This is a genomic window from Stenotrophomonas sp. SMYL41 (assembly GCF_036319965.1).
Classification (GTDB): Bacteria; Pseudomonadota; Gammaproteobacteria; order Xanthomonadales; family Xanthomonadaceae; genus Stenotrophomonas; species Stenotrophomonas maltophilia_R.
Window position 1 is genome coordinate 1 of sequence record NZ_JAWIRX010000001.1, and the last position, 54,695, is coordinate 54,695.

The window sequence follows — 54,695 nt, forward strand, 5'->3', positions numbered from 1 at the left end:
CCATCGAGCACCATGGAGGGGCTTTTGCGTGTCCTGGCCAGCGGCCCCCGCCCCCTCCCACACGGATCAACAAAAGCGCCGGCAGGCGAACCAGCCGCCAGCGCTTTCATCAACTCAGCTCAACCAGTCCTTGCACGCACCATCCACCTGTTCACCGCATGCCTGCTGCATCCGCTGCTGCAGTCGTGCCAGTGTCTCTGCGCCCCGGTGCTTGCTGCTCCACGCCTTCAGCTGCCCGGCCAGGCGCTCGAAACGCTGGCGGGTACGCTGGTGGTAGCCCGACGGTTGTGCCTCCAGCTCGGTAATCAACGAGGCGGTGGCCTGCTCGATGCGCGGTGCATCGTCCGGCGCCAGCTTGAGCAGGCCTTCCACGTAGAGCACGCCCCACTGCACGCGGGTGGCCGGGCCCTGCGAGCCATCGTAGGCGCGCTTCAGCCACGCCAGCGCACCGGCGGTGTCGCCGCGCTGCTCGGCCAGTTCGGCCAGTTCGGGCATGTAGTAGTACGGCTGTTCGCTGCGCTTCAGCTCGGCCAGCAACAGCGCCTCTGCCCCCGTGTCGTCGCCGACCTCGCGCAGGGCATAGACCGCACTGCCGATGGTGGCCTGGCGTGCATGCGCATCGGTAGCGGCGGCATCGGCAGCGGCCACGCGTTGCTTCACCCGTTCCACCAGCGCGGCCGGCAACGCGCCCTTTGGCTGCTGCTGGCGGGCCAGCGATACTTCGGTCAACGCACGCGACAACGCATCGTCGGCGCGGTCGCCGCGTTCGGCATCGGCGCGCTCCAGTGCGACCAGCAGCTGCTGGCCCAGTGTATTGGACGTGGCCGGGCCTGCGCTGGCCTGCTTCACGAGTTTGGCGCCGGCATAGCCCAGCAGCTCGCGGTTGCGACGCACCTCCGCAGGTTGCGCCAGCACGGCCTGCAGCAGTTCGCGCACTTCGGTGGGCGCGGCATCGGGCTTTTCGGCTGTAGCCAGGGCAAGAAGGGCGAAACGGCGCTGCAGGGCGGCGCCGGGTGCGGCCTTGGACAGCTGGCGCAGCACGTCCTGGCTCCGGCGCTCGCCGGCCAGGCGGTTGGCGTCTACTTCCCAGCCATAGTCGCCCAGCACCTGCCAGTCTTCGGCGGCCAGCCGGCCCGGTGTAGCCAATGCGGTAGCCAGGGTGGCAGCAACAGCACTGCGGCGGCCTGCAGCCACGGTCAGGGCCCGGGTCAGTTCGGCGGCATCATTGCCACCCGCCACGCGGGTGATTTCGTTGCGCTGCGGGTCCAGCACGATCAGCGTCGGGTAGCCGCGCACGCCGAAGCGCTCGCCCCAGGCCTGCGCACCTTCCTCGTCGCCATCCAGGTAGACCGGCACGAACTTGCTGGTCAGCGCGATGAACGCCGGGTCCTTGAACAGGCCGGCCTTGAGCTGGTTGCACGGTGGGCACCAGACGGCGCCCCAGTACAGCAGCACCGGCTTGCCGCTGTCGGCGGCCTCGGCGAAGGCATCATCGACGTCGCCCTGGCGCCAGGCGATTCCCTTGGCCGGTGCGGGCGCCTCGGCGGAGTTGGCGGTGGAAACCGGGGCCGGGGTGCAGGCGCTCAGCGCCGAAGCCAGCAGCAACACGGAAAGCGCGACGCGCATCGGCAGCATCTCGAAGGGCGGGGTGAAAGGCCATTGTAGGAACGGCCGGCGCAGGCGCTGATTCAGTTTGCTTATGACGGGCGTGCTGCAGGGCATGACGGCCGGCGCGCATTGCAGGGCAGTTGCCTTCAGGCCGTTGCCCGCACCATCTGCTGATACACCAGACCATTGAACTCGCCTACATCACCATCCAGCACGAAGCCATAGCGCAGGTAGGTCGGCACCGCATTGAGGGATGCGCGCACGGTCAGCACCGGTTCGCGCACCTGCGGCAGCACCGCCTCGAACAGCGCATGGCCGATGCCCTGGCCCTGGCAGGCGGGATCGACGAACAGCATCGCCAGGTGCCGGCCTTCCTTCAGTTCGATCACGCCGACGATGAGGCCGTCCTGCTCGGCCACCAGGATGTGGTTGTCACCCTGCAGGCGCACAGCGAACGCATCCGCTGCAGCGACACTGCCGAACGTGGCAATGCCGGCAGCGCCGAGCGTCGGCGCCACTGCCTCGTTGAACGCGGCCAGGCACAGCGTACTGATCGCAGGCAGGTCATCGGCATGAGCGGGACGGATCTTCGGCATGCAGCGTTCTTCCTGTGGTGTGTGGCGTGTCATCGTCGCCAGGTACCTGCACGCTAAGCTGGCGGCATGAGTGAATTCAATCCCGCCTACGCTTCGTTGTTTCCGCAACAAGGACTGAGCCTGGGCCTGATGACGCCCGTTGCGGCGCATGGGCTGGCCGATCCGCGCGAGGCGCGGCGCATTGCACGGCTGGCCGATGACCTGGGCTTTGCCGCGTTGTGGACGCGCGACGTGCCGTTGATGGTACCGCAGGGCCCGGATGCGACAGCGAGCGCACTGGATGACCCGTTCCTGTGGCTGGGCATGCTGGCCGCCGCGACCGAGCGCATCGTGGTCGGCAGCGCGGCCATTGTGCTGCCGCTGCGGCAACCGCTGCAGGTGGCGAAGTCGGCCTTGAGCCTGGACCGGATCAGTGACGGGCGCTTCGTACTGGGCCTGGGTTCGGGTGACCGCCCGGAGGAGTTCGCTGCGTTCGGCGAGGATCTGGAGGGGAGGGCGGCCACGTTCCGCGAGCGCTGGTCGCTGCTGCGCGCCGCACTGTCACCCGATGCCGGGGAACGGGCGACAGTGCTGCAGGCGACCGGTGGCTTTGATGTGCTGCCGGCGCCGGCCACGCGCATCCCGATGCTGGTGGTGGGTACCGCGCGGCAGAGCCTGCAGTGGATCGCGCGCGAAGCCGAGGGCTGGGCCACGTATCACCGCGAGGAGGCCGCACAGGAAGGGCGCATCGGCCTGTGGCAGCAGGCGCTGGGGCAGCGCAATGGGCCAGGCAAGCCGTTCGTGCAGTCGATGCTGCTGGACCTGCAGGCGGATCCGCAGGCGCCGGCGGAGCCGCTGCCGCTGGGCCTGAAGGTCGGCCGCGACGGTCTGCGTGACTATCTGCTGCGCGTGCATGCGCAGGGCGTGGCGCACGTGATGTTCAATCTGGTCGACAACGGGCGTCCGATGGATGAAGTGCTGCGTGAGATCGGCGAGCAGGTGCTGCCGCATATGCTCCGGTAGGTGTCCACCTTGGTGGCCCGGCGCTACCCGCCGGTGTCCGGAACGTTCGCATCTGCGTATCATTCGCATTTGATATCCCGACGCCGGAGCCCCGCGTGACCCAACGTTCCCCCATGCACCCGACCGGACGCCTGTTCGCGGCGGTCGCTTTCATCGAGGCCGTGACCTGGGCCGGTCTGCTCATCGGCATGTGGATGAAGTACGGCCCAATGGCCAACGTGGCGTTGGTGAAGCTGTTCGGCCCGCTGCACGGCGTGGCCTTCCTGGTCTACGTGGCGGTCACCCTGTTCGCGGCGGTGCGGCTGCGCTGGCCGTGGTGGGCGAGCGCGCTGGCCCTGCTGGCGGCCATCCCGCCGCTGGTGACGCTGCCGCTGGAGTGGTGGTTCAAGCGCCGTGGTCTGCTGGGCCCGCGTGCAATGCGCTGAACCCACTGTTGCACGCCCATTCAAGAGAATGGGTATCAAATGCAAATACGAGCCGTTATCATTTAAGGGTGGCATCCAGTCCTGAGCAGGGCCGGTGCCGGGCGGGGCGCAGGTGCGCCCGGCCATCCTTTCCTGTTACGGCTGGTGTTCCATGCACGCACGTCCCGTCGTTCCCGGCTTGCCGGCGCTGGTGTTGGCTGCCCTGATCGGCACCATGGCGATGATGTCCTTCGTCGCTGTGATCGGCCCGGTGGTCCGCATGCTCGGTCTATCCGAGTGGCACGCCGGACTGTCGGTGACCGCTGCGGGCGTGCTGTGGATGCTGGCCGCGCGCCCGTGGGGCCAGCTCAGCGACCGCATCGGCCGCAAGCGTGTGCTGATGCTGGCGATGAGCGCGTACACCGTGGTCTACATCGCGCTGGCGGTGTTCATCGACGTCGCCCTGCAGGCGGTGCCGCCGGTACTGGTCTCGGTGCTGGTGCTGGTCGGTGCGCGTGGCCTGATTGGCCTGTTCTACGCGGCGGTGCCGCCTACCGCTGCTGCGCTGATCGCCGACAAGGCACCGGCCGGCCAACGCGCCAGATTCCTCGCCCGCCTGGGCAGTGCCAACGCATTGGGCATGGTGCTGGGGCCGGCTGCCGCGGGTTGGCTGGCCTATACGAACCTGTCATTGGCGCTGTATGTGGCCGCCGTGCTGCCGCTGCTGGCGCTGGCATTGCTGGCCTGGCGGCTGCCGGCCACGCCACCAGTGGCCGGCGGCGGAACGCAGCGGCGCGCGCCGATGCGCCGTCTCGACCCACGCTTGCGCCTGCCACAGTTGGCTGCATTCATTGCCATGATCTCGGTGACCATCGCACAGGTGACGGTGGGTTTTTTCGCGATTGATCGCCTTGGCCTGGATGCAGCTGCGGGTGCACGCATGGCCGGCATCGCACTTACCGCGGTTGGCGTCGGACTGATCCTGGCGCAGGCGCTGGTGATGAAACTGGACGTGCATCCACGCCGCTGGATCGTGCTCGGCGCCCTCGTTTCCGGAATCGGCTTTGCTTCGGTAGCGGGCGTGCAGCAGGGCTGGCAGTTGCCGGCGGCGTACGCGCTGGCCGCGTTCGGCATGGGCTTCGTATTCCCCTCGTTCCAGGCGCTGGCCGCGGACGCGGTGGAAGCGCACGAGCAGGGTGCGGCTGCGGGCACCGTTGCTGCCGCGCAGGGCCTGGGCATGGTGGCCGGGCCGATGCTCGGCACGCTGTTGTATCGCGGCGGGCCCAGCCTGCCATACCTGCTGGTCGGCACGCTGCTGCTGTTGCTGTGCGCGCTGGCCGCAGTGCATCGCATGAAGGAGACCCCATGAACGATTCCCTGATGCAGGCGGCGTGGCCGGAGGCTGCGCCGGCCGCGCTGGAGAACACCGACGATGCGTCGCTGTTCCTGCTGCAGCATGCTGGCCAGCATGTGCACGCACGTGGTTGCCGGGCGACGCTGCCCGGTGGCGCACTGGCAACCCTGGCCGAGCGGGTTGCGGAGTTCTTCGCCCAGCAGCGTGGCGGCCCGGGCCTGCTGGTGGGCGCGGTGCCGTTCGAGCCGCGTGCCGACGACGCGCTGTACCAGCCCGAGCGGCTGCTGCCGGCGCTGCCGCTGCAGCCACAGGCGGCGCCGCCGCTGGAGGGGGCGCTGCAGGCCGAGCCCGCAGCGCAGGACTATGCCGGCGCGGTTGCCGCAGCCGTGAGCGCGCTGCGCGCGCCCGAACAGGACCTGCACAAGGTGGTGCTGGCACGCAGCCTGCTGGCCCGCACCCGGCAGGCGCTTTCGCCGGAGGTGCTGCTGGCACGGTTGGGTGCGGATCCCTCGGTGGCCACCTATGCGGTGCCGTTGCCGGTCGAACTGGGGCAGGCGCCGGCCTGGCTGGTCGGGGCAACGCCGGAGCTGCTGCTGCGCAAGCGTGGCGTGCAGCTGCTGTCGCACCCGCTGGCCGGGTCCGCGCGCCGCAGCGCCGATGCCGTCGAAGACGAGCGTGCCGCGCAGGCGCTGCTGGCCTCGCGCAAGGACCATGACGAGCATCGCCACGTGGTCGAAGCCATCGTCGAAGGCCTGGCGCCGTACTGCAGCCACATCGATGCACAGCCGCGGCCGGCGCTGCATGCGACTGCCAGCATGTGGCACCTGGGTACCCGCATCCACGCGACCCTGAAGGATCCGCAGACAACGGCGGCCGAGCTGCTGGCGCAACTGCATCCCACACCGGCGGTCTGCGGGACACCGCGCTTGGCGGCACTGCAGCGCATCCGTGAGCTGGAGCCGGTGCCGCGTGGTTTCTACGCTGGCGCGGTCGGCTGGCTGGATGCACAGGGTGATGGCGACTGGTACGTGGCGATCCGCTGCGCACGGCTGCAGGGCACGCAGCTGCGCCTGTACGCCGGCGCCGGCATCGTCGCCGACTCAGCGCCCGAGGCCGAGGTCGCCGAAACCGCAGCGAAGTTCGCTGCCCTGTTGAACGCACTGGGCGTCCATGACGCCGCGCCCGCCATCGAGCCTGCCGTATGAATACCTCCGCTGATACTTCCCGCCTGCCACTGCAGCAGGTATGGCCTGATGAGCTGGTGGCGCGCTATCGCGAGGCCGGTCATTGGCGTGGCGAAACCTTCCCGGCATTCCTGCGCCAACGCGCGGAATGCTACGCCGATGACATCGCAGTGGTCGCCGGCGATGTACGCCTGAGCTATGCGCAGCTGTGGCACGAAGCCGGTCGCATCGGCTCCGGCCTGCTGGCGCTCGGCCTGCAGCCAGGCGACCGGGTGCTGGTGCAGCTGGGCAACACCGCCGGGTTCATCACCACGGTATGCGGGCTGTTCCGTGCCGGGCTGGTGCCGGTGTATGCGCTGCCTGCGCACCGCATCACCGAGCTGGTGCACTTCGCCAACAAGGCCGAGGCCAGTGCCTACATCACTACCGACCTGCACGATGGCTTCGATCATCGCGGGCTGGCGCGGGCGCTGCAGGCGGAGGTGCTGTCGGTTCGCCATGTGGTGATCGATGGCGGTGCCGCGGAATTCATCGCGCTGGAGTCGCTGCAGGGCGACCGCAGCGAGCTGCCGGCCGATCCGGATCCGCAGTCGGTGGCGTTCCTGCAGATCTCCGGTGGCAGCACCGGGCTGTCCAAGCTGATCCCACGCACCCACGACGACTACATCTATTCGTTCCGTGCCAGCAATGACCTCTGCGGCATCGACCGCGACAGCGTGTACCTGGTCGCGCTGCCGGCCGCGCACAACTTCCCGATGAGTTCGCCCGGCTTCTTCGGTGCGCTGTATGCCGGCGCCCGCGTAGTGCTAAGCCCCGGCCCCGGACCGGATGCGGCCTTCCCGCTGATCGCCCGTGAGAAGGTGACCTGCTGTGGCCTGGTGCCGCCCTTGGCGCTGTTGTGGGCACAGGCGGCGGCGACCACCCCACACGATCTGTCCAGCCTGCAGGTGCTGCAGGTGGGCGGTGCCAAACTGGTGCCGGAAGCGGCACGGCGCGTGATCGACGGCCTGGGCTGCACTTTGCAGCAGGTGTTCGGCATGGCCGAGGGGCTGGTCAACTACACTCGCCTGGACGATCCGGAGGAACTGATCGTGGCCTGCCAGGGCCGGCCGATCAGCCCGGATGACGAGGTGCGCGTGGTCGATGACCACGATCAGCCGGTGCGCGAAGGTGAAGTAGGCCATCTGCTGACCCGCGGCCCGTACACCATCCGTGGCTACCACAACGATGCAGTGGCCAATGCGCGTTCGTTCACCGACGACGGCTTCTACCGCACCGGCGACCGTGTGCAGCAGCTGCCCGGTGGCTACCTGGTGGTGCAGGGCCGCGCCGGTGACCATATCAACCGGGCGGGCGAGAAGATTTCCGCCGAGGAGATCGAAGACCATCTGCTGGCGCACCCGGGCGTGTTCGACGCCGCCGTGGTCTCCATTCCCGACGAGTATCTCGGTGAGCGCAGCTGCGCGTTCGTGATCCAGCAGGGTGAGCCGATCAAGGCACCTGCACTGAAGGCCTGGATGCGCACGCGCGGCCTGGCCGCCTTCAAGGTGCCGGACCAGGTCGTGTTCGTCGAAAGTTTCGATACCACCGCGGTCGGCAAGATCAGCCGCCGCGAACTGCGCGCGCAGCTGCGTGCGCGTCATCTGCAACAGACAGGAGGAACGCGCTGATGGCGCTGCCCCGCATCACCCACTATCCCTTGCCGACCGCTGCCGAACTGCCGCAGGCGCGCGGCCCGTGGCGCCCGCAGCGCGATCGTGTCGCACTGCTGGTGCATGACATGCAGCGCTACTTCCTGGCCGCATTCGACGCCGGGAACGCGCCGCTGCGGCCCGCGGTGGACAACATCGCGCGCCTGCTGGCGCATTGCCGCGCACACGCCATTCCGGTGTTCTACACCGCCCAGCAGGGCGACCAGGATCGCCGCGACCGTGGCCTGCAGGCCGACCTGTGGGGGCCGGGCATGCGCCGCAGTGCCGATCATGAGCCGATCATCGAGGCGCTGGCACCGCAACCTGGCGAGCATGTGCTGGTGAAGCACCGCTACAGCGCGTTCCAGCGCAGCAACCTGGAAACACTGATGCGGGTGCGTGGCCGCGACCAGCTGCTGGTGACCGGCGTTTACGCGCATATCGGCTGCACTGCCACCGTGGTCGAAGCCTTCCAGCGTGACATCGAGGCGTTCATCGCAGCTGACGCGGTGGCGGATTTCTCCCGCGCCGACCACGATCAGGCGCTGCACTGGATCGCACGCACCTGTGGCGTGCCGATGACCACGGATCAGCTGCTGGAGGTGCTGTGATGGCGGCCACGGCTGAGGTGCTGGATCTGGAGCGGATGCGTGCCGACGTGGCGCGGGTGCTGGAGTGCACGCCGGCCGAGATCGGTGACGACGACAACCTGATCGACCTGGATCTGGATTCGATGCGCATGCTCGGCCTGGTCCTGGCCTGGGGCAACACCGGTCTGCCGCTGGAGTTCTCGCAGCTGGCCGAGCACACCACGCTGCGCCAGTGGTGGGGTGTGGTGCAGAAGCTGCAGGCCGCGCAGAACGCATGAACGCCGCCGCGCTGGCCACGCCGGTGGCATTGACCGAGGCCCAGGCCGGACTGTGGTTCGCGCAGCGGCTGGCACCGGGCAATCCATCGTTCAATACCGCGCATGCGGTGTGGATCGACGGCCCGCTGGATGTGGCCGCGTTCGCCGCCGCGGCAGACCAGGCGGCGAGCGAAGCCCAGGCCTTCGCACTGCGCTTTGCCGAGGGAGCCGACGGTCAGCCGCTGCAGTGGCGTGATCCGGCGCACGTGCCGCTGCTGTCGCTACGTGATCTATCCAGCGAGGCCGACCCGGCGTCGGCGGCGCGCGCCCTGATGCAGGCCGACCGGCTCAGCGCGGTCGATCCGACCCGCGACCGTATCAGCCAGCAGGTGTTGTTCGATCTGGGCGGGCAGCGCTGGGTCTGGTATCTGCGCGTGCATCACCTGGCGGCCGATGGCTATGGCATGGCACTGTTCACCGATCGCGTCTGCGCGTTGTACGCAGGGCGTGGTGGTGAGGCACTGCCGGCCTTGGCAGGAGTGCTCGCCGATGATGCCGCGTACCGTGCCGATCCGCGCCGTGCGCAGGCCGGGCACTGGTGGCGCGAACAGTTGCAGGGGGCGCCGGCAGGCGTGGGCCTGGCGGGCACCATGGCGGCCAGCGACGATGCGCTGCGCTGGGTACAGCCGCTGGATGCCGGGTTCCGTGAACAGCTGCTGCAGGCCTCGGTGCGTTGGTTGCAACCGTGGCCGGATGTACTGGCCGCACTGTCTGCCGAGTATCTGCGACGAATGAGCGCCACCGATGAAGTGGTGCTGGGCGTGCCCTATATGGGCCGGCTCGGCAACGCATCGGCGCGCGTTCCGGCAATGGTGATGAACGTGCTGCCGCTGCGGGTGGCGGCCGGCGAGGGCAGTGTCGAGGCGTTTACCCGGGCATTGGGCCGGCAACTCAGCCAGGGCCGCAAGCACGGCCGCTATCGTGGTGAGCAATTGCGCCGTGACCTGGGCCTGGTGGGCGCGCAGCAACGGCTGCATGGGCCGCTGGTGAACGTGCAGCCGTTCTACACGCCGCTGGCCTTGCCGGGGGTGCAGGCCACGCTGGAGGTGCTGTGCACCGGGCCGGTTGACGATCTGACGCTGGGCTTCCGTGGTGACGGCCAGCGCCTGCTGGACCTGGAGATTGAAGCCAATCCCGCGCTCTACAGCCGCCAGGATGTGCAGGCGCACGCGGCGCGGCTGCTGCATTTCGTGTCGGCGGCGCTTGAGGCTGAAGACATCGCGGCGGTGCCGCTGGCCACCGTTGAAGAAGCGCAGCAGGTGGTGCACGGTTTCAATGCCACCGCGCATGCACTGCCGCAGACCACGCTGGTCGAGCTGCTGCAACAGGGCATGGACCGCGATCCACAGGCACCCGCGCTGGTGTTCGGCGACGCCGCGTTGGATCACGCAACGCTGGAAGCGCGCAGCTTCGCACTTGCCGCGCAGTTGCGCGCGATGGGCGTCGGCCCGGGCAGTGTGGTGGCGGTGGCGCTGCCGCGCTCGCTGGAACTGGTGATCGCGCTGGTGGCGGTGCTGCGTGCCGGCGCCGCCTACCTGCCGCTGGATCTGGCCCATCCTGACGAACGCCTGGCCCGCATCCTTGCCTCGGCACGACCGGCCTGCGTGCTGGCAGCGGCGGACGTGTCGAAGCGCATGGCCGGCGTACTGGTGCTCGCACCCAAGCAGTGGACCGCGCTGAGTTTCGCGGCACCATGGGCCGATCCGGCGCCCAGCGATGCAGCCTATGTGATCTATACCTCCGGTTCCACCGGGGAGCCAAAGGGCGTGGTCATCGAGCACCGCGCCATCGTCAACCGCCTGCTGTGGATGCGTGAGCACTACGGCATCCGTGCCGACGACCGGGTGTTGCAGAAGACACCGGCGACCTTCGATGTCTCGGTCTGGGAATTCTTCCTGCCGCTGCTGTGCGGGGCCACGCTGGTGATCGCCGGGCCGGATGCACATCGGGATCCCACCGAGCTGGCGCGACTGATCCAGGCCCATCGCATCACCACGGCGCACTTCGTGCCGTCGATGCTGGATGCCTTCCTCTCTGCACCGGCCTCCGAAGGCCTGCAGCTGCGGCGCGTGTTCACCAGTGGAGAGGCGCTGGACGCATCGCTGCGCGATCGTTTCCACGGGCGCGTGCACGCCGAGCTGCACAACCTGTATGGCCCGACCGAAGCAGCAGTAGACGTGAGCTACTGGCCGGCCTCGGCGCAGGATCGCGCACGGCCGGTACCGATCGGTTTCCCGGTCTGGAATACCCGCCTGTACGTACTGGACGCGCGGATGCAGCCGCTGCCGGTGGGCGTGGCTGGCGACCTCTACCTTGGGGGCGTGCAGTTGGCGCGTGGCTACCTGGGTCGCGATGACCTGACCGCCGAACGCTTCCTGGCCGATCCCTTCCTGCCGGGTGAGCGCATCTACCGCACTGGCGACGTAGCGCGTTGGCGCAGCGATGGCGCAGTCGAATACCTGGGCCGCAGCGATCACCAGGTAAAGCTGCGTGGCCTGCGCATCGAACTGGGGGAGATCGAGGCGGCGCTGCGTGAGCTGCCGGGCATGGAGCGGGTGGAAGTGCTGCTGCGCCAGGACGCACCCGGTGATGCCCGGCTGGTCGCCTATGTGCCGTCCGCGCTGGCAGACGCCAGCGTGCTGCGCAGCCATCTGGCCACACGCGTGCCGGACTACATGGTGCCGGCGGCGTTCGTTGCCGTGGATCATTGGCCGGTGACCGCCAACGGCAAGCTCGACCGCAACGCCTTGCCGAAGCCGCCGCAGAACGAGATTGCTGGGCTGGCGCCGCGCACGCCGCTCGAACAGGAACTGGCCGTGCTGTTCGCACAGGCGCTGGGCCGCGAATCACCGGTGGCGGTGGATGCGGACTTCTTCAACCTCGGCGGCGACTCGCTGTCGGCAGTGCACCTGCTGCTGGCCATCGAACAGCGCTGGCGCTGCGATCTGGGCCTGGGCGCCTTGTTCGCACAGCCGACCGTGGCCGCACTGGCGACGCACATCGCCGAACCACCGGCGCTGGCCGATCACGCGTTGGGGCCGGTGATCTCGTTGGCCGCGACCGATGCGGCCGAGCTGGCGCCCTTGTTCGTCCTGCACCCGGCTGGCGGCATTGCCTGGAACTATCGCAGTCTGGCGCGGGCCCTGCAGCCGACGCGCGCGGTATACGGCCTGCAGTCGCCCGCGCTGGATCCGAAGCAGCCGTTGCCGCCCAGCATCGAAGCCATGGCCAACGACTACGTGCAGCGCGTGGTCGCATTGCAGCCGAAGGGACCGGTGCACCTGCTGGGCTGGTCGGTGGGCGGCATCCTCGCCCAGGCGATGGCGGTGCGCCTGCATGAGATCGGTCGTGAGGTCGGTGAACTGGTGCTGCTGGATGCCTACCCCAGCGAAGTGTGGCGCGCCAAGCCGGAACCCGATCCTATCGCAGCACTGCGCGCCCTTCTGGCGATTGCCGGGCATGACCCCGACGCACATCCGGAGCTGGACAGCCGTGAGCGCATCCTCGCCTTCCTGCGCCGTGGCGGCAGTGCGCTCGGCAGCCTGCCCGATGTCGTGCTGGATGGGGTGGTGCGTGCAGTGACCGGTACCAATCGCTTGATCCGGGAGCATCATCATCGGCCGTTCGACGGCACGTTGGTGCATGTGCGCGCGGGTCGCGACCATCAGGCGCGGCCGCAGCTGCAATCGGCGTTGTGGCGCGCACACGCACTCAGGGTGCAGGCACTGGAACTACCGTTCCTGCACGCCGAGCTGACCGGCCGCGATGCGGTGGCTCAACTGGCGCCGTGGTTGTCGGCGCGCCTGCGCCACTGGGATGAGCAACAGGAGATCGCAACATGCAGTTGACCGGCTTTGAGGGTCGCGTGGCACTGGTGACCGGCGCTGCCGGCGGTATCGGCGAGGCGCTGGTTCGCTTGCTGGCCGAGGCTGGCTGCACGGTGGTGGCGACCGATCGCGAGGCGCCCGTGGTAGCAGATGCACGTGTGCAGGCGTTTGCGCTCGATGTGACCGACAGCGTGGCGGTGGACGCGCTGGTGGATCGTGTAGAAGCCAGCATCGGGCCGATCGGCCTCGCCGCCAGCGTGGCCGGGGTGCTGCACGTGGGCGAGGTGGCCGGCACCACCGATGCCGATTGGCGCCAGGTGTTCGCGGTCAACGCCGATGGCGTGTTCCATGTCGGGCGTGCGGTGGCGCGGGTCATGTCACCACGACGGCACGGCGCGATCGTCACCGTCAGTTCGAATGCGGCCGGCGTGCCACGGCACGGCATGGCGGCCTATGCCGCGTCCAAGGCCGCCGCCACGATGTTCACCCGCTGCCTCGGGCTGGAACTGGCGCCGCTGGGCATTCGCTGCAACATCGTCGCCCCGGGTTCAACGCTGACCCCGATGCAGACCGGCATGTGGCAGGACGAGCATGGGGCAGAGCGGGTGATCGCCGGCAGCCCGGAGACCTACAAGGCCGGCATCCCGCTGCGCAAGCTGGCCACCCCGGAGGATGTCGCGCACTCGGTGATGTTCCTGCTCTCCGAGCAGGCCGGGCACGTGGCGATGAGCGACCTGTACGTGGACGGCGGCGCTACCCTGCGCGGCTGAGGTCTGCCAATGCCGGGAGGCAACCCATGGTGCTGGTAGTGCCGGCCGTTGGTCGTTGGCCATCGCCTCCGCCTGGTCCGGCGTTCCATTGCCGGTCAGGTCTACGACCACATGTCTGCGCCGCCGGCTCTTTGAAAGCGAAGCTGCAGTGGCATGTGTAATCGACCCGTTCAATTACATCGAACGCCGGGGGCTGGTGCAGTCACTCGCGTGGGTTGTCATGCCGGATCATGTTCACTGGATGTTCGAGCTGCGTGCAGCCCACCTTCCAGCGGCCGGCACTACCCATCGGTGTTCAGCGCGGCTTGCGCGTGCGCTTCGGCTTCGTGGCATCGCCGCCGCTGGCCGCACCATCCTGCAGCGCCTGCAGCCAGGACAGAGTGTCTACATAGTCGATGAAGTGGCGCAGGTAGCCGGGGCTGGTCGCCTGCATCGTGTCCAGCATGCGCTGCACCAGCACCGCCGAGTTCAGCGGGCCGCCGTCGGCGGGCGCTTCGGTGCGCAACGAGCGGCGCACCTGCAGTTCGCTGCGCAGTTCCGACCACTCGCGCTGCACCTGCTGCAGCATCGGCACTTGGGGATAGTGCGGCAGCGAGCGCGACCCCGCATCGAGGTCGCGCACCAGTGCGCGCAGACCCTCCAGCGCGGGCGGCTTACTTGGCATCGGTGGCCTTGGGCTTGGGAATCGGTGCGATTTCCACGCGCCGGTTGCGTGCACGGCCGTCTTCGCTGGCATTGGAGCTGACCGGCTGCTCGCTGCCGAACGCGGCGGCAAATACTGCGTCGGCCGGCACGCCGTCGGCGATCAGGGTGCGGGTCACGGTCAGCGAACGCTGCGCGGACAGCTCCCAGTTGTCGGCGAAGCGGCGGTTGCCTTCGCGCACCGGTGCGTCATCGGTGAAGCCGCTGACCATCAGGATCTCTTCGCGCGTGCCCAGGTAGGCGGCCAGCGGTGCGGCCAGGCTGCGCAGCAGCTCCTGGCCTTCCGGCTGCAGCTGGTCGGAGTTCAGCGCGAACAACACGCTGCCACTGATGCCGATGCGGCCGTCGACCAGGGTCACGCGACCGGCGGCCAACGGGCCAGCCAGCGCCTGTTCCAGGGTCTGCAGGCGCTTGGCCTCGGCCTGGCGCTGCTTCACTTCCTGGTCCAGCCGCTGCGACAGCTCCAGCTGCACGGCGACCACACCGACCAGTATCAGCACGAACGCACCCAGCAGCACCGACATCAGGTCGCCGAAGGCGGCCCAGATCGGGGCGTGCGAACCGCCATCGACCTCCAACTCGTCGCTCATGCGCTGCCGGCCTTGGCGCGGCGCGCAGCCAGCTGCTGCAGTTCTTCCATCACCTGCTTCTGCGACAGCAGGCTGAGGTCGACCACCTCGCGCGCCTGTGCCACGTAGTAGGCCAGCTGTTCGTCGCTGCGGGCCAGCGAGGCATCCAGCGCGCCGCCGATCTGTTCCAGGCGGCTGGACAGTTCGGTGGAGGCGCTGCCGAATTGCGCGACCGCCTCACCGAAGGCGCCAGCCAGCTGGCCGACGTCGCCGGCGCTGCCGCTGAGCGCTGCGGCAATGCCATCCAGCTTGCCGGTCTCGGCGGCGATATGGTCGGTGAAGCGATTGCCGACGCGTTCCAGCAGCTCAGCCGAACCGCCGACCAGGGCGTCCACCGCGGTGCGCTGCTCGTGCGAAGCGTGGTTGATTGCATCCAGCAGGGTCTGCACGGTGGCCAGCAGGCGGCCGCGCTCTTCCAGCATCGCGTTGTCGCGCACCAGGCTCTCGGACAGCGTGCTGCGCAGCTCGTTGATGACGTCGGCGGCGGCCTTCGGCGCAGCGGCGGCCGTCTGCAGCAGGGTGGACACTTCGGCCAGCGTGGCGCTGGCCTGGGCGCGACCGTTCTCGCCGATCTGCTGCGCGGTTGCCGCCAGCGTGTCGCAGACCTGCTGCTGCTGCGCGGCCAGGCGTTCGCCGTTGGCCTGCAGGCGCTCGGCCAGATCGGTGGAAACGTGCTGCAGGGCATCGCTCCAGCGCTGCAGGCGCTGCTCGTCGCTGGCCTGCAGCTGGGCCTGCAGCGCGGCGTGGGCCTGCTGCAGTTCGGCACTGACCGCGTCCCAGCGCGCCTGGCGCTGCTGCTCGCGGCTGTCCAGGCTGGCCTGCAGTTCGGCGTGCGCGGTCGCGGCGGCGGCCTGCGCGGCCTGCCACTGCTGCGAACGCTGCAGTTCGTGATCCTGCAGCAGCGCCTGGCTGGCGCTGTGGTGTTGTTCCAGTGCCTGCAGCAGCGCCTGCGCACGCGCATCCAGATGCTCGCTGGCGGCCAGCAACGCCTGCTGCTGGCGTTCGACCAGCGCGGTATTCAGTGCCTGCTGCTGTTCGGCGGCGGCGCGCCAGGCCTCGGCATTGCAGCTGGCATCGGCCTGCAGGCGCTCGCCGATGCGCGCGACCAGTGCTTCGGCGTGCGTGCCCTGGCCATCGCTGAAGGCCTGCAGGTGCTGGCGCAGATCACTCACCAGCGCCTGTTGTGCCTGGGTCTGCTCGCTCACCACCTTGGCCCAGCTGGCCTCGGTGGCGACGCGGCTGCGCTCGAAACCGTCGCTCAGGCCAGACAACTGCTGCTGCACCGCCTGCTCGACACGGGTGTGCAGTGCTTCGCCGTGACGGGCCAGGCCAGCCAGGGTGGTTTCGGCCATCGGCTGCAGCGCGCCACCGATGGCAGCAGCGCTGGCCTCGGCACCTTCGCGCAGCGACTGCTGCAGCGAGATGGCCAGGCGTTCCTGCAGCGCCTGGCTCTGGGCCAGGAACTCGGCCTGGCCGGCCAGCAGGCGCTCATTGGCGACCGCACTGTGCTGTTCGAAGGTGCTGGTCATCGCCTGCAGGCGGTCGACCAGCGCCGGCAGCGCGGCGGACTGTGCCTGCAGCAGGCGCAGCGATTCAGCGCGCTGCCACGCCTGGGAGTACGGGTGCAGGTCGCCGGCAATGGCACGGTCCAGCTGCTGCACGGCCTGCAGGCGGTCACGGCGCAGCAGCGCGGCCAGCAGGCCGAGCATGGCCGAGCTGGCCACACCGGCGATCGAGGTGCCGAATGCCACCGCCAGGCCTTGGACCGGCGACGCCAGCGAGCCGCGGATGGCGGCCATGTCGGTCGCGCTCTGCAGGGCCAGGCCGGTGCCACGCAGGGTGTCCATCATGCCCAGCAGGGTGCCGAGCATGCCCAGCAGCACCAACAGGCCAACCAGGTACGGGGTCAGCACCGGCGCGGGCAGGGCGGTGCGCTCGCCTTCCACGCGCAGGCGCACCGCGTTGCGCAGGCCCACCGGCACGCGTTCCAGCCAGGGGGCAAGGCTCTCCTTCGCGCTGGACAGGTCACTCAGTGCGCTGCGCAGGCCGTTGCTGGCCTGGCGGTAGCGGTACAGCTCCACGCCACCGGCGATGTAGCAGGCCGCGATGATCGCCGCCACCGCTGCACCCAGCGGATGCACCGAAACGTAGCCAATGCCTATCCAGCACACGGCCAGCAGGCCGACAAGGAAGACAACGACATGGAAAGCAGTTCTGGACATGGTGTTCCGGTCAGTGGGAGCGCAGGGCGTCTTGCAGCCCTTCGATCGGGTGGAAGCGCAGCTGCAGCTCGGCGAGCAGCAGTGTGCGCATGTCATGGCGGAAGGCCGCGCGCCAACCGGGCTGGCCGTGCACGCGTTCAAAACGGGCGCCGAGCACCGCCGGCGCAGTGGCCAGCAGGCTGTGCTCGCGCGGGGTGAGGGTCTGCTCCATCACTGCGTCGACCTCGGCCAGCCGTGCCAGCTCGGGTGAAACCTGCACCAGCTGGTCGCGCAGGCGGCCGCGCAGGCGCCCGGTGGCGGTCTGGATGGCCTGCTGCAGCACCCGGTAGCGCTGGCGCAGCGAGGCGAAATTGGGTGCGGCGGCGGCTTCGGCCAAGTCGAGCAGGCGTTCGGCCTCGGCATCTTCACGGATCGAGGCCAGCAGGCTGGCATGAGCCTGCGCGCAGTCGTCCAGCACATCCTCGGCCGCTTCGGCGGCCTCACCCGGCTCGGGCAGGCGTCCGCCGAGCGCGCCGGACAGGGCCACGGCACGGCTCCAGTCCACCCACTGGCCGAGGCGATCGGTCAGGGCGGGACTGCTGGCCGGCATCGCGCCGTCGCTGAGACGGGCGAGCAGGCGGAGGAATTCCGGTCCACCCAGGACCGGCTGCGCTGCTTTCGCCATCAAGGAGTGAGGGGCCAAAAACCGTTGATTTTACAACCAGATGACCCGGCCTGGATGAAGGCGGGGCCGGGGGGAGGGCACCCGCAGGCGCGACAGGGCTTAGAATGTCCGGCTGCACCCATCCGTTCGACCCCTGGAGTACCCAATGACTGTTGCGCAGTTCTACCCGATCGGCACCCCCGGACAGCCTTGGGGCGACGCGGAACGCGCACAGTGGCGGGCCCGCCAGCAGCGCCAGCGCAGCTACCACGACGATGTAGTGGCCGCCCTTGAGCGCCTGGACGACAGCTTCGATGTGATCCAGTATGGCCAGTTAGACTATGCGCCGGACCATTACCCGCTGTTCGCCGTGGTCAACCACGACTGGAACCCGGCGCTGCCGACCGCGCTGATCACCGGCGGCGTGCATGGCTACGAGACCAGCGGCGTGCATGGCGCCCTGCAGTTCCTGGAACAGCAGGCCGAGCGTTACCTGGGCCGGTTGAACCTGATCGTGGCACCGTGCGTCAGCCCGTGGGGCTACGAGCGCATCCAGCGCTGGAATCCCGATGCCATCGACCCGAACCGCAGCTTCCGTGACGGCGGCCAGATCGAGGAAGCCGCCGCGCTGATGCGCTGGGTGGCCGAGCGCAAGCCGAACCTGCTGGTGCACCTGGACCTGCACGAGACCACCGACAGCGACCTGCACGAGTTCGATCCGGCGCGCTGCGCCCGCGACGGCAAGCCGTTCGAGCGCGACACCATTCCGGATGGCTTCTACGTGATCGGCAACAGCGAAGACCCGCAGGCCGAGTTCCAGAAGGCATTGATCACCGCCGTTGCCCCGGTCACCCACATCGCTCCGGCCGACGCCGAAGGCAACCTGGTCGGCTTGCCGCTGCAGTCGCCGGGCGTGGTCTGGGGCGAATCGCGCTCGATCGGCGCCTGCGCCGGCTTCACCGACGCGCGCTTTGCCACCACCACCGAGGTCTACCCGGACAGCCCGCGCACCAACCCGCAGGAATGCAACGACGCCCAGGTGGCGGCGGTGTGCGCGGGTCTGGATTTCGCCCTGGCGGCGCAGTAACGCAGCAACACGAGGTAGCGCCGGGCCCTGCCCGGCGGCTCAGGCGTGACCTAGCCCAGCAGGATCACGCCCCACACCGTGCCGACCATCAGCAGTGCGGTGGTCTGTGCGGCGCTGCCCATGTCCTTGGCGTTCTTGGACAGTGGGTGGTGGTCAAGCGAGATGCGGTCGACCACCGCTTCGATGGCCGAATTGAGCAGCTCCACCAGCAGGCTGATGAAGCAGACCGCCAGCACCACAGCACGTTCGACGTGGCTGATGTCCAGCAGGAAGGCGGTGGCGATCAGCAGCGCATGCAGCAGCAACAGCTGCCGGAAGGCCGCTTCGCCACGGAACGTGGCGATGAAGCCATCGCGCGAATGGATCAGCGTATGGAAGATGCGGGCAAGCCCGGTCTTGCCGTGCGGGTACTTGCCGCTGTCCCTGGGGTGAGGTGGCTGCATGCCGCTCCTGCCATGAATTGACCTCACGACAGGATGTGCAGGCGGGCGTCGGGAAAGCGTCGGACGCCCGTTGGATTTTCCTTCAGCCGGCCTGGCGCTGCGCCTGGATGGCCTGGTCGAGGGCATCCAGATCATCCGTCGGCGAGGCCAGCCATGCCGGGTACGCCTCGGTCTCCACGAAGTCGGAGGATCGCAGTACATCATCGAAGGCAGGATTGCCCTTCTCCGCATGACGCAGCAGGCCGGACATCAACCCGCAGATGCGGACGGCGGCCTGGAAGGCGCCCTGCAACGAACCGGCCGGCTCGGTGACCGTGTTGAGGAAGGCCGCATAGGCCGGGCCATCGAAGACGAAGTCCTCGCGCTGCTGGAAGGCGTCGCCGCTGAGGTTGGCTTCGCCGGAGACGTGCCGCGAAAACCCCCAGGACCAGATGTCGAGGAAGCGCAGGTCATCCAGCATCCGGCGTGCATCGTCTGTCAACGGAACTGCGCCGGACAGAGCGTGCTCCAGCGTGGCTGCCGCGAAGGGCTCGGTGCCCTCGTGGGCCAGGAAATCGCTCAGGCAGCGCAGCGCACCGGGATGATGCGGGTCCAGTTGCAGCGCCCGGTAGATCACGCGGGCGCCTTCCACATGGCGGCCCTGGGCGATGAAGATGTTGAGCGCGTGGTGGGCGAGCTGGTCGGCGTTGAGGTCGGCAATCCGTGTCATCGGGGTCTGGCTGGCGTGGGTAAACGGTGGGCTTCAGTCTGGCAGATCACTCATTCGGCCGGGCTGCGTGAATCACGCATCGAGTAGATCACCGAGAAGATCTTCCAGCCCCGCTCGGTGCGGACCAGCTGCCACATCTCCTTGCCCCAGTTGGTCTTCACTCCATCGTCGTGGAAGTTGTAGTCGAACGATACCGAGGTGTGACTGTTTCTCTGTTCGATTGCAGGATCTTGCGAGGGTGCTCGGCGAGAACCTGCTGATCGACTTCCCGGTGATCCGTCGGATTCTTAATGTGTGAGACATGAAACATGAAACGTGAAGCTCCTCAGCCCTCCAGGAAGGCCCGTGGCATAGCATGAGAGCGTTTGATCTGCGGTGTTTGAAAGAGGACGTCGAAGCGAAACCATAAGGCGTTATTGGAAAAGAGGGTTCCTAATGCCTGCGTGGCTAGGCCTAAAGGTGCAAGCGCATTCCCAAAGGACTGGGAATATGATGGGATCGAGCATCGGCAGCTGGCCAATGAGCTTGAGTGTCGTGCATATCAAGAGCAGATGATCTGTGCAACTCGGCTGCGCGACGGCGGACTCGGAGGCGCCGCAGTAGACAAGGCTTACAGCAGGGCAGTAAAGGAAAGGAGCGACAGGCAATGCGATGCATTCGGATACTAGCCATCCTCTCGCTTGTTCTGGGCCAGCTGGGGTGCCGGGATGAGGTGGAGGGTTCAACGTACCCCATGGGTCAGACGGGAAAGACTTGCACTGTCTACAAAGGCTTTGATCGCCAGCCTCCAGAAGTGGTTGTTGCCGAACTGGTCAGACGGGGGGTGGACAGTCGCAGGTTGATCCATAAAACAGTTTGCGGCTCGATCACCAGTTGGGAGATCCTTCCTGTAGGGGCGTCGATCAATCGGATACCTCCCCCAGATACCTATGTGAACGTCTGGCTGAGGGAAGACGGCTCTGTCTCCGTCAGTACGGACCGCCCTTGACTTCGGCGCTGCCCCTGATGCTCACGCATCGGGCCAGCGCCCCTGCGCAATTGGCCTGCTAAGTGGGGAACTGTGCTCACTGAGTGTCATCCGGGTGAGCCTCGAGTGGTGATCGATCGGTCGTCCGAGGTCTGGGCTTGGGAGTGGCGCAACAAGAGCGAGGTGTTCGGTGACTGGATCCCGAATGCTGATCCGCAAGACGATGGAGTGGTGTTTGAACTCGGCCTGCGCTTTCCCGGCCAGCAGGTGACTCGCGCGAGTGGCTCGATCAAAACATCAAGGGCGACTCTGCCGCTGACTCCGCTGCGGATCAGCTGGCAAATCGCCTCGGACGATCATCTGGACAAATGAGCCGTACGGGGAGTTGCTCGCAGATGTGCGGGAGCTATCGCCGCGGTGGTAACTTCTCCTACTGATGACTCGGACGCCTCAAATGCACGCTGCCAAGCTGCTCCCAATCGTGACGCTGTCAATCGCACTTTCTGGTTGCATGGAAGTTGCCAGCACCGAGTATGCAGACCGCAACCAAGCCGTCTCAAGGCAAGCAATCGGTGAATCGAAGTGGTTGCCTTCATGGTTGCCTGAGGACGCAGTCAACATACGCGAGTCGCACGACATGGACACAAATGAATCGTGGCTGGTTTTCCGCCTGACCAGTGGGGTTCTTGCTTTGCCCGAAGACTGCAGGCTAGTGAGCAGGCCGGAGATGTCCGACGCGCGATTCATGCGGAGATTTCCTCAGTTTGCCCGCAACGCGTGGTCGCGAGCGTCAAGCTATGGCGGCAAGTTCTATCTGTGTCCGGAGGGTAATGTTGGTCGCTGGGTCATGCGCGATGAAGAGCTGGGCCTTGTTTACAGCGGAATAGAACTATAGATGGCCGGATGGTCACGCCTGGTAGGCGAATGCGTGAGTGGCACTTGGCAGCCTCCTTTTCCGGCACCTGATTCGGCAATTTCCGGCCGAGCGTCGTGTGTGGGAGGGGTTCTGGGATATCGCCCCATGGTCTATGGTGGCTGCAGCGCCGGCGGTGGATAGAGGTCAATGGAAATGAAAGACAAACTGAGAGAAAGAGAGGCGCTGTCGCCAACTGGCTTTTACGACCAATATTATACGAGGAGTGGCCTGGATCAGGAAACCGTAGTGGAACTGCTGGAGCACGTTGCAGATGAGCTTCGATTGCCTTCCGGGAAGCTACGTCCTGAAGATCGATTCTCGGAGGAACTGTCGCCTGGTGAAGATCATGGCTGGGACTCGGGGTATGGGGTGTTGATATTCGAGCTTCAATCGCTCGCTAAGAAACGTGGTGTTGCAGTCGATCGGCGGGTGGACTCGCTCGACGACTATATTCGTATCATGGCGGGTATCTATTGATGAGATTGATAAATCCTTGAATGGCCATCGGCGTGAGACGTAACAGTGCTTACTGAGGATACGGGGATGCCAAAGGTGAGGTGTGCCGCAGCTGTCATTGCCGGCCTGGTTCTGGTCGGCTGTGCAATATCGGGTGGCGATATGATCGTGCGCGTTTCGGGAAGCGTGCCGCCAGGTCAGGGTAACGTTCGCGCTCTCGATTGTGAGCTGAGCATGCTTGGGGAGGGCGAGGGTGTAGTTTCGTCGAAACCGGTTGGAAGCACATTCTCGGTCCCCATGATGGTCGTTGCAGGGCCGGAACCCAGAAGCTACCAATTCGCCGTCGAATGCAGGGACGGTCGAAGGTTCGCATCCAAGGAAGTTCAGATCAGTAGTCGGCGGTCATATGCCAGGGATCTCAACCTTGGGGAGCTTCAGGAGTGGTGAGAGAGAGGGGGCGGAGCCCCTGGCGGTGGCGACCATCGGAGGTTGTCGAACGAAACAAAGTGCACATTGTCCGCAGTGGGGAGCGCTCTCCCACGTTCAGAGGGCTTGACGGGAAATCCAGTCCATGAGATCCATTTGTGCCTTGCTTTTCATCCTTCTCGCAGGCACGGCGCTATTGATCCTTCGGGGGCTCCATCGAGGCGAGCTGCGTGAGAAGCCGGTTTATGCCGCTTTGCAAAGTGCAGAGCTGGAGTACAGAGGCGAGCCTGTTGGTGACCTGATCTATGAAGAAGGGGGCGGGCATCTGCTCGCCGGGTTCTCTATAGGCGCGCAAGCGAGGGTTTGGGTGGCGTTGGACACAATGAGAGACAATGAGGATCTGTTTGTCATCCCCATGCACGGGGAACGGAAGATCCCCTGTCAACTTGTCGATCAGCTGGTGTCAGCCAATGTTGGATCAGCCCTTGCTAGGCGCGCTTTGAAGGCGTCTTGTGTGAAGTAAAGCGTTGCGAGGCTGAAGAAATTCCCCGTACCCGCCGCAGCAATGATGACGGCGGGGATTCGGTCGTTCTGTTGTATGCGTCTGAGGGATTCCAGTAGATGAATGAAGATTTCAACGCGCTGGAATGGTGTGATGCCACGTTGCTGGCCATCAACATCGACAGAAGCAATCCTGGCGTATGCGACGAGGTAAGGGTGCGGGTGCGCTGGCCGGATGGCCAGCAGGTAGCCGTTTGCTTCTCGGAAGCCTACGGGTGCTCGGCGCTCATGAACTTCGGCGTACTGGGTGAAGAGGGAATAGAGTTCGCCAGGGTCGACGATGACGAGCCGGGACTCGCCGATCTTCTTGATCGTTGGAAGGCGGTCGGCTATCCGCTGTCCGGCCTGAAGTGTTTCCGTATCGAGACCAGCTCAACCGGAAGCGTCATTCTCATCTACGCCAGGACATGGCGGATCGAGCATCTGCCGATGGCGGGTGCAGTGCCCTGAAGGACATCCCGTGCCCAGATTCCTCACCCCCGACGAGGTTTCTCTCATCCACAGGCTGCTGCCTGAGACGACCGAGCTGTCCGAACGGTTGTTGAAGGATCTGGCGCTCGCCCAGGTGGAGGACGTAGAGGTCGTCGGATTCGGGGGCGTGGTGTTCCTGTCCAGCACGACCCAGCTCTTCGGTAGTGACATTGCTACTGCAATGCTTGCCGATGCCGATGGCGTGCCGGTGAGAGTCACCCTGTGCCTGGATAATCACGATCAGCTCTTCGAGCTGGAACTGTGCAAGGTGGACTTCTCGCCGATCATCGGCGTCGATCTGAGAAGCGCTTTCAGGGAGCATTGACGCCTGTTGAAAGCGTTCCTCGCTGAAGGCCGTTGCGCCTGGCGTTCACCCGTCGGGCTGCAACCGCCCCGCCGCCTGCGCGCACAACGACTGACAGGCCATGACCAACCCCTCCATCACCCGGTCGCCCACGTACTGCTCGGGTTCGCCGTTCTGGCGGGTGCGTTCGGCCGCCAGCAGCAGTTCCAGCACTACCCGCAACCCGCTCAACGCGCAATCGGCATCGGCCAGGGCCAGGCAGCGCCCGGGCAGCTGATGCCGCTCCCGCCAGGGTTGGCCATCGGCCGCCGCACCGACGCCGATGCGATGGAGGTTGGCAATGAAGGTGTTCCTGTCCACTGCGGGCACAGCCTGTGGCGAACCGTCGTCGTGGGCGGTGCTGCGGTAGGCGTGCAGATGCGGGAAGTCCGATTCGTTCATGGCAAGGCTCCGTGCAGGGCAATCGGTGGCCACCACTCATAAAAGTGGCGGACGGTACGTGGTTCGAACACCGGGTTGATGTCAGTCCGGCGGGCCCGAAGGCCCCCACGCACCGCCCGCCATAGCCGGCAGACGGATTGCCAGCCGGCGCCACGCTAAGGTGACGCCGGCTGGCAAGCGCATACATCAACATCAACTCGGGTGTTCGAAGCCCGGCCACCCTTTTCCGGTGGCACGCCATCTGAGCCCCTGGCGCTGTGCAATGCCAATCAGAAGAGTTGCAAACATCGTTCGATTGGAGACGCTTTCGGCATTCTCCCACGCTGTTAAGCACCGCCAGCGCGGGCTGGCGCGGTGATCCGCCCGAACCGTGCAATCTGCGACAGGTGTCGAGGTTGGGAAGCGGGAGGGAGCGAGTGGGGAGGGGCGATGGCGACAGGCTCTGCGGGGAGGGAACCTGAGTCGAGCCTGGCCGGGCCCCAGCAGCGCCAAAGCGTGACGTGCGACTCGGGTTGACGTTCCCAGCCACCAAGCGCAGGCTTGTTCAGCACGTTTCCTAACCAGAAGGAGACTTATGACCGCGACCGCTTCGCTGCACCCAACCCCCGACACCCAAGGCCGTTCGCGCCTCTGGAGTGTGTTCTGGCTGCAGGGCGTCATTCCCAGCAACATTCTGTGGGCGGTAGCCCTCTGGGCCCTGGCCAACCAGCGCACCACGCTGCTGCTGGGGGTATTTGCCGTGCTGCTGCTCTATACCGGCTGGATCATCCCGGCGGTATGGCGGGCGGCGCCCACCGCGCACAACCCCAACCTGGGCGTAGCCGCGCGTGGGCTGACCGTCGCCTGGGGGCTGAACACCGTGCTGGTGATCTTCTTCCTGACCCTGCAGCTGGTGGCTCAATAGAACTGAACGGGCTCGCCGCCACGGTCGAAGGCGGCGAAGCGGCCGATCTGACCGTCATGGATGGCGTTGACCATCAGCTGCAGCGGGCGCGCGGCTTCGTCGCTGTTGGGCGCGAAACCGGCGCGGCCGTCCAGCGCCGCCACGAAGACCAGGTCCCAGTCGATGCCGGTGGTGGTCGATTCGGCCGCCAGCGCCTGGAAGCTGGGCACCTCGGCCGGCAGCTTGTCCACGCACAGCACCGGCGAGAGGGTGCCGCCCTCGCGACGGTCATGCCGGTCGCGCTGGTCGCTGGTGGGCGATTCGGGCAGCTCGGCGCGCACGAATACGAACAGCAAGCGTTGCGGTTCAGCCTGCTGGCCTGCGGCGTGCAGCAGCTGCTGGAAATCGTTCATCATCATGAGGGTTGTCACACGCCCGCTGCACGGAAAGCCGCATGCTGCCACAACGCCTGCCGCGCGGGGCCGAAGACGATTGATTTAAGTCATGCCCATGGAACTGACTGCCGCGTACTCTGGCAATCGTTCCAGCAGACGAGGGTTTCCGGGCCGTTCCGGGCACAGGCAAGACGGTGGAGCAACAAGGTGGACCAGCCATGAGCCAACTCACCGACGGTTTCGGACGCAGCTTTCCGTACCTGCGCCTGTCGTTGACCGAAGCCTGCAACTTCCGTTGCAGTTACTGCCTGCCCGACGGTTACCAGGCCGATGGCCGCCCGCGCTTCCTGCAGGTGGATGAAATCGCGCGCCTGGTGCGTGCGTTTGCCGCGCTGGGCATGAGCAAGATCCGCCTGACCGGTGGCGAGCCCAGCCTGCGCAAGGACCTGGACGAGATCATCGCCACCGTGGCGGCAGTGCCGGGCATCCGCAAGGTGGCCATCACCACCAACGGCACCCTGCTGCCGCGGCGCCTGCCGGGCTGGCACCGCGCCGGCCTGACTGCGCTGAACGTGAGCATGGACAGCCTGCAGCGCGAACGCTTCAGGACCATCACCGGGCATGACCGCCTGCCGGAGATCGAACAGGGCCTGGCCTTGGCACAGGCGTTGGGCCTGCCGGCGATCAAGCTCAACGCGGTGCTGCTGCGCGGCCTGAACGACGACGAGTTGCCGCAGTGGATGGACTACCTGCGCGACCGTCCCTTCAGCGTGCGCTTCATCGAACTGATGCGCACCGGCGACAACGAAGCCTATTTCCAGCGCCACCACCTGCGCGCCGACCTGGTGATCGAGCAGCTGCTGGCCGCCGGCTGGCACGAGCGTCCGCGCGCGGCCGATGCTGGCCCAGCGCGGGAGTTCGGCCACCCTGACCATCGCGGCAGCATCGGCATCATCGCCCCGTATTCGCGTGACTTCTGCAAGGGCTGCAACCGCCTGCGGGTAACCGCCAAGGGCGATCTTCGGCTGTGCCTGTTCGGCGAGTTCGGCGTACCGCTGCGCCCGCTGCTGCAGAGCGACGACGACCACGACGCGCTGCTGGCACGCATCACCACACAGCTTGGCCTGAAAGCGGCCGGGCATGGACTGCACCAGGGCCAGACCGGGCTGACCCCGCACCTGGCCTCCATCGGAGGATGAGCAACACGATGAGTGGGGAATTGAATGCGGCCTTCCACATGGCCGATGTCCGCGACAAGCGCATCACCCGCCGCCGTGCGGTGGCGGTGGGCGAGCTGCATGCCGGCCCGGTGGCCTATCCGCTGATCGTCGAGCGCCGCCTGCCCAAGGGCGATGCGCTGGTGATGGCCGAAATTGCCGGCCTGCAGGGCGCCAAGATGGCCTCGATGCTGATGCCGCTGTGCCACCCGCTGCCGCTGGAACTGGTGCAGGTGTTCTGCGCGCCGGTGCCGGAACGGCAGGCGATCCGCGTGTGGTGCGAGTGCGCGAGCGAAGCGCGCACCGGCGTGGAGATGGAGGCGCTGGCTGGCGTCAACGCGGCGCTGCTGACCCTGTACGACCTGAGCAAGCCGGTGGAACCGGCCCTGCGCATCGAAGGCATCCGCCTGCTGTTCAAGGAAGGCGGCAAGCGCGGTGTATGGCTGCACCCGGACGGCATGGACGATGCCGAGCGCGCGCGCTTCAAGCCGCGTGCGCCGAAGGGGCTGGCGGGCGCGGCCTGTGCGGTGATCACGCTGAGCGATCGCGCCAGCGAGGGCACCTATGAAGATGTGTCTGGCCCGACCCTGGTGAGCGGCGTGAAGAAGCTGGGCGGTGAGGTAGTAGCTGCGGAGGTGTTGCCCGATGGCATCGAGCCATTGGCGGGCCGCCTGCAGGCGTTGGCCGCCGATGGCGTGCGCCTGTGCCTGTGCACCGGCGGTACCGGGCTGGGCCCGCGTGACCTGACCCCGGAGGCGCTGCGTTCCTTGAACGCACGGCCGGTGCATGGCCTGGCGCAGATGGTGCGGGCACTGAGCGCACAGCACACGCCGATGGCCTGGCTGAGCCGCGCCGAGGTGGTGCAGCTGGGCAACATGCTGGTGTTCGCACTGCCGGGCAGCCCGAAGGCGGCGGCGCAGTGCCTGGACATCCTGGCGCCGGTACTGGGCCACGCCCTGGCGATGGTCGATGGTGGTGGCCACTGATGATTGCCTACAGCGAAGCCCTGCAGCACCTGCTGGACGCGGCCACGCCGCTGCCGGCCGAGCAGCTGCCGCTGCATGAGGTCGCTGGTCGCATCCTGGCCAGTGACGTCATCAGTGGGCAGTCGCTGCCGCCGTTCGACAATTCGGCGATGGACGGCTTCGCGCTGCGCGCCAACGGCGCGACGTTCGAAGCTGGTACCGAATTTGCCGTGCAGGGCTGGCAGGCGGCCGGCGATGCCGGTGCCGAAGGCGGCGAGGGTGCCTGGGAAATCATGACCGGCGCGCGCATGCCGGTTGGGCTGGATACGGTGGTGCCGGTCGAGAACGTGGAGGTCCTCGCCAGCGAAGATGGACGCCCGACCCGCATCGCCCTGAAGGGCACGGTGAAGCCGGGCCAGAACGTGCGGCTGCGCGGCCAGGATGTGAGCGACGGCGAGCGCGTGCTGCAGGCCGGGCAGGTACTGGACATCAACGCGCGCACCCTGCTGCATGCCATTGGCGTGGGCGAGGTGGCGGTGGTGGCGCGGCCGAAGGCGGCAGTGATCGCCACCGGCAAGGAGCTGGTGACCGAGGCGGCGCAGACGCTGGAATCCGGCCAGATCCGTGACAGCAACCGACCGTACCTGGTCGGCCGCCTGCAGGCCGCCGGTGCCGAAGTGGTCTGGCAGGGCACCGTGGGCGATGACGTGGCCGCGTTCAATGCGGTGCTGGATGACGCGCTGGCTGCCGGCGCGCAGCTGCTGATCAGTACCGGCGCGGTGTCGGCCGGCCGCTACGATTTCGTTCCCGATGCGCTGCGTGGTCGTGGCGCTCGCATCGTGTTCCACAAGGTGGCGATCCGCCCGGGCAAGCCGCTGTTGTTCGCGGTGCTGCCCAATGGCGCGCTGTATTTCGGCCTGCCCGGCAACCCGGTCTCGGCCGCCGTGGGCCAGCGCTTCTTCGTCGAGCCGGTGCTGCGCCGCCTGCTGGGGCTGGCACCGGAACCCGTGTTGCAGCTGCCGCTGCAGGCCGACGTGCGCACGCCGCCGGGCCTGCGCTTCCATGCGCGGGCGCGAGTGGAAGTGGACGGTCAGGGGCGCCTGAGTGCGCGCGTGCTGTCCGGGCAGGAGTCATTCCGTTTGATGTCCATGCTGCAGGCCAACGCCTGGGTGGTGCTGGAGGCCGAGGGCGACCTGGCCACCGCTGGCACACCGGTGCGGGTACAGGGCTGGGGTCACCATGACCCGGTGCAGCTGGCGAGCCAGGAGTCATGATGAAACAGGTGAATCTGCAGTTGTTCGGTGCGTTTTCCGATCTGGATGCCAGCCGCGAGATCGCGGTGGAGGTGGCCGGTGGCACCGTGGCCGACCTGCGCCAGGCGCTGCGCGAGCTGCTGCCGGTGCGTTGGCCGGACTTCCGTGCCGGCCTGCTGGATTATTCGGCGTTCGCCGACCAGCAACGCGTGCTGCGTGACCACGAGGCGCTGCCCGACGATGGCCGGGTGGCGATCCTGCCGCCGGTAAGCGGGGGCTGAGCGATGAGCGAGAAGATCATCGCCAAGGTGGTGGACCGCGCGCAGGCAGCGATCGATCCGGCCGAGGGCATCGCGGCGGTGTCTGATGCGGGTTTCGGTGGCATCGATGTGTTCATCGGCAAGGTGCGCGACGTCAACATCGGCCGGCCCGTGACCGGGATCACCTACGATCTGTTCGAACCGTTGGTGTTGAACGAGTTCAAGCGACTGGCGGCGGAGGTCGAGGCCACGTTCGGGCCGAAGCTGAAGCTGTACGTGGCGCACGCCAGGGGCCGGCTCGGCATTGGCGATGTGGCGGTGGTGGTGGCCGCAGGCAGCCCGCACCGTGACGAAGCGTTCCGTGCCTGCCGGCAGTTGATCGAGGTGGTGAAGCACCAGTGCCCGATCTGGAAGCAGGAACATTACGAGGACGGCGACAGCGAGTGGAGCGAGGGCTGCAGCCTGTGCCACGCGGACAACGAACCCGCACACGGCCATGACCACGCGCACGATCACCGGCATTGATGCCGCCGCAGCCACGCATGGCGTGGCTCCACTGCGATGAGCATCAACGGCATCGTGCTGGCCGGGGGCCTGTCCAGCCGGATGGGGCGCGACAAGGCGCTGCTGCCGTGGCAGGGGCGCACGCTGCTGGAACACATGCGGGGCCTGTTGATGCAGGCTGGCGCGCGCGAGGTATGGGTCAGCGGCAATTACCCGGCGTTCGGCGCCGTGCCGGACCGAGTGGCACGTTGCGGGCCGCTGGGTGGGCTCTACAGCGTGGCGATGCGCATGCCCGATGGCCCGGCGTGGGTGGTGCCGGTGGACACGCCGTTGCTGGCGCCGCAGCTGCTGCAACGGCTGGCGGCAGAGCGGCAGGGGGCATGCACGATCTTTGACGGGCATCCCTTTCCCATGCTGCTGAATGTGGACAATGCCACTCGTAGCGTGCTGGCCGCGATGCTGGATGATGCGCAGGGGCAGCGCTCGGTACAGGCCTTCCAGCGTCGCCTGCAGATGCACGTGCTGGCGCTGGAAAGCGTTGACGAAGCCTGCCTGGTCAACTGCAATACCCCCGAACAATGGGAGGATGTTGCGTCATGAAAGTGCAGTTGCAGGACCAATCGGTACGGCTTCGCCTGGATGAGGCCGAACTGGCGCGCCTGCTGGCCGGCGAATCGGTCGAGAACATGACCCGCTTCGGCGGTATCGAAGGCTGGGGCATGGCGGTCTCGCTGCATGGCGGCGAGCAGCCCGTGCTGCTGGACGGTGGCACCTTCTGCCGCCTGGTGCTGCCACGTTCGGCCGTTGAGGCCTTGGCGGCGCGGCTGCCGTGCCGTGATGGCCTGCCGTTCGACATTGCCCTGGAAGATGGCGGCCAGCTTCAGCTGCAGTTCGATGTGGACGTGCGTGACAGCGTGCGCCAGCGCGGGGTGACCCGCCGCAACACCGCTTCATCGGTTTGACATTTGTCAGGGGCAGGCTGGAAACCGGCCCCTGATTGATCCAGATCAACCCCGTCGTCCGTGCTGCACGGCCTAATGGCTGCATGACGACGGGTCACAACTTGAAACGCAGTACCCACGTCATTCCACAGCCTTGGAGCCATGTATGACCGTCGGTAGCGATCCTGTTGTCCGCAGCACTGCCCGTCCGGGTCGCGTCATCAGCGACTGGACGCCGGAGGACCCCGGCTACTGGGAGCGCACCGGCAAGCGGGTCGCCACCCGCAACCTGGTCATCTCGATCCCCTCGCTGCTGCTGGCCTTCTCGGTCTGGGTGCTGTTCTCGGCGGTGTCGATCAGCCTGCCGAAGATCGGCTTCAACTTCAGTACCGACCAGCTGTTCTGGCTGGTAGCGCTACCCAGCCTGTCCGGCGCCACCCTGCGCATCTTCTATTCATTCGTGATTCCGATCTTCGGCGGCCGCCGCTGGACCGCGCTGTCGACCGCGTCGTTGCTGGCGCCGACGCTCTGGCTCGGCTTTGCGGTGCAGGACCCGGCCACGCCCTACTGGGTGTTCGTGGCCATCGCGATCCTGTGTGGCTTCGGTGGCGCGAACTTCTCGTCGTCGATGTCCAACATCTCCTTCTTCTACCCCAAGCAGAAGCAGGGCCTGGCGCTGGGCCTGAACGCCGGCCTGGGCAACGTGGGCGTGTCGGTGGCGCAGGCGGTGATTCCGCTGGTCATCACCGTGGGCGTGTTCGGTGCGCTGGGTGGTGCGCCGCAGCCCGCGGTGGAGGGTGGGGCGCCGCTGTTCCTGCAGAACGCCGGCTTCATCTGGGTGCCGGCCATCGCGCTGTGCGCCATTGCGGCCTGGTTCGGCATGAACGACCTGACCAGCGCCCGCTCGTCGTTCTCCGAGCAGGCGGTGATCTTCCGTCGCAAGCACAACTGGCTGATGTGCTGGTTGTACATCGGCACCTTCGGTTCCTACATCGGCTTTTCGGCCGGCTTCCCGATGCTGGTGAAGAGCCAGTTCCCGGATGTGAACCCGCTGGCCTACGCCTTCATCGGCCCACTGCTGGGTGCACTGATGCGCTCGGTGGGCGGCAGCATGGCCGACCGCTGGGGTGGCGCACGCCTGACCTTCTGGGTGTTCGCGCTGATGATCGCGGCGGTGTTCGGCGTACTGCACTTCCTGCCCAGCGATGGCCAGGGCGGCAACTTCCATGGCTTCCTGCTCAGTTTCATGGCGCTGTTCGTGCTCAGTGGCATCGGCAACGGCACCACCTTCCGCATGATCCCGGTGATCTTCCGCACCCTGCACGAGCGCTGGTCGGCCAACGACAACGCCGAGGGCAAGGTGGCTGCTGCCCACCAGGCCAGCATCGAATCGGCCGCGGTGGTCGGCTTCTCCGGTGCGATCGGTGCCTACGGCGGCTTCTTCATTCCCAAGAGCTACGGCTCATCCATCACCTTGACCGGCAGCCCCGACATGGCGCTGTACGGATTCGTTGTTTTCTACGTCACCTGCCTGGCCGTGACCTGGTGGTGGTACTACCGGCGCGGTGCCGAGACACCCTGCTGACGACATGAAAACGCACCGCAGCCAGATGACACACACAGCCACGATGCCGATGTCCGCAAAGGGAGACCCCCGATGAGTTATTTCCTCGATCGCTTGCAGTTCTTCAAGCGTGACCCCCAGACCTTTGCCGATGGCCACGGATTCGCCAAGAGCGAAGGCCGTGACTGGGAAAACAGCTACCGCGCCCGCTGGCAGTACGACAAGATCGTGCGTTCCACCCACGGCGTGAACTGCACGGGTTCGTGCAGCTGGAAGATCTACGTCAAGAACGGCCTGGTCACCTGGGAAACCCAGCAGACCGACTACCCGCGCACGCGCCCGGACCTGCCCAACCATGAACCGCGTGGTTGCCCGCGTGGCGCCAGCTATTCCTGGTACCTGTACAGCGCCAACCGGCTGAAGTACCCGCTGATCCGCGGCACGCTGCTGCGTCTGTGGCGCGAAGCGCGCAAGAGCAAGGGCCCGGTCGACGCCTGGGCCAGCATCGTGGAGGACAAGGAGAAGGCGCGCTCGTACAAGACCCGCCGCGGCATGGGCGGCTTCGTGCGCCTGCAGTGGGAAGAGGCCAACGAGATCATCGCCGCCTCCAACCTGTACACGGTGAAGCAGTATGGCCCGGACCGCGTGGTCGGCTTCTCGCCGATTCCGGCGATGTCGATGGTCTCCTACGCCGCCGGTGCGCGCTACCTGTCGCTGCTGGGCGGCGCCTGCCTGTCCTTCTATGACTGGTACTGCGATCTGCCGCCGGCCTCGCCGCAGATCTGGGGCGAGCAGACCGACGTGCCCGAATCGGCCGACTGGTACAACAGCCGCTACATCATCGCCTGGGGCTCGAACGTGCCGCAGACGCGCACGCCCGACGCGCACTTCTTCACCGAGGCGCGCTACAACGGCACCAAGACGGTGGCGATCTGCCCGGACTATTCCGAGCTGGCCAAGCTGACCGACCATTGGCTGCACCCCAAGCAGGGCACCGACGCGGCACTGGCCTTCGCCTTCGGCCATGTGATCCTGCGCGAGTTCCACGTCGATTCGCCCTCGCAGTACTTCCAGGACTACTGCCGCCAGTACTCGGACATGCCGATGCTGGTGCGCCTGGAACGCCGCGACGATGGCCGCCTGGTGCCGGGCCGGTTCCTGCGTGCCAGTGAACTGGGCGGGCTGGGCGAAGCCAACAACCCGGACTGGAAGACGCTGGCCTATGACGAGACCAGCGGCCAGATCGTGGTGCCCAACGGCTCGATCGGCTTCCGCTGGGGCGAGAAGGGCAAGTGGAACATCGAGGAGAAGGAAAGCAAGGGCGCCGAGACACGCCTGCGCCTGAGCCTGGCCGATGGCCATGAGGGCATCGAGGCGGTGAGCTTCCCGTACTTTGGTGGCATCGAGACCGACGGCTGGACTGCCGCGCCGGCCGACGACGTGCTTGAGCGCCACATCCCGGTGCGTCGCCTGGCGCTGGCCGATGGTGGCCAGACCCTGGTGGCCACGGTCTACGACCTGCTGCTGGCCCAGTACGGCGTGGACCGTGGCTTTGGCGGCGGCAACGTGGCATCGAGCTTCGACGACATGGTGCCGGGCACCCCGGCCTGGCAGGAGCGCATCACCGGCGTGCCGCGTGCCGAGGTGATCGAGATCGCCCGCGAGTTCGCGCGTACCGCCGACAAGACCCATGGCCGCTCGATGATCATCGTCGGCGCGGGCATGAACCATTGGTTCCACAACGACATGAACTACCGCGGCCTGATCAACATGCTGATCATGTGCGGTTGCGTGGGCCAGACCGGTGGCGGCTGGGCGCACTACGTGGGCCAGGAGAAGCTGCGCCCGCAGACCGGCTGGCAGCCGCTGGCGTTCGGCCTGGACTGGAGCCGCCCGCCGCGCCACATGAACGGCACGTCGTTCTTCTACTTCAACACCGGGCAGTGGCGCTACGAGAAGCTGCAGGTGGATGAGCTGCTGTCGCCGCTGGCCGATGCCAGCAAGTACAGCGGCAGCCTGGCCGACCTGAACCTGCGCGCGGTGCGCATGGGCTGGTTGCCGTGTGCCCCGCAGCTGGACCGGAACCCGCTGCAGTTGGCGCGCGAGGCCGAAGCGGCCGGCGTGGCCCCGGCCGACTATGCGCTGGGCAAGTTCAAGGACGGTTCGCTGGACTTCGCCTTCGCCGACCCGGACGCCAGCCAGAACCACCCTCGCATGATGTTCATCTGGCGCTCGAACCTGCTCGGTTCCTCGGGCAAGGGCCACGAGTACATGCTGCGGCATCTGCTGGGGACGCGCCACGGGCTGCAGGGCAAGGACCTGGGCGAGATGGGTGCGATCAAGCCGGAGGAAGTGAGGTGGCGTGACGAGGCACCGGAAGGCAAGCTGGACCTGCTGGTCACGCTCGACTTCCGCATGTGCACCACCGCGCTGTACTCGGACATCGTGCTGCCGACCGCGACCTGGTACGAGAAGGACGACCTCAACACCTCGGACATGCACCCGTTCATCCACCCGCTGTCGAAGGCGGTGGACCCGGCGTGGGAATCGCGCAGCGACTGGGAGATCTTCAAGGAGGTCGCCCGCACGGTGAGCGAGATGGCGCCGGGCGTGCTGGGTGTGGAGAAGGACCTGGTGCTGGTGCCGACCCTGCACGACACCCCCAACGAGCTGGGCATGCCGTTCGGCGTGGCCGACTGGAAGAAGGGCGAGTGCGAGGCCATCCCGGGCCAGACCATGCCGTCGATGACGGTGGTGGAGCGCGACTACCCGAACCTGTACCGCAAGTTCACCTCGCTGGGCCCGCTGCTGGACAAGCTGGGCAACGGCGGCAAGGGCATGAGCTGGGACACCAAGCACGAGGTCGAATTCCTCGGCAAGCTCAACCACACCGTGCACGAGGCGGGCGTGAGCCAGGGCCGTCCGGCCATTTCGACCGCGATCGACGCGGCCGAGGTGATCCTGCACCTGGCACCGGAAACCAATGGCCACGTCGCAGTGAAGGCCTGGGAGTCGCTGGGCACCTTCACCGGCCGCGAGCACACCCACCTGGCGGTGGGCAAGGAGCACGAGGCGATCCGCTTCCGTGACATCCAGGCGCAGCCGCGCAAGATCATTTCCTCGCCGATCTGGTCGGGTCTGGAGGACGACAACGTCAGCTACAACGCCGGCTATACCAACGTGCACGAACTGATTCCGTGGCGCACGGTGACCGGCCGCCAGCAGTTCTACCAGGACCACGAGTGGATGATCGACTTCGGCGAGGCCTTCATGGGCTACCGGCCGCCGGTCAATACGCGCACGGTGGAGCCGCTGCTGAACCAGCGCCCGAACGGCAACAAGGAGATCGTGCTGAACTGGATCACGCCACACCAGAAGTGGGGCATCCACAGCACCTACAGCGACAACCTGATCATGCAGACGCTGTCGCGCGGCGGACCCATCGTGTGGATCAGCGAGGACGACGCGCGCAGCGCCGGCATCGTCGACAACGACTGGATCGAGCTGTTCAACGTGAACGGTGCGATTGCCGCGCGTGCGGTGGTCAGCCAGCGCGTGATGCCGGGCATGGCGATGATGTACCACGCCCAGGAACGCATCATCAACGTGCCGGGCTCGGAGATTTCCGGGACCCGCGGTGGCATCCACAACTCGGTGACCCGCATCGTGCTCAAGCCCACCCACATGATCGGCGGCTACGCGCAGCTGGCGTACGGCTTCAACTACTACGGCACCTGCGGTACCAACCGCGACGAGTTCGTGATCGTGCGCAAGATGGACAAGATCGATTGGCTGGACGATGAACAGCCCGCTGGTGCTTCGGCATCGGCCAGCAAGGAGGTGGTGTGATGAAGGTCCGTGCACAGATCGCGATGGTGCTGAACCTGGACAAGTGCATCGGCTGCCATACCTGCTCGATCACCTGCAAGAACGTCTGGACCTCGCGCGAGGGCGTCGAGTACGCCTGGTTCAACAACGTGGAAACCAAGCCGGGCATCGGCTACCCGAAGGAATGGGAGAACCAGGACAAGTGGAACGGCGGCTGGGTGCGCACGCGCGCCGGCAAGCTGGTGCCGCGTGCCGGTGGCCGCTGGCGCATGCTGGCCAAGATCTTCGCCAACCCGGACCTGCCGCAGATCGACGACTACTACGAGCCGTTCGATTTCGACTACCAGAACCTGCACACCGCCAAGGACAGCCAGCACCAGCCCACCGCACGGCCGCGCTCGCTGATCAGTGGCGAGCGCATGCAGAAGATCGAGTGGGGCCCGAACTGGGAGGAAATCCTGGGCTCGGAGTTCAGCAAGCGCTCGCGCGACTACAACTTCGACCAGGTGCAGAAGGAGATCTACGGCGCCTTCGAGAAGACTTTCATGATGTACCTGCCGCGCCTGTGCGAGCACTGCCTGAACCCGGCGTGCGTGTCGGCGTGCCCCTCGGGTGCGATCTACAAGCGCGAAGAAGATGGCATCGTGCTGATCGACCAGGACAAGTGCCGCGGCTGGCGCATGTGCGTGTCGGCCTGCCCATACAAGAAGATCTACTACAACTGGAAGAGCGGCAAGTCCGAGAAGTGCATCTTCTGCTACCCGCGCATCGAGATGGGTGAGCCGACGGTGTGCTCGGAGACCTGCGTGGGCCGCATCCGCTACCTGGGCGTGATGCTGTACGACGCCGACCGCATCGCCGAGGCCGCTTCGGTGGCCGCCGAGAAGGACCTTTACCAGGCCCACCTGGACATCTTCCTGGACCCTAACGACCCGGCGGTGATCGCCGCCGCGCGCAAGGAAGGCATCCCGGACAGCTGGCTGGACGCGGCCAAGCAGTCGCCGGTGTACAAGCTGGCGATCGACTGGAAGCTGGCGCTGCCGCTGCACCCGGAATACCGCACGCTGCCGATGGTCTGGTACGTGCCGCCGTTGTCGCCGATCCAGTCAGCCGCCGAGCGTGGCCGCGTGGGCATGAGCGGCGAACTGCCGGACGTGGCGTCACTGCGCATTCCGATGCGCTACCTGGCCAACCTGCTGACGGCCGGTGACGAGGCGCCGGTGGTGCGCGCGCTGGAACGGCTGATGGCCATGCGCGCCTGGCGCCGGGCCAAGAACGTGGACGGCGTGGAAGACACCGCCGTGCTGGAACAGACCGGGTTGAGCATCGCCCAGGTGGAAGAGATGTACCGCTACCTGGCCATCGCCAACTATGAGGACCGTTTCGTGATTCCCACCGGCCACCGCGAATACGCCAACGATGCCTTCGGCGAGCGCGGCGGCTGCGGCTTCACCTTTGGAAACGGCTGCAATGGTGACAGCCCGGCCGACCTGTTCGGTCAACGCAAGAGCACCACCTTCGTGGTGGACAAGGGGCCGAACCACCGCCGCAAGGAGGTGGTGTGATGAGCGTGCTCAAGCTGGTCGGGGTGTTGCTGGACTACCCCCGTGAAGAACTGTGGCAGCACGGCGAGGAACTGCTCGCCGCCTGCGACGATCCGGCACTTGGCGCCGCCCGCCGCCAGCAGCTGCGCAGCTTCGTGCAGCAGCTGCTGGCGACCGATGCGCTGGATGCGCAGGCGGCGTGGCTGGCCAGTTTCGACCGTGGCCGCTCGATGAGCCTGCTGTTGTTCGAGCACATCCATGGCGAGTCGCGCGACCGTGGCCAGGCGATGGTCGATCTGGTCGAGACCTACCGCCGCAACGGCTTCGAGCTGGATGCACGGGAGCTGCCGGACTACCTGCCGCTGCTGCTGGAGTTCCTGGCCCATCGCCCCGGCAGCGAGGCCCGCGAGTGGTTGCACCACATCGGCCATATCGCCGGGATGCTGGCGGCGCGTGCGGCGGAGCGCGAGCTGCCGCACCGGGTGCTGTTCGAGATCCTGGTCGAAGCCGGCGACGGCAAGGCCGATCTGCAGGCGCTGCGCCAGCGTGCCAGCGAGGAAGTCCGCGACGATACCGCCGAGGCCATGGACCGCTTGTGGGAGGAGGAGGCGGTGCGCTTCGGTGCCGAAGCCCCCGCTGAAGACTGCAAGCCGCCCGTGCGTTCGCCGGCCCGTCCTTCGCATCGAGAGGTCCAGCCATGAGTTACTCCCTGCATCAATTCGCCTTCCAGTACTACCCGTACATCGCCGTGGCGGTGCTGCTGATCGGCAGCTGGGCGCGCTATGACAAGGCCATGTACACCTGGCGCACCGGCTCCAGCCAGATGCTGTCGGACAAGGGCATGCGTATCGGCAGCAACTGCTTCCACATCGGCATCCTGGCCATCCTCGGTGGCCATCTGGTCGGCCTGCTGACCCCGCACGCGGTGTACGAGCACTTCATCACCTCGTCGCAGAAGCAGATGTTGGCGATGGTTGTGGGTGGTCTGTTCGGCGCGCTGTGCTTCATCGGCATCAGCATCCTGCTGGTACGCCGCCTGTTCAATGCGCGCGTACGGGCCACCGGCAGCTTCGGCGATACCCTGGTGCTGGTGCTGCTGTTCGCCCAGCTGTGCCTGGGCCTGTACAGCATCCGCATCTCGTCCGGCCACCTTGATGGTGGGGTGATGGTGCAGCTGGCCGAATGGGCGCAGCACATTGTGACCTTCCGCGCCGGTGCCGCCGATTACATCGAGGGCGTCAGTTGGGTCTACAAGATGCATATCTTCCTGGGCCTGACCCTGTTCCTGATCGCGCCGTTCACTCGCCTGGTGCACGTGTGGAGCATTCCGATCAGCTACCTGTGGAGGCCTTACCAGGTGGTGCGCCGCCGCCAGGCCACGCTGCGCTACGGTCCGCGGGAGTAAACCATGGGCAGCCTGCCGAAATTCCTGCCGATCACCGTGATCGACTCCGCCGTACCGGTTTCCGCGGAAGCGCACTCGCACCACCATGACGCGACAGCGCAGGGGCCGCGCTCGCTCGGGCAGCCGGCGCCGTGCCGGCTGTTCGTGGACGAGACCGCGATCAGCGAGGCCGATATCGCCCGCGAAATGCAGCACCATAGGGCGATGCGCCCGGAACAGTCACGCGCCGAAGCGGCGCGTGCACTGGTGGTGCGCGAGCTGCTGCGCCTGGAAGCGCAGCGGCTGGGCCTGCAGGCGCCGGAGGGCGGCCGGGTCAGCGATGAAGAGGTGCTGATCCAGCAGCTGCTGGAAGAGGCGATCGAGGATCGGGTGCCGACCGACGCGGACTGCCGCCGCTACTTCGAGCAGAACCCCGAGCGCTTCCGCTCGCCCGATCGCGTGCGCCTGCGCCATATCCTGCTGGCCGCGCCGGCCGACGATGTGGCCGCGCGCTTCGCGGCTCGCACCGAAGGCGAGCGGCTGGTCGGGTTGCTGAAGGAATCGCCGCACCTGTTCGCCGATTTCGCCCTGCGCCATTCGCGCTGCCCGTCCAGCAGCGAAGGTGGTGACCTGGGCTGGCTGCAGCGCGGGCAGACCACGCCGGAGTTCGACCGCCAGGTGTTCCGCCTGCGCGAGGGCCTGGCCGGGTTCCCGGTGGAGTCGCGCTGGGGCTACCACGTGGTCTGCGTCGATGCCCGCGAGGAGGGCCAGCCGCAGCCATTCGAGGCGGTGCTGCCGCAGCTGCGTGACTATCTTGAACTGCAGGTGCGCCAGCGCGAGGTGCAGGCCTACCTGCTGCAGCTGCAGGAACGCTACCCGGTGCGCGGGCTGGACGGGATCGAAGCCGAAGCGGATGTCGGCTGACCCCCATTGAACGAGGAAACCCCATGAACCAGGCCCTTGCCCCCGCCAGTGCCGGGCAGCAGCAACGTGCGCTGTGGCTGAGCACGTTCGCCTTCACCGTGTGCTTCGCGGTGTGGATGATCTTTTCGATCATCGGTATCCAGATCAGCCAGCAGCTCGGGTTGAATGACACCCAGTTCGGCCTGTTGATCGCCACGCCGGTGCTGACCGGTTCGGTCAGCCGGGTCTTCCTCGGCATCTGGTCCGACCAGTTCGGTGGCCGCAAGGTGATGGTGCTGGTGATGCTGTGTGGTGCTGTGGCCACCTGGATGCTGACCTACGCGCAGACCTACACCCAGTTCCTGATTGCCGCGCTGTGCGTGGGCATCGCCGGTGGCAACTTCTCGGTAGGCGTGGCCTACGTTTCGAAGTGGTTCCCGGCCAGCAAGCAGGGCACTGCGCTGGGCATCTTCGGTGCCGGCAACATCGGCTCGGCGGTGACCAAGCTGCTGGCGCCGCTGGTGATGGTGGCCGCCGGATGGACCATGGTTGCCAAGGTATGGGCGGTAGCGCTGGCCGTCACCGCGGTACTGTTCTTCCTCTTCAGCAAGGAAGACCCGTCGCTGGAGCAGCGCCGCCGCGAAGGCGTGAAGCCGGTCCCGTTCGCGGAGCAGATGGCGCCGCTGAAGAACCTGCAGGTGTGGCGGTTCTCGCTGTACTACTTCTTCGTGTTCGGCGGCTTCGTGGCGCTGGCGCTGTGGCTGCCGCACTACCTGGTGGGCGCCTATGGCATGGACGTGGGCCACGCCGGCATGCTGGCGGCGTGCTATTCGATCCCGGCCAGCCTGTTCCGCGTGGTCGGTGGCTGGATGTCGGACCGGATGGGCGCGCGGCGGGTGATGTACTGGACCTTCGGCGTATCGGCCATCTGCACCTTCCTGCTGGCCTATCCGGATACCGAGTATGTGGTGCAGGGCATCCATGGCCCGATCCACTTCCATCTGGCCATCGGCGTGGTGATGTTCACCGTGCTGGTGTTCGTGCTGGGCTTCTTCATGTCGCTGGGCAAGGCGGCCGTCTACAAGCACATTCCGGTGTATTACCCGCAGCACGTGGGTGCGGTAGGCGGCGTGGTCGGCATGATCGGTGGCCTGGGTGGGTTCATCCTGCCGATCGTGTTCGGCGCGTTGAACGATGCGGTCGGCATCTGGAGCAGCTGTTTCATGCTGCTGTTCGTGCTGGTGGCGGCCGCACTGGCGTGGATGCACTTCGCGATCCGTCGCATGGAACGCCGCCACTTCCCGCAGATCGACCGCGAAACCGATCTGCCCGAAGCCATTGATGCGGCCGCCGCCGAGCGGGTGCGCGCTGGGTGAAGGCGCGTGCCGGCCCCTGGCCAGCATGAACGCGCAGATGCGCCACGCTTGATTTCAATCAGGGCTACGCGAAGAGGAACGCCCGAAGATGTGTGCCATGAGCTTCCACGTCGATGAGAGTGAGGACACTGCGCTGCAGGCGGCACTGCTGCGGCAGCCCCGGCACGTGCTGTTTCCACCGGCTGACCAGTTCAGCACCGGCTTTGGCGAAAGCGGGTGGCGCGCCGCCGTACGCGCCAGCAACGAGCACCTGATACCGCGCGGCTTGACGCTCGGCTTCCAGGCCGGTCGTGGCGGACGCGATGCGCCACCGCAGGCGTATCTGGATACCCTGCTGCTGGCGTTGCGGCTGCAGGCCGACGCTCTGGCCGAGGATCGCGAAGTGGTGGCGATGGTGTTGCAGCTGGGATTGGCCGAGACGCTGCCGCCGCCCCAGCTGGGCCAGCTGCTGGACGCGGTGCCGCAGCACCTGCGCACGGTGGCGCGGCCACAGGTGGAGGTGCGGCTGGACGCCGGCAGCGCGCTGGCGCCGGCGCAGCTGCGCGCGGTGGGCTGCACCCGCCTGAACGTGATCGATCGTGCCGATGCGCCGGGGCCGACCCTGCTGGCACAGGCGCGGCAGGTCGGCTTCACTGCGCGCTACTACCAGCTGCGCGTGCCCAGCTGCGAGGACGCCGGCTTCATCGAACGGCTGCATGAAGTTCTGGCTGAAGCACCCGAGCGTATTCTGCTGCCGGCGCCGTGTGCGCTGCCAGAGCATGCCTCGGCCGCACGATGGCTGCAGAGCTGGCGGCTGCTGCGCGCAGCCGGCTACGAGGCGATCGGTGGCGATCATTACCAGCGGGGCGACCTGCCGAACCCGCACGGGCCGGGTGACGGCCAGCGCCATTGCGACCTGGCCGGCGTGCCGCGTCGCGACCGCAGTGATTTCATCGGCCTCGGCCTGTCTGCCTGCAGCCAGATCGGCGAGGTGTTCTACCGGCTGGAGGACGAACTGGGTGAATGGCGTGCGCGTTTGCAAGCGGGTCACATGGGTGTGGCTGCCGGGCTGATTCTGTCCGAGGACGAGCGCTTGGTGGCTGAAGTGGCGCAGAGCATCGCCTGCGACCATGCCCTCGATGCCGCGGCCTTCGAATGGCGCAACGAAGAACCGTTCGAGGAATGCTTCGCCGAGCAGCTGCCCGCGCTGTCGCCGCTGCTGGCGCGCGGCTGGGCACACTGGGATGCACGCGTGCTGCGGCTGGCCGAAGAAGGGCGCCTGCTGTGGCGTATGATGGCCGCATGCTTCCGGCCGGCGGCCGCCATCGCTTGAGTCCTGCCTCAATGTCTTCAACTCCGCCTACCCAGGGCCGCCTCGGCCGGGCCACGCCGAATCCCGCTGCCGCCGATGACGGCGACGCGCTGCATTTCTGCAGTACCTGTGCATTTTCCGATGCCTGCATGTCGCAGGGGTACGACAAGACCGCGCTGGGCGACCTGCACGTGCTGGTCGACCACGTCGGTCCGTTCCATGCGGGTGACTACATCTTCCGCGCCGGCGAATCGTTCGATTCGATTGCTGCGGTGCGCGCCGGCATGGTCAAGACCTTCGTCGATGACAGCCAGGGCAACGAGCAGGTGCTGGGCTTCAGCCTGCCTGGCGAAGTGATCGGCCTCAACGCAATTCACGGTTCGCGCTTCCCCTGCAATGCGGTGGCGCTGGACACCGTGCACCTGTGCCGCATCTCGTTCCCCAAGTTGAGCCTGCTGGCCACGCGCATGCCGGGGCTGCAGGCCAAGCTGTTCAGCCTGCTCAGTGCGGAGATCGGCAAGGTCGCCACGCTGGCCGCCAACCACCGTACCGAAGAGCGCATGGCTGCGTTCCTGCTGGACATGTCCGAGCGTTACGCGCGGCGCGGTTTTTCCGCCACGCGTTTCAACCTGACGATGGCACGTACCGAGATCGCCAATTATCTGCGGATGGCGCCGGAAACCGCCAGCCGCGTGCTGCGCCGCCTGAGCGATGATGGGATCATCGCGGTGAAGCAGCGTGAGATCCTGCTGCTGCAGCCCGAGCGTCTGGCGGCGCTGGCGGTGGCCGACGAATCTGATCCGAACTGAACCTGGCCGGGAGCCGATGATGAAGCGCGCTGGACTGTTGTTGCTGGGACTGCTGGCCACGCTGCCGGCCTGGGCGGCCGAGCTGACGGTGTCGGCGGCCTCCAGCCTGACCGAGAGCTTCCGCGAACTGGGCGCTGCCTATGAGAAGGCGCACCCGGGTACCAAGGTCGATTTCAACTTCGCCGCCTCTGGCGTGCTGCTGCAGCAGATCAGCCGTGGCGCGCCGGTGGACGTGTTCGCGTCGGCCGATGAAACCACGATGGACCAGGCCCAACAGCAGGATCTGCTGGCGGTTGGCACCCGCGAGGTGTTCGCGGTGAACGCGCTGTGGGTGGTGGTGCCGCCGCAGGCCAAGGCCGCGCCGCGTAGCTTGAAGGACCTGGCCGGTGCCGGCGTGCAGCGCATCGCACTGGGCAACCCGGACAGCGTGCCGGTCGGCCGCTATGCCAAGGGCGCGCTGCAGGCAGCCGGTCTGTGGCCGTCGGTGCAGGGCAGGATCATCACCACGCAGAACGTGCGCCAATCACTGGATTACGTGGCGCGCGGTGAAGTGGATGCCGGCTTCGTCTATGCCACCGATGCGCAGGCGATGCCCGACCGGGTGCGCCGCGCCTTCGTGGTGCCGGTGTCGGGGCGCATTGCCTATCCGCTGGCGGTGACCAAGGCCAGTGCGCAGCCGGCCGAGGCCAAGCGGTTTGCCACGTTCGTGCGTTCGGCGCAGGGCCAGGCGATCCTGGCCAGGCATGGGTTCGGCAAGCCCTGAGGCATGGATCTCGACTGGAGCGCACTGGGGTTGTCGCTGAAGGTGGCCGGCTGGGCCACTGCGATCAATCTGGTGCTGGGCGTTGCTCTAGGCGCGCTGCTGGCGCGCCGTCGCTTTCCCGGTCGCGAGCTGCTGGATTCGGTGCTGACCCTGCCGATGGTGCTGCCGCCGACCGTGCTGGGTTATTACCTGCTGGTGCTGATCGGCCGCAACGGACCGATCGGTGCATGGCTGCAGTCGTGGTTCGGCATCAACCTGGTGTTCACCTGGCAGGCGGCGGTGATTGCTGCGGCGGTGGCTTCGCTGCCGCTGGTGTTCAAACCGGCGCGCGCGGCGTTCGAGGAAGTGGACGGTCAGCTGGAGCAGGCCGCACGCACGCTCGGTGTGTCCGAAGCGGCGGTGTTCTTCCGCATCACGTTGCCACTGGCCTGGCGCGGCATCCTTGCCGGCCTGTTGCTGGCGTTTGCACGCGCGATGGGCGAGTTCGGCGCCACGCTGATGGTGGCCGGCAGCATTCCGGGCCGCACGCAGACGCTGTCGATCGCCATCTACGAAGCGGTGCAGGCCGGTCAGGACGGCAAGGCCAATGCGCTGGTGATCCTGACCTCGGTGGTGTGCATCGTGATCCTGCTGCTGGCCGCGCGGCTGGTGGGCAGGCGTCGCCGGGAGCTGCGTGATGTGGCTTGACCTGCAGGTACAGCGCCGACTGCAGGCGGCCGGCCAGAGTTTCGTGCTGGACGTGGCGTTGCAGTGCACGCAGCGGCAGGTGGTGCTGTTCGGACCCTCCGGCGCGGGCAAGAGCCTGACCCTGAAGGCAGTGGCCGGGTTGCTGAGGCCAGGCCAGGGCCATGTGCGCCTGCAGGGGCAGACGTTGTTTGACGGGGCGGCAGGCGTGGACCTGCCGCCGCAGCGTCGGCGGCTGGGCTATGTGTTCCAGGACTATGCGTTGTTCCCGCACCTGAGCGTGCGCCAGAACGTGGCGTTTGGATTGGAGAAGGGCTGGCTCAATCCGCGCGCCGGCCAGCGCTGCGAGGCGGTGGAGCAGTGGTTGCATGCATTCCGTATCGACACCGTGGGCGATCTGCTGCCCTCGCAGGTCTCCGGGGGACAGCGTCAGCGTACCGCCCTGGCGCGTGCTCTGGTGACGCAGCCGCAGGCGCTGCTGCTGGATGAGCCGTTCTCCGCGCTGGACCATGATCTGCGCCAGCACCTGCGGCAGGAGCTGGAGACCGTGCTGGACACCACCGGCATCCCGCTGCTGTTGATCAGCCACGATCCGCAGGATGTGGCGATGTTCGGCCATCAGGTGGCGCGCATGGTGGATGGCCGCATCGTCGGCGGTTGATCCGTGATGGTAGTGCCGGCCGCTGGCCGGCAACCGTGGAATCCGGGGCAGCCGGCCAGCTGCCGGCTCTACTGATCCAGGGTTCGTGCGGTCCAGTGGAATGGATCAGTACAACTCGCAGTGCGTGCGGCCTTCACCTCGCAGCGCGTCCCAGTGCCCTTCGCCACTGATGGCATCGATGGCCTCGCGCACCGCGCCTTCCAGGTGGCTCTTGTTGCCGCACAGGTAAAGATGCCCGCCGCGGGCCAGCACATCGCGCACTTCATCGCCGCGCTGCTGCAGCACATGCTGCACATAAACCTTTTCGGCGCCATCGCGCGAGAACGCCGTATGCAGGCCGGCCAGCACACCACGCGTGTGCCAGTCCTGCAGCTGGTCGCGATACAGGTAATCGTGCTGGCTGTGCTTCTCGCCGAACACCAGGTGCACTTCGCGTTGGCAGGCGGTGGCCTGCAGTTCCTGCATCAGGCCCATCAGCGGCGCGATGCCGGTGCCGGTGCCGACCAGCAGAAGGGGAGCTTCGCCGGTATCTGGCAGATGGAAGCCGGGATTGGAGCGGCAGTACACACGGGCATGGTCGCCGCCGTGCAGCAGGCTGCCGGTGGCAGTGCCGAAGCGCTCGCGGCCGCGCAGGGTGTAGCGCACTTCGCGCACGCACAGGCTCAGCTGGTCGTCGCAGGGGTGCGAGGCGATGGAATAGGCGCGCGGCAGTCGCGGTGACAGTAGTTCGCGCAGCCGGGCCAGCGGCACGCTGTCCGGCGTGGCGTGGTCCTGCAGCACGTCCAGCACGTCCAGCCCGTGCAGGTAGGCTTCGAGCTCGCGCTTCTGGCTGACCTTCAACAGGCCCTTCAGCACCTCGCTGCCGCCGAGCTTGGCCAGTTCGCGCAGCACGCCCTTGCTCAGCAGGCGCAGCTCGCGGTCATGCAGGGCGGCCACGGCGGCGGTGTCGCGGTACCAGGTGGCCAATGCCTGCAGCAGGGCAGGGTCGTTCTCGGGTACCACGTGCAGGGTGTCGCCCGCGCGGTAGGCCATGCCGCTACCGGCAATGTCCAGCTGCAGGTGCCAGGCGGCCGGGTCGCTGCTGTTCAAGCGGCGGCGTTCGAGAATGGGCGCGGCAAAGGCGTTGTCTTCGCCATAGGCGGTGACCTGCAGGCGCAGGTCCTGGCCAGCACTGAGGTCGCCATCCAGCACCTGGCCGAGGACCGGCTGCCATTGCTGGAAGAACTGCTCGTAGCCCAGGTCGGCATCCACGCGGTGCAGCAGCGGCTGCGCCTGGCGCTCGCTCAGCGCCGCATCCAGCGCCTTGGTGAAGCCACAGAAGCTGGGGTAGCCGGTGTCACCAAGGCCGAACACCGCATAGCGCAGGCCGCTCAGCGTCGGAGTCTGGCGCAGTGTTTCGAAGAACTGCTCGCCGTTGGCCGGCGGTTCGCCATCGCCGAACGAGCTGGAAATCGCCAGCAGCACATCGCCCTGGCCGAGGCTGGCCACGTCGATGTCATTGAAGGGGAGCACCTGCGGCGCGTGCGGCTGCAGGTCCGCGCCCAGGCGCTGGGCCAGGGCGCGGGCATTGCCCGACTCGGACGCGAAACCCACCAGCAGGCGGCTGAAGGGCGTACTGGTCGGGAGGGCGTTCACGCGGCCTCGTAGAAGTCGTCGAACTTTTCCTTGCTGAACTCGACCAGGTCGTAGTTCTGCATCAGGTCGTTCACCACGCGGCGGATGCTGATGTACGAGGTGATGTTGCCGTCGGCGTCGAACAGTGGCTGCACGGTGGTGTCGACCACGTAGAGCACGCCGCCCTTGCCGAGGTTGGGCACGATGCCGGTCCAGGTCTTGCCGGCCTTGATGGTGTCCCACATGTCCTTGTAGACCGCCTTGGGCACATCCGGATGGCGCACGATGCTGTGCGGCTGGCCGATCAGTTCCTCGCGGGCGAAGCCGGTGAGCGTGCAGAACAGGTCGTTGGCGTAGGTGATGTTGCCCTGCAGGTCGGTGGTGGAGATCACCATGACGTTCTGCATGGCGTTCAGCAGCTGGGCGTTGTCGGGGGTGTAGCTCATCGCAGGGTCCTTGTGGATGCCGGTAACGCCGGCGTGTTCGGTTCCTGCATAGAAATACGCCCGCACGGCGGCGGGCGGTTTGACATTGATCAAGTAGGTGGCGCGATGGCCTGCGACCGGGTGTCGCAGGGGGCGTTCACTGCTGCTGGGGAAAGCCGATCGTCTCGTGGCAATGCTGCACGAGGTGGCGACCTCCCTCATTGATGTGCAAGATGTCTGCGCCACCGAAGAACCGCAGCAGTGCTGCCCCGGTCGTACTGCCCGCATGCGCGGAGCGCCTGGCTGCGGATGGCAGGAACGGATCAGCTCGCGGATCATGTCCGCCAGGCAGATCCGCACGTGCAAGGGCGCCTTCGATCACTAGCTGGGCACATGCGCCTGCCAGATAGGCGTCTGGTTCCCGCTGCCGGCCGCGCCGCGGCTGCCCTGACAATGCGGTGGCGATATGCTGGAACTCATGGGCGGTGGTGGCGATCACGTGCCTGCGCAGCGAGTCGGTATCGGGGCCGGAGGGAAACCAGAAACTGACCATCTGGCCCTGCGGCTCTGGTCCTGGCAGCTGTCGCCAGATGCCGCCTCCGTCACTTACGATCGTGAGCTGATAGCGCATTGGTGTCCGTTCCTGCCCATTGGCCTGGAGCGGCAATTCAGCGGATCGTGCGGCGGCCTCGCAGAGCCGCGACGCCTGCATGGCTGAAAGCGCTCGATCTGCCCAGAGGACTCGAGTTGCGACGGATGACCTCCTGCACTCGATGGATCGATTGGGATACTCCGAGCTTTCCGGGCCGGGTAGCACCGATACTGTGCTGATCTTCAGATGCGAGAAAGGGCCTCGCAGCAGGGTGGCATACCCTCCATCGGGACTGACCAGGTTCCGGGGAGGCAGCTGGAGGGATTGGCACGCACTTGTGGCCAGAAGCATTGCCGCCAGCCCAGCATAGTGCCCGAGGGCGGGGTCTGGTTGGGTACGCCTGGACTGGCGGCGCTGCATCAGGGGGTCAGCCCGCATTGATACGGCGATGGATATTTCGTACAGACTTGAAAGTCCGAGACTGAGGCCGCCTTGGTGGCTCCGCCGTATCGAGAGGCCGCCGCGATGGTGTTTGGTCCAGGGGCTGCACCTACATCGAATGTTGCGAGGTCGTACCTCAACTCGGTCGCTGGACCGGACGCAGATGCGGCCCAGGCGTTCGCATCATCCGGATCGACAAGCCGGAGGACGGTTCCTGTTCGATGCCATTGGAACTGCTTGGCGGCGATGGTGGCTCCTTGCCGGGCATCAAACAACAGCAGGGTTACAGATCCATTGGCTGGGAAGGCTATGGATGAACCCGAGACGTCGATTTCGAACTGCGCGGCATCTGGTACTTCTGATGTCGACGCCAGCAGAACTCGCTCGAACCAAGGTAGGCCATCGCGTTCGCCTACGCCGATCTTGCCTCCAATCCTGCCTTCTATCCGGCACTTCTTGGTTTCTTCGCACGATGCGCTCAACTGCCACTCCATCGGCCCGCAGCCAGCAGAGACGAGGGTGATACCGACAGCTGCCACGACAACTCGCAGATTGCTCATTGGTAATCTCCACGTTGGACGTCGATTGACCGATCAGCTCAACCTGCTGATTCGGCAGTCGATCCGTACCGGATCAGGCTCGATCAGGCAATCGGAAGTGTTTCAAGGACCTCTGGTAGCTGGCTCCGGGCCTCATTCGACGCGCCAGACACATGCGCAGGTCGCGCCAATGGCGACACTTGCGCCTACAGTCACACCACGTGGGGAACTCGCGGGCGCATCAGCCCATCAGATAGCGCAGCACGCCGGCCGAGACCACGCCGATCAGCACCGTCGGCAGCATCGACAACCGCGTGGCGGCCAGCAGGGTGATCGCCAGTGCGGCCAGGTCGGCGGGCTTGTCGGCGACGAAGTCGGGCGCGATCACCGAGATCAGCACGCAGCCCGGCGCGGCTTCCATCACCGTTACCGCGCGCTTGCTCAGCGTGCGGTTGCGCAGGGCGAGGAAGCCGACGATGCGGGTCAGGTAGGTGGCGGCGGCCATCAGCACGATGGTCAGCACCGAGGTCCAGTGGATCAGGCCGTTGAAGATCATGCTGCGTCCTCCGCCAGCAGCCAGGCCGCGGCCAGGCCCGCCAGTGCGCCGCTGGCCACGTACCACGCACCCGGCACCAGCAGGTAGGTGGCAGCGGCCACCACCAGGCTGACCAGCCAAGGCCGCGCGGCCTTCATGCCCTGCCACATGCCACGCAGCAGCACCAGGAACACGGCGGGGAAGGCCATGTCGAAACCATAAGCGTGGATGTCGCCCAGCATTGGCCCAACGATCGCGCCCAGCGCGGTGCAGGCGACCCAGACCGTGTACAGGCCTGCCGACACGCCCAGGTAATAGGCCAGGCTGAAGCCGAGCGCACGGCGCCGTGCATCGGCCACGCCCATCGCCCAGCTCTCGTCGCACATGAAGAACAGCGCCGGCAGCACGCGGCGGCGCGGCAGGTGCTGCAGCAGCGGGGCCAGGCTGGCGCCCATCAGCAGGTGGCGGCTGTTGACCAGCGCGGTGATCGCGACGATCAGCGCGATGTGCGGCGGCGAGGTCCACAGTTCGACGGCGGCGAACTCCGAGCCGCCGGCGAAGTTGAGGCCGGTCATCAGCGGCACTTCCAGGGCGCTGAGGCCTTTCTGGGCGGCCTGGGCGCCGAGCACCAGGGCAAAGGGAATGAAGCCGATCATCACCGGCACGGCGGCGCGCAGGCCGCGCAGGAATTCGGCACGCGGGGCGGTATCGCAGGTGTCGGGCAGGGGGAGGGTGGTACGGGCGTCCATGGAACGGCACAACGAAGTGGGGGTGGCCCATGCTAGCGGTCCGATCGCGAAATCGGGTTGCGTTGATGCCACTCGATTCGGGAATATTGAGATTCCATGCGGCCAATGTCGCCAACGGTGAAATCCCATGCAGTACCAGCTCGACAACCTTGATCGGCGCATCCTCGACGCCCTGCAGCGTGACGGACGCCTGCAGAACCTGGAGCTGGCCCGGCAGGTCGGCCTTTCGCCCTCGGCCTGCCTGCGGCGGGTGCGGCTGCTGGAGGAGGGCGGCTACATCGACCGCTATGTTGCCCTGCTGAATGAGGCCAAGGTGGGACGTGGCTTCACGGTGTTCGTGCGGGTGTGGCTGCGCGGGCAGGACGAGGACACGACCAATCACTTCATCAACAGCATCAAGTCTTTCCCGGAAGTACTTGAATGCCATCTGATGGCGGGGGACTGCGATTTCCTGCTGCGGGTGGCGGTGGCGGATCTGGATGCCTACCGGCAGTTCCAGATGCAGCACCTGAACCGGATTGCCGGGGTGCAGAACACCAAGACCGAGATCCCGATGCAGCGGATCAAGCAGACGACCCAGTTGCCGCTTTGAGGGATGGGGGTTGTGGCCGGGTTGCACCCGGCACCCGCAGAGGCAACGGCCGGAGCAACAGCGTGCATTCCGTGGGACGGCGGGGTAGGTCCGGTTGCAGGGGACGCTGCAAGTACGTCCATGTAAGCTCGGTCGCCGCATCCATGCGGCTCACGCCCCCGCAACCGGACCCACCCCGCCTTCGACAGATTTCCGCGATCTGTCGGAACGGCATGAGCTGCTCTTGGTGGGTGTCGACCTTGGTCGACACGATTTGGTCGGCACGGGGTCAGATCCCGTTGTTGCGCAACGGGCTCTGACCCCAGGCGTGACGTGGTCTGTTCGATTCATTGATGCCCGATGCGTGACTGGCTTCATGGCGCCAGTCACGCCGCCAGCCGTGGGCGGCGGTCATCGCAATGACATGTGACCCCGGTACGGTTTGAGCCCGCTTGCTGGTCGCGCGCGGGCCGGGTTCCGGTCGTGGGCGCGTCCACTGCAGCTGCTGTCGCTGCCGAGGGTCATGTGTTCTACGTCAGGGGGCTGAATGGACACCATGCGGTCAGAACTTGGAAGGTGGCCATCGCCGCATGGCTGCTGCTGTCCTCTGCCGCTGCCGCGCAGGACGGTGTTCATGCCTACGATATCCCTGCGCAGCCGCTGGAACAGGCGGTCGAGCGCTTCAGTGTCATCAGCGGGTGGTCGGTGATGTACCCGGGCGACCTCGCCGCGGGCCGCAGCAGCCATGCGCTGCGCGCCAGCCTGATGCCGCTGCCTGCGTTGCAGATGCTGCTGCAGGACACCGGCATCGAAGCCGAGGTGATCGGCGAGCAGCGCGTGGTGCTGCGCCGGGGAACGTCCTCGGCCGCCGAACCCGGTGTTGGCGTCGATCTTCCCGAGGCCGAACGTCGCCGCCGCTATGGCGGCCTGCAGCAGCGCCTGCGCGCGGCGTTCTGTGACGACCCTGAGATCGCGCCCGGCCGCTATGCCGCAACCCTGCGCTTCCGCGTCGACGCCGAGGGCCAGGTGCAGCAGCCCGAACTGCTGTCCGGTAGTGGCAGTGCCCGCCGCGATGCGCGCCTGCTGCAGGCGCTGCAGGGCCTGGTGCTGGCGCCCGATGCCGCTGCGCTGCCGCAGCCGGTGACGCTGCAGATCCGTCCTTCCGGCACCGACCACGACTGTGGCCGGCGCGCGCCCCTTCCATGACTTCAAGGATCCGAACATGAGCAACGGTACGGCTGGGGCAGTTGACCTGATGGACCACCTTCTGGGGGCCTACGACGAGCTGAAGCGCCGCTTGGTGCGCAAGCTGGGCTCGGAAGAGCTGGCCGGCGACGCGCTGCAGGACACCTGGATGCGCCTGAGTGCGCGCCGTGACCGTCTGGATGCCGTGCAGAATCCCGCGGCCTACCTGCTGCGCATGGCGATGAACACCGTGATCGACCGCCAACGTGCCGACCACCGCCTGCTGAGCCTGGAAGAGGTGGATACGCTGATGGACATGGCCGACCCGGCACCGGGCCCGGCGCAGGTAGCTGAGCTGGACTTCGCGCTGGAAGACATGGTCGGCCTGCTGCAGCGCATGCCCGAGCGTCGTCGCCGCATCCTGCTGGCGATCCGCGTCGACGGCCTGCAGCAGCGCGATGTCGCCGATCACCTGGGCGTGTCGCTGCGGCTGGTGCAGCGTGAGCTGAAGGCGGCCCAGGACTATCTGGCCGAGCGCAGCGGGCAGGGGCGCCAGGTGCGGTTCTGAGCGGCGGCATCCGTCTACACTTTGACGCCGAGCAGAACCCCGCAGCGTGCGGGTCCGGCATGAGTCCCCATGGATCCTGACGATCGCCCGCAACGCCCGCTGGATGCCGTCGAGCGTCAGGCCCACGCGTGGGTGGTGCGGCTGACCTCGGGCGAAGCCACTGCCGCTGATGCACGCAGGTTTCGTGCGTGGTGCGAGGCCGACCCCCACCATCGCGAAGCGTTCGGCCGGGCGCGCCGGCAATGGGAACAGGTACGGCTGGCCGGCGAGCAGCTGCCCGCCGCAGCACGGCAGCCGGTCGCGCCGACGCCGGCCCAGCGCTGGAGCCGGCGCGCCTTCCTGGGCGCCGCGATTGCTGCGCCAGCCAGCCTGGTGCTGGTGGCGGCGATCCGCCCACCGCTGGGGCTGTGGCCGTCGGTGACGGCCATGGCGGCCGATTTTCACACCGGCACCGGTGAACGGCTGCAGATCGCGCCCCTGCCGCAGTTGAAGATCGAACTGGATACGCAGAGCAGCCTGCGCCGCCGTGCGGACGCGCAGGGCGAAGGCTTCGAGCTGGTGCAGGGCCAGGCCGCAATCGAAACCGAGGCTGGCCTGCGCCTGGCCTTGTTCGCGGGGCCAGGCTGCGTGATTGCCGAGGAAGGTGCGGTGCGCCTGGACGTGCGCAATACCCATGGACAGGTACGGGTGACCTGCCTGCAGGGCAGTGCCCGCATCGAGCACCCACAGGGCCGCCTGCAGCTGCAGGCGGGCCAGCAGACCCAGTACGACGAGCGCCTCAGTGGCGTGGTGGCCGAAGCCGTGGCCTCGGAAGTGAGTGCCTGGACCGAAGGCATGCTGGTATTCCGCCGCGCACCGCTGCGCGAGGTGGTGGATGAAATCAACCGATACCGCCGCGGCAAGGTACTGCTGGGCGAATCGGCGTTGGCGCGTGCCCCGGTCAGTGGCCGCTTCCGCATCGATGATCCGGACGCCGCGCTGGAGCAGCTGCGACTGACGATGTCGCTGGATCTGCGTCGCTTTCCGGGTGGCATTGCCGTCCTTGGTTAGGTGAAGACGCTGGCTGCGCGCGCCGCGCGGGGCTGTTGCAAGCACGGAGAAGCCAAGGATGCGCAACGAGACCATCGGTGTGCTGGATCTGCGCCGCAATCTGTCGGCGTTGCTGGAAACCACCCAGCGACGGCCTTTGATGGTGCACCGCTACGGCTCGCCATGGGTGTGCGTGGTGTCTGACGCACAGTGGCAGCAACAGGCTGTGCTGCTGGACTTCGATCCGCAGTCGCACCCGCTGGCGATGCTGCTGCGCCTGCAGCAGCAGGTGCTGCCGCTGGCTGAAACCGGTGCGTTGCCGCCTGCGGCGCTTGCACGCGCACTGCTGCTGATGGGCATGCATGGCATCGACGGTCTGGCGCAGTTGCACGAGCAGGTGCTGCACCACCGGCTGTGGCACTGGTTCGTGGCGGGCACCCGCGGCGTGATGGACGGCTGGCAGCTGCCGGCGCTACGCATTGCGATGGCGTCATGGTGCGATGACGTGGAGATGACGGGTGCGCTGGCTGCGTTCGCCACGCGCAGCGACGTGGCGGTATTGGCCCGGCGCTGCGGCGGCGACGCACCGCGCCTGCTGCGCGAAGCCTGCAGGCGGATGACGCTGCGATGACGGTGCCGATGAAGCACCACCCAGCGCACAGAGTTGCATTCGCGCTGTCGCTTCACCTGCCTTGCTGACGTCTTCTCCAGAGTACGACGCACCACGCGTCGCGGAGCGCGGGCGACGCAGATGGCAGACAGTCGCAGGATCAGCATGCTGGAGCTGGATCGCCACCTGAGCCAGTCACTGGAGCAGGCGCGGCACACGCCCTTGAACGTGCAACGTTACGGGCATTCCTGGGTATGGGTGCTGTCCAGTGATGCCTGGGCGGAAGCGGCGC

Annotated in this window: 57 protein-coding genes and 1 pseudogene (1 of these 58 running past the window's edge); 41 read left to right on the forward strand and 17 right to left on the reverse strand. The window is 66.9% G+C overall.

Going from position 1 to position 54,695, the window contains the following annotated elements:
• Positions 1–114: 114 nt before the first annotated feature.
• Positions 115–1,635 carry a thioredoxin family protein gene (locus tag V3B30_RS00005; RefSeq protein WP_262082380.1) on the reverse strand — a complete coding sequence of 507 codons (1,521 nt, stop codon included), beginning with the start codon at positions 1,633–1,635 and terminating at the stop codon, positions 115–117.
• A gap of 119 nt (positions 1,636–1,754) precedes the next feature.
• The gene (locus tag V3B30_RS00010) at positions 1,755–2,204 is read right to left on the reverse strand and encodes a GNAT family N-acetyltransferase (RefSeq protein ID WP_100472908.1); all 450 of its coding nucleotides are present in this window, start codon (positions 2,202–2,204) and stop codon (positions 1,755–1,757) included.
• A 66-nt stretch (positions 2,205–2,270) separates the two neighbouring features.
• On the opposite strand from V3B30_RS00010, the gene V3B30_RS00015 reads away from it, so the two are divergent.
• The 9 genes from V3B30_RS00015 to V3B30_RS00055 all read left to right on the forward strand — a co-directional run bounded on the left by V3B30_RS00015 (position 2,271) and on the right by V3B30_RS00055 (position 13,343).
• Complete coding sequence (locus V3B30_RS00015) at positions 2,271–3,206, forward strand: TIGR03571 family LLM class oxidoreductase (protein ID WP_262082381.1); 936 nt, start codon at positions 2,271–2,273, stop codon at positions 3,204–3,206.
• A 113-nt stretch (positions 3,207–3,319) separates the two neighbouring features.
• The gene (locus tag V3B30_RS00020) at positions 3,320–3,631 is read left to right on the forward strand and encodes a DUF3817 domain-containing protein (protein WP_262082672.1); all 312 of its coding nucleotides are present in this window, start codon (positions 3,320–3,322) and stop codon (positions 3,629–3,631) included.
• Positions 3,632–3,782: 151 nt separating this feature from the next.
• Complete coding sequence (locus V3B30_RS00025) at positions 3,783–4,979, forward strand: MFS transporter (RefSeq protein WP_262082382.1); 1,197 nt, start codon at positions 3,783–3,785, stop codon at positions 4,977–4,979.
• Entirely contained in the window at positions 4,976–6,169 is a 1,194-nt protein-coding gene (locus V3B30_RS00030; RefSeq protein ID WP_262082383.1) for an isochorismate synthase, read from the forward strand. The genes V3B30_RS00025 and V3B30_RS00030 overlap by 4 nt, the downstream gene beginning before the upstream one ends.
• A complete protein-coding gene (locus tag V3B30_RS00035; protein ID WP_262082384.1) occupies positions 6,166–7,818 on the forward strand; it encodes an AMP-binding protein in 1,653 nt (550 codons plus the stop codon). Before V3B30_RS00030 ends, V3B30_RS00035 begins: the two co-directional genes overlap by 4 nt.
• Positions 7,818–8,450, forward strand: coding sequence for an isochorismatase family protein (locus V3B30_RS00040; protein WP_262082385.1), 633 nt, complete (start codon positions 7,818–7,820; stop codon positions 8,448–8,450). Before V3B30_RS00035 ends, V3B30_RS00040 begins: the two co-directional genes overlap by 1 nt.
• On the forward strand, positions 8,450–8,707 hold the full coding sequence (locus V3B30_RS00045) for a phosphopantetheine-binding protein (RefSeq protein ID WP_100472890.1): 258 nt from the start codon (positions 8,450–8,452) through the stop codon (positions 8,705–8,707). Before V3B30_RS00040 ends, V3B30_RS00045 begins: the two co-directional genes overlap by 1 nt.
• The gene (locus V3B30_RS00050; RefSeq protein ID WP_262082386.1) at positions 8,704–12,594 is read left to right on the forward strand and encodes an enterobactin synthase subunit F; all 3,891 of its coding nucleotides are present in this window, start codon (positions 8,704–8,706) and stop codon (positions 12,592–12,594) included. Before V3B30_RS00045 ends, V3B30_RS00050 begins: the two co-directional genes overlap by 4 nt.
• Positions 12,585–13,343: a 2,3-dihydro-2,3-dihydroxybenzoate dehydrogenase gene (locus tag V3B30_RS00055; protein ID WP_262082387.1), complete on the forward strand. Its 759-nt coding sequence runs from the start codon at positions 12,585–12,587 to the stop codon at positions 13,341–13,343. Before V3B30_RS00050 ends, V3B30_RS00055 begins: the two co-directional genes overlap by 10 nt.
• Before the next feature lie 295 nt (positions 13,344–13,638).
• Here the strand turns inward: V3B30_RS00055 and V3B30_RS00060 are convergent, their stop codons facing one another.
• The 4 genes from V3B30_RS00060 to V3B30_RS00075 are packed head-to-tail and all read right to left on the reverse strand — an operon-like array spanning position 13,639 to position 17,560.
• Entirely contained in the window at positions 13,639–14,079 is a 441-nt protein-coding gene (locus V3B30_RS00060) for a DUF2894 domain-containing protein (RefSeq protein WP_329809544.1), read from the reverse strand.
• Positions 13,997–14,635, reverse strand: a complete 639-nt coding sequence (locus V3B30_RS00065) for an OmpA family protein (RefSeq protein WP_032129979.1) — start codon at positions 14,633–14,635, stop codon at positions 13,997–13,999. The genes V3B30_RS00060 and V3B30_RS00065 overlap by 83 nt, the downstream gene beginning before the upstream one ends.
• Positions 14,632–16,896: a DUF802 domain-containing protein gene (locus V3B30_RS00070; protein WP_262082388.1), complete on the reverse strand. Its 2,265-nt coding sequence runs from the start codon at positions 16,894–16,896 to the stop codon at positions 14,632–14,634. The genes V3B30_RS00065 and V3B30_RS00070 overlap by 4 nt, the downstream gene beginning before the upstream one ends.
• A 10-nt stretch (positions 16,897–16,906) precedes the next feature.
• A complete protein-coding gene (locus V3B30_RS00075) occupies positions 16,907–17,560 on the reverse strand; it encodes a DUF3348 domain-containing protein (RefSeq protein ID WP_262082389.1) in 654 nt (217 codons plus the stop codon).
• A 145-nt stretch (positions 17,561–17,705) separates the two neighbouring features.
• Here V3B30_RS00075 and V3B30_RS00080 point away from each other — a divergent pair, with 145 nt between their 5' ends.
• Positions 17,706–18,626, forward strand: a complete 921-nt coding sequence (locus V3B30_RS00080; RefSeq protein ID WP_014037468.1) for a M14 family metallocarboxypeptidase — start codon at positions 17,706–17,708, stop codon at positions 18,624–18,626.
• Between the two features lie 50 nt (positions 18,627–18,676).
• Here the strand turns inward: V3B30_RS00080 and V3B30_RS00085 are convergent, their stop codons facing one another.
• The 3 genes and pseudogenes from V3B30_RS00085 to V3B30_RS00095 all read right to left on the reverse strand — a co-directional run.
• Entirely contained in the window at positions 18,677–19,069 is a 393-nt protein-coding gene (locus tag V3B30_RS00085) for a diacylglycerol kinase (protein ID WP_262082390.1), read from the reverse strand.
• An 82-nt stretch (positions 19,070–19,151) separates the two neighbouring features.
• Positions 19,152–19,778, reverse strand: a complete 627-nt coding sequence (locus V3B30_RS00090; RefSeq protein ID WP_262082391.1) for a hypothetical protein — start codon at positions 19,776–19,778, stop codon at positions 19,152–19,154.
• Between the two features lie 50 nt (positions 19,779–19,828).
• Positions 19,829–19,975 (reverse strand): annotated as a pseudogene (locus V3B30_RS00095) (nuclear transport factor 2 family protein); the annotation flags it as partial.
• An 896-nt stretch (positions 19,976–20,871) separates the two neighbouring features.
• Between V3B30_RS00095 and V3B30_RS00100 the strand changes: the two are divergent.
• The 5 genes from V3B30_RS00100 to V3B30_RS00120 all read left to right on the forward strand — a co-directional run bounded on the left by V3B30_RS00100 (position 20,872) and on the right by V3B30_RS00120 (position 23,900).
• Positions 20,872–21,117 (forward strand): hypothetical protein, encoded by a 246-nt coding sequence (locus V3B30_RS00100; RefSeq protein ID WP_262082392.1) that lies wholly within the window; start codon positions 20,872–20,874, stop codon positions 21,115–21,117.
• Between the two features lie 82 nt (positions 21,118–21,199).
• Positions 21,200–21,640: a hypothetical protein gene (locus V3B30_RS00105; RefSeq protein ID WP_262082393.1), complete on the forward strand. Its 441-nt coding sequence runs from the start codon at positions 21,200–21,202 to the stop codon at positions 21,638–21,640.
• A gap of 174 nt (positions 21,641–21,814) precedes the next feature.
• Complete coding sequence (locus V3B30_RS00110) at positions 21,815–22,138, forward strand: hypothetical protein (RefSeq protein ID WP_262082394.1); 324 nt, start codon at positions 21,815–21,817, stop codon at positions 22,136–22,138.
• 1,026 nt (positions 22,139–23,164) lie between these two features.
• Positions 23,165–23,554 (forward strand): hypothetical protein, encoded by a 390-nt coding sequence (locus V3B30_RS00115; RefSeq protein ID WP_262082395.1) that lies wholly within the window; start codon positions 23,165–23,167, stop codon positions 23,552–23,554.
• 10 nt (positions 23,555–23,564) lie between these two features.
• Positions 23,565–23,900 (forward strand): hypothetical protein, encoded by a 336-nt coding sequence (locus tag V3B30_RS00120; RefSeq protein ID WP_262082396.1) that lies wholly within the window; start codon positions 23,565–23,567, stop codon positions 23,898–23,900.
• A 45-nt stretch (positions 23,901–23,945) separates the two neighbouring features.
• Here the strand turns inward: V3B30_RS00120 and V3B30_RS00125 are convergent, their stop codons facing one another.
• Positions 23,946–24,320 carry a hypothetical protein gene (locus V3B30_RS00125; protein ID WP_262082397.1) on the reverse strand — a complete coding sequence of 125 codons (375 nt, stop codon included), beginning with the start codon at positions 24,318–24,320 and terminating at the stop codon, positions 23,946–23,948.
• Between the two features lie 574 nt (positions 24,321–24,894).
• On the opposite strand from V3B30_RS00125, the gene V3B30_RS00130 reads away from it, so the two are divergent.
• Entirely contained in the window at positions 24,895–25,224 is a 330-nt protein-coding gene (locus V3B30_RS00130; protein ID WP_005416862.1) for a hypothetical protein, read from the forward strand.
• Here V3B30_RS00130 and V3B30_RS00135 read toward each other — a convergent pair.
• Positions 25,218–25,622 carry a ribonucleotide reductase subunit alpha gene (locus tag V3B30_RS00135; protein WP_188485049.1) on the reverse strand — a complete coding sequence of 135 codons (405 nt, stop codon included), beginning with the start codon at positions 25,620–25,622 and terminating at the stop codon, positions 25,218–25,220. The two genes, V3B30_RS00130 and V3B30_RS00135, sit on opposite strands and share 7 nt — an antisense overlap.
• A gap of 194 nt (positions 25,623–25,816) precedes the next feature.
• On the opposite strand from V3B30_RS00135, the gene moaA reads away from it, so the two are divergent.
• The 19 genes from moaA (at position 25,817) to V3B30_RS00230 (ending at position 45,545) form a co-directional block, all read left to right on the forward strand.
• The gene (moaA, locus tag V3B30_RS00140) at positions 25,817–26,797 is read left to right on the forward strand and encodes a GTP 3',8-cyclase MoaA (protein ID WP_075677992.1); all 981 of its coding nucleotides are present in this window, start codon (positions 25,817–25,819) and stop codon (positions 26,795–26,797) included.
• Positions 26,798–26,805: 8 nt separating this feature from the next.
• Positions 26,806–27,801 carry a bifunctional molybdenum cofactor biosynthesis protein MoaC/MoaB gene (gene moaCB / locus V3B30_RS00145; protein ID WP_262082398.1) on the forward strand — a complete coding sequence of 332 codons (996 nt, stop codon included), beginning with the start codon at positions 26,806–26,808 and terminating at the stop codon, positions 27,799–27,801.
• Positions 27,801–29,054 (forward strand): gephyrin-like molybdotransferase Glp, encoded by a 1,254-nt coding sequence (gene glp, locus V3B30_RS00150; RefSeq protein ID WP_262082399.1) that lies wholly within the window; start codon positions 27,801–27,803, stop codon positions 29,052–29,054. The genes moaCB and glp overlap by 1 nt, the downstream gene beginning before the upstream one ends.
• Positions 29,054–29,314, forward strand: a complete 261-nt coding sequence (locus tag V3B30_RS00155) for a MoaD/ThiS family protein (RefSeq protein ID WP_049423015.1) — start codon at positions 29,054–29,056, stop codon at positions 29,312–29,314. Before glp ends, V3B30_RS00155 begins: the two co-directional genes overlap by 1 nt.
• Before the next feature lie 3 nt (positions 29,315–29,317).
• Complete coding sequence (locus tag V3B30_RS00160; protein ID WP_049439038.1) at positions 29,318–29,818, forward strand: molybdenum cofactor biosynthesis protein MoaE; 501 nt, start codon at positions 29,318–29,320, stop codon at positions 29,816–29,818.
• A gap of 36 nt (positions 29,819–29,854) precedes the next feature.
• A complete protein-coding gene (locus tag V3B30_RS00165; protein WP_049439037.1) occupies positions 29,855–30,397 on the forward strand; it encodes a molybdenum cofactor guanylyltransferase in 543 nt (180 codons plus the stop codon).
• The gene (locus V3B30_RS00170) at positions 30,394–30,759 is read left to right on the forward strand and encodes a hypothetical protein (RefSeq protein ID WP_049439036.1); all 366 of its coding nucleotides are present in this window, start codon (positions 30,394–30,396) and stop codon (positions 30,757–30,759) included. The genes V3B30_RS00165 and V3B30_RS00170 overlap by 4 nt, the downstream gene beginning before the upstream one ends.
• A gap of 145 nt (positions 30,760–30,904) precedes the next feature.
• Positions 30,905–32,323 carry a NarK family nitrate/nitrite MFS transporter gene (locus V3B30_RS00175; RefSeq protein ID WP_262082400.1) on the forward strand — a complete coding sequence of 473 codons (1,419 nt, stop codon included), beginning with the start codon at positions 30,905–30,907 and terminating at the stop codon, positions 32,321–32,323.
• Positions 32,324–32,395: 72 nt separating this feature from the next.
• Positions 32,396–36,151: a nitrate reductase subunit alpha gene (locus V3B30_RS00180; RefSeq protein WP_262082401.1), complete on the forward strand. Its 3,756-nt coding sequence runs from the start codon at positions 32,396–32,398 to the stop codon at positions 36,149–36,151.
• Positions 36,151–37,695, forward strand: a complete 1,545-nt coding sequence (narH, locus tag V3B30_RS00185; protein WP_012511273.1) for a nitrate reductase subunit beta — start codon at positions 36,151–36,153, stop codon at positions 37,693–37,695. The genes V3B30_RS00180 and narH overlap by 1 nt, the downstream gene beginning before the upstream one ends.
• Positions 37,695–38,375, forward strand: coding sequence for a nitrate reductase molybdenum cofactor assembly chaperone (narJ, locus tag V3B30_RS00190; protein ID WP_065723459.1), 681 nt, complete (start codon positions 37,695–37,697; stop codon positions 38,373–38,375). Before narH ends, narJ begins: the two co-directional genes overlap by 1 nt.
• The gene (narI, locus tag V3B30_RS00195; RefSeq protein ID WP_100472831.1) at positions 38,372–39,079 is read left to right on the forward strand and encodes a respiratory nitrate reductase subunit gamma; all 708 of its coding nucleotides are present in this window, start codon (positions 38,372–38,374) and stop codon (positions 39,077–39,079) included. Before narJ ends, narI begins: the two co-directional genes overlap by 4 nt.
• 3 nt (positions 39,080–39,082) lie before the next feature.
• Entirely contained in the window at positions 39,083–39,982 is a 900-nt protein-coding gene (locus tag V3B30_RS00200; protein ID WP_262082402.1) for a peptidylprolyl isomerase, read from the forward strand.
• Positions 39,983–40,005: 23 nt separating this feature from the next.
• On the forward strand, positions 40,006–41,337 hold the full coding sequence (locus tag V3B30_RS00205) for a nitrate/nitrite transporter (RefSeq protein ID WP_100472825.1): 1,332 nt from the start codon (positions 40,006–40,008) through the stop codon (positions 41,335–41,337).
• A gap of 97 nt (positions 41,338–41,434) precedes the next feature.
• Positions 41,435–42,649 (forward strand): coproporphyrinogen III oxidase, encoded by a 1,215-nt coding sequence (locus V3B30_RS00210; RefSeq protein WP_201116387.1) that lies wholly within the window; start codon positions 41,435–41,437, stop codon positions 42,647–42,649.
• Between the two features lie 11 nt (positions 42,650–42,660).
• Complete coding sequence (locus tag V3B30_RS00215; RefSeq protein ID WP_100472820.1) at positions 42,661–43,437, forward strand: helix-turn-helix domain-containing protein; 777 nt, start codon at positions 42,661–42,663, stop codon at positions 43,435–43,437.
• A 19-nt stretch (positions 43,438–43,456) separates the two neighbouring features.
• Positions 43,457–44,200, forward strand: coding sequence for a molybdate ABC transporter substrate-binding protein (gene modA, locus V3B30_RS00220; RefSeq protein WP_100475207.1), 744 nt, complete (start codon positions 43,457–43,459; stop codon positions 44,198–44,200).
• Positions 44,201–44,203: 3 nt separating this feature from the next.
• Positions 44,204–44,887 carry a molybdate ABC transporter permease subunit gene (modB, locus tag V3B30_RS00225; RefSeq protein WP_100472817.1) on the forward strand — a complete coding sequence of 228 codons (684 nt, stop codon included), beginning with the start codon at positions 44,204–44,206 and terminating at the stop codon, positions 44,885–44,887.
• Positions 44,877–45,545 (forward strand): ATP-binding cassette domain-containing protein, encoded by a 669-nt coding sequence (locus V3B30_RS00230; protein ID WP_262082403.1) that lies wholly within the window; start codon positions 44,877–44,879, stop codon positions 45,543–45,545. The genes modB and V3B30_RS00230 overlap by 11 nt, the downstream gene beginning before the upstream one ends.
• Positions 45,546–45,650: 105 nt before the next feature.
• Here the strand turns inward: V3B30_RS00230 and V3B30_RS00235 are convergent, their stop codons facing one another.
• The 6 genes from V3B30_RS00235 to V3B30_RS00260 form a co-directional block, all read right to left on the reverse strand.
• The gene (locus tag V3B30_RS00235; protein WP_262082404.1) at positions 45,651–47,180 is read right to left on the reverse strand and encodes a sulfite reductase flavoprotein subunit alpha; all 1,530 of its coding nucleotides are present in this window, start codon (positions 47,178–47,180) and stop codon (positions 45,651–45,653) included.
• Positions 47,177–47,605, reverse strand: coding sequence for a PAS sensor domain-containing protein (locus V3B30_RS00240; RefSeq protein WP_005409905.1), 429 nt, complete (start codon positions 47,603–47,605; stop codon positions 47,177–47,179). Before V3B30_RS00240 ends, V3B30_RS00235 begins: the two co-directional genes overlap by 4 nt.
• Before the next feature lie 136 nt (positions 47,606–47,741).
• Positions 47,742–48,215 carry a hypothetical protein gene (locus tag V3B30_RS00245; RefSeq protein WP_049423001.1) on the reverse strand — a complete coding sequence of 158 codons (474 nt, stop codon included), beginning with the start codon at positions 48,213–48,215 and terminating at the stop codon, positions 47,742–47,744.
• Positions 48,216–48,595: 380 nt separating this feature from the next.
• The gene (locus tag V3B30_RS00250) at positions 48,596–49,177 is read right to left on the reverse strand and encodes a hypothetical protein (RefSeq protein WP_262082405.1); all 582 of its coding nucleotides are present in this window, start codon (positions 49,175–49,177) and stop codon (positions 48,596–48,598) included.
• A gap of 220 nt (positions 49,178–49,397) precedes the next feature.
• Positions 49,398–49,712 (reverse strand): AzlD family protein, encoded by a 315-nt coding sequence (locus V3B30_RS00255; protein ID WP_005409898.1) that lies wholly within the window; start codon positions 49,710–49,712, stop codon positions 49,398–49,400.
• Complete coding sequence (locus tag V3B30_RS00260) at positions 49,709–50,440, reverse strand: AzlC family ABC transporter permease (RefSeq protein ID WP_014037422.1); 732 nt, start codon at positions 50,438–50,440, stop codon at positions 49,709–49,711. Before V3B30_RS00260 ends, V3B30_RS00255 begins: the two co-directional genes overlap by 4 nt.
• A gap of 127 nt (positions 50,441–50,567) precedes the next feature.
• Here V3B30_RS00260 and V3B30_RS00265 point away from each other — a divergent pair, with 127 nt between their 5' ends.
• The 6 genes from V3B30_RS00265 to V3B30_RS00290 all read left to right on the forward strand — a co-directional run.
• Positions 50,568–51,032, forward strand: a complete 465-nt coding sequence (locus tag V3B30_RS00265) for an Lrp/AsnC family transcriptional regulator (RefSeq protein ID WP_005409896.1) — start codon at positions 50,568–50,570, stop codon at positions 51,030–51,032.
• Positions 51,033–51,536: 504 nt separating this feature from the next.
• Positions 51,537–52,217 (forward strand): TonB C-terminal domain-containing protein, encoded by a 681-nt coding sequence (locus V3B30_RS00270; RefSeq protein WP_100472802.1) that lies wholly within the window; start codon positions 51,537–51,539, stop codon positions 52,215–52,217.
• 16 nt (positions 52,218–52,233) lie between these two features.
• Entirely contained in the window at positions 52,234–52,764 is a 531-nt protein-coding gene (locus V3B30_RS00275; RefSeq protein ID WP_094001013.1) for a sigma-70 family RNA polymerase sigma factor, read from the forward strand.
• 69 nt (positions 52,765–52,833) lie between these two features.
• Positions 52,834–53,814 carry a DUF4880 domain-containing protein gene (locus V3B30_RS00280; RefSeq protein ID WP_262082406.1) on the forward strand — a complete coding sequence of 327 codons (981 nt, stop codon included), beginning with the start codon at positions 52,834–52,836 and terminating at the stop codon, positions 53,812–53,814.
• Between the two features lie 58 nt (positions 53,815–53,872).
• Positions 53,873–54,424: a hypothetical protein gene (locus tag V3B30_RS00285; protein WP_262082407.1), complete on the forward strand. Its 552-nt coding sequence runs from the start codon at positions 53,873–53,875 to the stop codon at positions 54,422–54,424.
• A gap of 144 nt (positions 54,425–54,568) precedes the next feature.
• A protein-coding gene (locus V3B30_RS00290; RefSeq protein WP_238381579.1) for a hypothetical protein crosses the window boundary here: on the forward strand, positions 54,569–54,695 show its beginning. 431 nt of this gene lie beyond the right edge of the window; 127 of the gene's 558 nt are visible here — the first part of the coding sequence; the start codon lies at positions 54,569–54,571; its stop codon lies beyond the right edge, outside the window.

Bases quoted from the DNA above. Each gene is read 5' to 3' on its own strand.
- V3B30_RS00005 (WP_262082380.1), bottom strand. From the start codon at position 1,635: ATGCTGCCGATGCGCGTCGCGCTTTCCGTGTTGCTGCTGGCTTCGGCG.
- V3B30_RS00010 (WP_100472908.1), bottom strand. From the start codon at position 2,204: ATGCCGAAGATCCGTCCCGCTCATGCCGATGACCTGCCTGCGATCAGT.
- V3B30_RS00015 (WP_262082381.1), top strand. From the start codon at position 2,271: ATGAGTGAATTCAATCCCGCCTACGCTTCGTTGTTTCCGCAACAAGGA.
- V3B30_RS00020 (WP_262082672.1), top strand. From the start codon at position 3,320: ATGCACCCGACCGGACGCCTGTTCGCGGCGGTCGCTTTCATCGAGGCC.
- V3B30_RS00025 (WP_262082382.1), top strand. From the start codon at position 3,783: ATGCACGCACGTCCCGTCGTTCCCGGCTTGCCGGCGCTGGTGTTGGCT.
- V3B30_RS00030 (WP_262082383.1), top strand. From the start codon at position 4,976: ATGAACGATTCCCTGATGCAGGCGGCGTGGCCGGAGGCTGCGCCGGCC.
- V3B30_RS00035 (WP_262082384.1), top strand. From the start codon at position 6,166: ATGAATACCTCCGCTGATACTTCCCGCCTGCCACTGCAGCAGGTATGG.
- V3B30_RS00040 (WP_262082385.1), top strand. From the start codon at position 7,818: ATGGCGCTGCCCCGCATCACCCACTATCCCTTGCCGACCGCTGCCGAA.
- V3B30_RS00045 (WP_100472890.1), top strand. From the start codon at position 8,450: ATGGCGGCCACGGCTGAGGTGCTGGATCTGGAGCGGATGCGTGCCGAC.
- V3B30_RS00050 (WP_262082386.1), top strand. From the start codon at position 8,704: ATGAACGCCGCCGCGCTGGCCACGCCGGTGGCATTGACCGAGGCCCAG.
- V3B30_RS00055 (WP_262082387.1), top strand. From the start codon at position 12,585: ATGCAGTTGACCGGCTTTGAGGGTCGCGTGGCACTGGTGACCGGCGCT.
- V3B30_RS00060 (WP_329809544.1), bottom strand. From the start codon at position 14,079: ATGCCAGCGAAGACGGCCGTGCACGCAACCGGCGCGTGGAAATCGCAC.
- V3B30_RS00065 (WP_032129979.1), bottom strand. From the start codon at position 14,635: ATGAGCGACGAGTTGGAGGTCGATGGCGGTTCGCACGCCCCGATCTGG.
- V3B30_RS00070 (WP_262082388.1), bottom strand. From the start codon at position 16,896: ATGTCCAGAACTGCTTTCCATGTCGTTGTCTTCCTTGTCGGCCTGCTG.
- V3B30_RS00075 (WP_262082389.1), bottom strand. From the start codon at position 17,560: ATGGCGAAAGCAGCGCAGCCGGTCCTGGGTGGACCGGAATTCCTCCGC.
- V3B30_RS00080 (WP_014037468.1), top strand. From the start codon at position 17,706: ATGACTGTTGCGCAGTTCTACCCGATCGGCACCCCCGGACAGCCTTGG.
- V3B30_RS00085 (WP_262082390.1), bottom strand. From the start codon at position 19,069: ATGCAGCCACCTCACCCCAGGGACAGCGGCAAGTACCCGCACGGCAAG.
- V3B30_RS00090 (WP_262082391.1), bottom strand. From the start codon at position 19,778: ATGACACGGATTGCCGACCTCAACGCCGACCAGCTCGCCCACCACGCG.
- V3B30_RS00105 (WP_262082393.1), top strand. From the start codon at position 21,200: ATGCACGCTGCCAAGCTGCTCCCAATCGTGACGCTGTCAATCGCACTT.
- V3B30_RS00110 (WP_262082394.1), top strand. From the start codon at position 21,815: ATGAAAGACAAACTGAGAGAAAGAGAGGCGCTGTCGCCAACTGGCTTT.
- V3B30_RS00115 (WP_262082395.1), top strand. From the start codon at position 23,165: ATGAATGAAGATTTCAACGCGCTGGAATGGTGTGATGCCACGTTGCTG.
- V3B30_RS00125 (WP_262082397.1), bottom strand. From the start codon at position 24,320: ATGAACGAATCGGACTTCCCGCATCTGCACGCCTACCGCAGCACCGCC.
- V3B30_RS00130 (WP_005416862.1), top strand. From the start codon at position 24,895: ATGACCGCGACCGCTTCGCTGCACCCAACCCCCGACACCCAAGGCCGT.
- V3B30_RS00135 (WP_188485049.1), bottom strand. From the start codon at position 25,622: ATGATGATGAACGATTTCCAGCAGCTGCTGCACGCCGCAGGCCAGCAG.
- moaA (WP_075677992.1), top strand. From the start codon at position 25,817: ATGAGCCAACTCACCGACGGTTTCGGACGCAGCTTTCCGTACCTGCGC.
- moaCB (WP_262082398.1), top strand. From the start codon at position 26,806: ATGAGTGGGGAATTGAATGCGGCCTTCCACATGGCCGATGTCCGCGAC.
- glp (WP_262082399.1), top strand. From the start codon at position 27,801: ATGATTGCCTACAGCGAAGCCCTGCAGCACCTGCTGGACGCGGCCACG.
- V3B30_RS00155 (WP_049423015.1), top strand. From the start codon at position 29,054: ATGAAACAGGTGAATCTGCAGTTGTTCGGTGCGTTTTCCGATCTGGAT.
- V3B30_RS00160 (WP_049439038.1), top strand. From the start codon at position 29,318: ATGAGCGAGAAGATCATCGCCAAGGTGGTGGACCGCGCGCAGGCAGCG.
- V3B30_RS00165 (WP_049439037.1), top strand. From the start codon at position 29,855: ATGAGCATCAACGGCATCGTGCTGGCCGGGGGCCTGTCCAGCCGGATG.
- V3B30_RS00170 (WP_049439036.1), top strand. From the start codon at position 30,394: ATGAAAGTGCAGTTGCAGGACCAATCGGTACGGCTTCGCCTGGATGAG.
- V3B30_RS00175 (WP_262082400.1), top strand. From the start codon at position 30,905: ATGACCGTCGGTAGCGATCCTGTTGTCCGCAGCACTGCCCGTCCGGGT.
- V3B30_RS00180 (WP_262082401.1), top strand. From the start codon at position 32,396: ATGAGTTATTTCCTCGATCGCTTGCAGTTCTTCAAGCGTGACCCCCAG.
- narH (WP_012511273.1), top strand. From the start codon at position 36,151: ATGAAGGTCCGTGCACAGATCGCGATGGTGCTGAACCTGGACAAGTGC.
- narJ (WP_065723459.1), top strand. From the start codon at position 37,695: ATGAGCGTGCTCAAGCTGGTCGGGGTGTTGCTGGACTACCCCCGTGAA.
- narI (WP_100472831.1), top strand. From the start codon at position 38,372: ATGAGTTACTCCCTGCATCAATTCGCCTTCCAGTACTACCCGTACATC.
- V3B30_RS00200 (WP_262082402.1), top strand. From the start codon at position 39,083: ATGGGCAGCCTGCCGAAATTCCTGCCGATCACCGTGATCGACTCCGCC.
- V3B30_RS00205 (WP_100472825.1), top strand. From the start codon at position 40,006: ATGAACCAGGCCCTTGCCCCCGCCAGTGCCGGGCAGCAGCAACGTGCG.
- V3B30_RS00210 (WP_201116387.1), top strand. From the start codon at position 41,435: ATGAGCTTCCACGTCGATGAGAGTGAGGACACTGCGCTGCAGGCGGCA.
- V3B30_RS00215 (WP_100472820.1), top strand. From the start codon at position 42,661: ATGTCTTCAACTCCGCCTACCCAGGGCCGCCTCGGCCGGGCCACGCCG.
- modA (WP_100475207.1), top strand. From the start codon at position 43,457: ATGAAGCGCGCTGGACTGTTGTTGCTGGGACTGCTGGCCACGCTGCCG.
- modB (WP_100472817.1), top strand. From the start codon at position 44,204: ATGGATCTCGACTGGAGCGCACTGGGGTTGTCGCTGAAGGTGGCCGGC.
- V3B30_RS00230 (WP_262082403.1), top strand. From the start codon at position 44,877: ATGTGGCTTGACCTGCAGGTACAGCGCCGACTGCAGGCGGCCGGCCAG.
- V3B30_RS00240 (WP_005409905.1), bottom strand. From the start codon at position 47,605: ATGAGCTACACCCCCGACAACGCCCAGCTGCTGAACGCCATGCAGAAC.
- V3B30_RS00245 (WP_049423001.1), bottom strand. From the start codon at position 48,215: ATGCGCTATCAGCTCACGATCGTAAGTGACGGAGGCGGCATCTGGCGA.
- V3B30_RS00250 (WP_262082405.1), bottom strand. From the start codon at position 49,177: ATGAGCAATCTGCGAGTTGTCGTGGCAGCTGTCGGTATCACCCTCGTC.
- V3B30_RS00255 (WP_005409898.1), bottom strand. From the start codon at position 49,712: ATGATCTTCAACGGCCTGATCCACTGGACCTCGGTGCTGACCATCGTG.
- V3B30_RS00260 (WP_014037422.1), bottom strand. From the start codon at position 50,440: ATGGACGCCCGTACCACCCTCCCCCTGCCCGACACCTGCGATACCGCC.
- V3B30_RS00265 (WP_005409896.1), top strand. From the start codon at position 50,568: ATGCAGTACCAGCTCGACAACCTTGATCGGCGCATCCTCGACGCCCTG.
- V3B30_RS00275 (WP_094001013.1), top strand. From the start codon at position 52,234: ATGAGCAACGGTACGGCTGGGGCAGTTGACCTGATGGACCACCTTCTG.
- V3B30_RS00280 (WP_262082406.1), top strand. From the start codon at position 52,834: ATGGATCCTGACGATCGCCCGCAACGCCCGCTGGATGCCGTCGAGCGT.
- V3B30_RS00285 (WP_262082407.1), top strand. From the start codon at position 53,873: ATGCGCAACGAGACCATCGGTGTGCTGGATCTGCGCCGCAATCTGTCG.